This window comes from Nonomuraea sp. CA-141351, assembly GCF_050944675.1.
GTDB lineage: Bacteria > Actinomycetota > Actinomycetes > Streptosporangiales > Streptosporangiaceae > Nonomuraea.
The window spans coordinates 8,418,581-8,474,700 of the sequence record NZ_CP191982.1 but is presented as its reverse complement, the minus strand read 5'-3'; the positions used below and the strand labels follow the sequence as shown (position 1 = coordinate 8,474,700).

The 56,120-nt window shown below is 70.5% G+C and carries 54 protein-coding genes and 1 pseudogene (2 of these 55 running past the window's edge); 49 read left to right on the top strand and 6 right to left on the bottom strand.

The window, feature by feature from the left end; translation table 11 throughout:
- The 8 genes from ctaD to ACQPWU_RS39900 all read left to right on the top strand — a co-directional run.
- Positions 1-309, top strand: the 3' end of a protein-coding gene (gene ctaD / locus ACQPWU_RS39935) for an aa3-type cytochrome oxidase subunit I (RefSeq protein ID WP_433430861.1). The gene continues 1,404 nt to the left of window position 1, outside the view; the window shows 309 of its 1,713 coding nt (coding positions 1,405-1,713); its start codon lies beyond the left edge, outside the window; the stop codon is at positions 307-309.
- Positions 310-342: 33 nt separating this feature from the next.
- Complete coding sequence (locus ACQPWU_RS39930) at positions 343-576, top strand: hypothetical protein (RefSeq protein ID WP_360700494.1); 234 nt, start codon at positions 343-345, stop codon at positions 574-576.
- Positions 577-581: 5 nt separating this feature from the next.
- Positions 582-2,315 carry a fumarate reductase (quinol) flavoprotein subunit gene (frdA, locus tag ACQPWU_RS39925; protein WP_433430860.1) on the top strand — a complete coding sequence of 578 codons (1,734 nt, stop codon included), beginning with the start codon at positions 582-584 and terminating at the stop codon, positions 2,313-2,315.
- Complete coding sequence (gene sdhB / locus ACQPWU_RS39920; RefSeq protein ID WP_433430859.1) at positions 2,308-3,054, top strand: succinate dehydrogenase iron-sulfur subunit; 747 nt, start codon at positions 2,308-2,310, stop codon at positions 3,052-3,054. The genes frdA and sdhB overlap by 8 nt, the downstream gene beginning before the upstream one ends.
- The gene (locus ACQPWU_RS39915) at positions 3,051-3,434 is read left to right on the top strand and encodes a hypothetical protein (RefSeq protein WP_433430858.1); all 384 of its coding nucleotides are present in this window, start codon (positions 3,051-3,053) and stop codon (positions 3,432-3,434) included. Before sdhB ends, ACQPWU_RS39915 begins: the two co-directional genes overlap by 4 nt.
- Positions 3,431-3,772, top strand: a complete 342-nt coding sequence (gene frdD / locus ACQPWU_RS39910) for a fumarate reductase subunit FrdD (protein ID WP_433430857.1) — start codon at positions 3,431-3,433, stop codon at positions 3,770-3,772. The genes ACQPWU_RS39915 and frdD overlap by 4 nt, the downstream gene beginning before the upstream one ends.
- 144 nt (positions 3,773-3,916) lie before the next feature.
- Entirely contained in the window at positions 3,917-6,673 is a 2,757-nt protein-coding gene (locus ACQPWU_RS39905; RefSeq protein ID WP_433430856.1) for an immune inhibitor A domain-containing protein, read from the top strand.
- Positions 6,674-6,721: 48 nt separating this feature from the next.
- A complete protein-coding gene (locus tag ACQPWU_RS39900; protein WP_433430855.1) occupies positions 6,722-7,660 on the top strand; it encodes a diacylglycerol/lipid kinase family protein in 939 nt (312 codons plus the stop codon).
- A 240-nt stretch (positions 7,661-7,900) separates the two neighbouring features.
- Here ACQPWU_RS39900 and ACQPWU_RS39895 read toward each other — a convergent pair whose 3' ends face one another.
- Positions 7,901-8,686 carry an SWIM zinc finger family protein gene (locus ACQPWU_RS39895; RefSeq protein ID WP_433430854.1) on the bottom strand — a complete coding sequence of 262 codons (786 nt, stop codon included), beginning with the start codon at positions 8,684-8,686 and terminating at the stop codon, positions 7,901-7,903.
- 2 nt (positions 8,687-8,688) lie between these two features.
- Complete coding sequence (locus tag ACQPWU_RS39890; RefSeq protein ID WP_433430853.1) at positions 8,689-11,691, bottom strand: DEAD/DEAH box helicase; 3,003 nt, start codon at positions 11,689-11,691, stop codon at positions 8,689-8,691.
- Between the two features lie 87 nt (positions 11,692-11,778).
- Here ACQPWU_RS39890 and ACQPWU_RS39885 point away from each other — a divergent pair, with 87 nt between their 5' ends.
- From ACQPWU_RS39885 to ACQPWU_RS39865, 5 genes are read left to right on the top strand one after another with little or no spacing between them, the layout of a single operon-like run.
- Positions 11,779-12,528 carry a methyltransferase domain-containing protein gene (locus ACQPWU_RS39885; RefSeq protein WP_433430852.1) on the top strand — a complete coding sequence of 250 codons (750 nt, stop codon included), beginning with the start codon at positions 11,779-11,781 and terminating at the stop codon, positions 12,526-12,528.
- Positions 12,529-12,537: 9 nt separating this feature from the next.
- On the top strand, positions 12,538-12,702 hold the full coding sequence (locus tag ACQPWU_RS39880; RefSeq protein WP_355194952.1) for a hypothetical protein: 165 nt from the start codon (positions 12,538-12,540) through the stop codon (positions 12,700-12,702).
- 49 nt (positions 12,703-12,751) lie between these two features.
- The gene (locus ACQPWU_RS39875) at positions 12,752-13,132 is read left to right on the top strand and encodes a phage holin family protein (protein WP_433430851.1); all 381 of its coding nucleotides are present in this window, start codon (positions 12,752-12,754) and stop codon (positions 13,130-13,132) included.
- A complete protein-coding gene (locus tag ACQPWU_RS39870; protein ID WP_433430850.1) occupies positions 13,129-13,734 on the top strand; it encodes a DUF3618 domain-containing protein in 606 nt (201 codons plus the stop codon). The genes ACQPWU_RS39875 and ACQPWU_RS39870 overlap by 4 nt, the downstream gene beginning before the upstream one ends.
- Before the next feature lie 33 nt (positions 13,735-13,767).
- Positions 13,768-14,193 carry a protease inhibitor I42 family protein gene (locus tag ACQPWU_RS39865; protein ID WP_433430849.1) on the top strand — a complete coding sequence of 142 codons (426 nt, stop codon included), beginning with the start codon at positions 13,768-13,770 and terminating at the stop codon, positions 14,191-14,193.
- 125 nt (positions 14,194-14,318) lie between these two features.
- Here ACQPWU_RS39865 and ACQPWU_RS39860 read toward each other — a convergent pair whose 3' ends face one another.
- The gene (locus ACQPWU_RS39860) at positions 14,319-14,894 is read right to left on the bottom strand and encodes a TetR/AcrR family transcriptional regulator (RefSeq protein ID WP_433430848.1); all 576 of its coding nucleotides are present in this window, start codon (positions 14,892-14,894) and stop codon (positions 14,319-14,321) included.
- A complete protein-coding gene (locus tag ACQPWU_RS39855; RefSeq protein WP_433430847.1) occupies positions 14,895-16,400 on the bottom strand; it encodes an MFS transporter in 1,506 nt (501 codons plus the stop codon). It lies immediately after the preceding gene.
- A 53-nt stretch (positions 16,401-16,453) separates the two neighbouring features.
- Between ACQPWU_RS39855 and ACQPWU_RS39850 the strand changes: the two genes are divergently transcribed.
- The 6 genes from ACQPWU_RS39850 (at position 16,454) to ACQPWU_RS39825 (ending at position 21,558) form a co-directional block, all read left to right on the top strand.
- Positions 16,454-17,161, top strand: coding sequence for a DUF1838 family protein (locus ACQPWU_RS39850; protein ID WP_433430846.1), 708 nt, complete (start codon positions 16,454-16,456; stop codon positions 17,159-17,161).
- The gene (locus ACQPWU_RS39845; protein WP_433430845.1) at positions 17,158-17,562 is read left to right on the top strand and encodes an HIT family protein; all 405 of its coding nucleotides are present in this window, start codon (positions 17,158-17,160) and stop codon (positions 17,560-17,562) included. Before ACQPWU_RS39850 ends, ACQPWU_RS39845 begins: the two co-directional genes overlap by 4 nt.
- A gap of 75 nt (positions 17,563-17,637) precedes the next feature.
- Positions 17,638-18,816, top strand: coding sequence for a sensor histidine kinase (locus tag ACQPWU_RS39840; protein ID WP_433430844.1), 1,179 nt, complete (start codon positions 17,638-17,640; stop codon positions 18,814-18,816).
- A 33-nt stretch (positions 18,817-18,849) separates the two neighbouring features.
- Positions 18,850-19,602 (top strand): LytR/AlgR family response regulator transcription factor, encoded by a 753-nt coding sequence (locus tag ACQPWU_RS39835; protein WP_433430843.1) that lies wholly within the window; start codon positions 18,850-18,852, stop codon positions 19,600-19,602.
- The gene (locus tag ACQPWU_RS39830) at positions 19,599-20,030 is read left to right on the top strand and encodes a hypothetical protein (RefSeq protein ID WP_433430842.1); all 432 of its coding nucleotides are present in this window, start codon (positions 19,599-19,601) and stop codon (positions 20,028-20,030) included. The genes ACQPWU_RS39835 and ACQPWU_RS39830 overlap by 4 nt, the downstream gene beginning before the upstream one ends.
- Positions 20,031-20,070: 40 nt before the next feature.
- Positions 20,071-21,558: a cation acetate symporter gene (locus tag ACQPWU_RS39825; RefSeq protein ID WP_433430841.1), complete on the top strand. Its 1,488-nt coding sequence runs from the start codon at positions 20,071-20,073 to the stop codon at positions 21,556-21,558.
- Here ACQPWU_RS39825 and ACQPWU_RS39820 read toward each other — a convergent pair.
- A complete protein-coding gene (locus ACQPWU_RS39820; RefSeq protein WP_433430840.1) occupies positions 21,555-22,085 on the bottom strand; it encodes an HD domain-containing protein in 531 nt (176 codons plus the stop codon). The genes ACQPWU_RS39825 and ACQPWU_RS39820 overlap by 4 nt on opposite strands.
- A gap of 226 nt (positions 22,086-22,311) precedes the next feature.
- Between ACQPWU_RS39820 and ACQPWU_RS39815 the strand changes: the two genes are divergently transcribed.
- From ACQPWU_RS39815 to ACQPWU_RS39760, 12 genes are all read left to right on the top strand, one after another.
- Complete coding sequence (locus ACQPWU_RS39815) at positions 22,312-23,226, top strand: phosphate/phosphite/phosphonate ABC transporter substrate-binding protein (RefSeq protein ID WP_433430839.1); 915 nt, start codon at positions 22,312-22,314, stop codon at positions 23,224-23,226.
- Entirely contained in the window at positions 23,223-23,987 is a 765-nt protein-coding gene (gene phnC / locus ACQPWU_RS39810; protein WP_433430838.1) for a phosphonate ABC transporter ATP-binding protein, read from the top strand. The genes ACQPWU_RS39815 and phnC overlap by 4 nt, the downstream gene beginning before the upstream one ends.
- The gene (locus ACQPWU_RS39805; RefSeq protein ID WP_433430837.1) at positions 23,984-25,627 is read left to right on the top strand and encodes a PhnE/PtxC family ABC transporter permease; all 1,644 of its coding nucleotides are present in this window, start codon (positions 23,984-23,986) and stop codon (positions 25,625-25,627) included. The genes phnC and ACQPWU_RS39805 overlap by 4 nt, the downstream gene beginning before the upstream one ends.
- A gap of 71 nt (positions 25,628-25,698) precedes the next feature.
- Complete coding sequence (locus ACQPWU_RS39800) at positions 25,699-26,418, top strand: GntR family transcriptional regulator (protein WP_433430836.1); 720 nt, start codon at positions 25,699-25,701, stop codon at positions 26,416-26,418.
- A gap of 5 nt (positions 26,419-26,423) precedes the next feature.
- Complete coding sequence (phnG, locus tag ACQPWU_RS39795; RefSeq protein WP_433445404.1) at positions 26,424-26,855, top strand: phosphonate C-P lyase system protein PhnG; 432 nt, start codon at positions 26,424-26,426, stop codon at positions 26,853-26,855.
- Positions 26,852-27,463 (top strand): phosphonate C-P lyase system protein PhnH, encoded by a 612-nt coding sequence (phnH, locus tag ACQPWU_RS39790; protein WP_433430835.1) that lies wholly within the window; start codon positions 26,852-26,854, stop codon positions 27,461-27,463. Before phnG ends, phnH begins: the two co-directional genes overlap by 4 nt.
- Positions 27,464-28,564, top strand: coding sequence for a carbon-phosphorus lyase complex subunit PhnI (locus ACQPWU_RS39785; RefSeq protein WP_433430834.1), 1,101 nt, complete (start codon positions 27,464-27,466; stop codon positions 28,562-28,564).
- Positions 28,561-29,415, top strand: coding sequence for an alpha-D-ribose 1-methylphosphonate 5-phosphate C-P-lyase PhnJ (locus tag ACQPWU_RS39780; protein WP_433430833.1), 855 nt, complete (start codon positions 28,561-28,563; stop codon positions 29,413-29,415). The genes ACQPWU_RS39785 and ACQPWU_RS39780 overlap by 4 nt, the downstream gene beginning before the upstream one ends.
- Positions 29,412-30,248: an ATP-binding cassette domain-containing protein gene (locus tag ACQPWU_RS39775; protein ID WP_360697324.1), complete on the top strand. Its 837-nt coding sequence runs from the start codon at positions 29,412-29,414 to the stop codon at positions 30,246-30,248. The genes ACQPWU_RS39780 and ACQPWU_RS39775 overlap by 4 nt, the downstream gene beginning before the upstream one ends.
- Positions 30,245-30,982: an ATP-binding cassette domain-containing protein gene (locus tag ACQPWU_RS39770; protein ID WP_433430832.1), complete on the top strand. Its 738-nt coding sequence runs from the start codon at positions 30,245-30,247 to the stop codon at positions 30,980-30,982. The genes ACQPWU_RS39775 and ACQPWU_RS39770 overlap by 4 nt, the downstream gene beginning before the upstream one ends.
- Positions 30,979-32,154: an alpha-D-ribose 1-methylphosphonate 5-triphosphate diphosphatase gene (locus ACQPWU_RS39765; protein WP_433430831.1), complete on the top strand. Its 1,176-nt coding sequence runs from the start codon at positions 30,979-30,981 to the stop codon at positions 32,152-32,154. The genes ACQPWU_RS39770 and ACQPWU_RS39765 overlap by 4 nt, the downstream gene beginning before the upstream one ends.
- Positions 32,155-32,183: 29 nt before the next feature.
- Positions 32,184-33,080, top strand: coding sequence for an inositol monophosphatase family protein (locus ACQPWU_RS39760; protein ID WP_433430830.1), 897 nt, complete (start codon positions 32,184-32,186; stop codon positions 33,078-33,080).
- Between the two features lie 75 nt (positions 33,081-33,155).
- Here ACQPWU_RS39760 and ACQPWU_RS39755 read toward each other — a convergent pair whose 3' ends face one another.
- Entirely contained in the window at positions 33,156-34,175 is a 1,020-nt protein-coding gene (locus ACQPWU_RS39755; protein WP_433430829.1) for a LacI family DNA-binding transcriptional regulator, read from the bottom strand.
- A gap of 11 nt (positions 34,176-34,186) precedes the next feature.
- Here ACQPWU_RS39755 and ACQPWU_RS39750 point away from each other — a divergent pair.
- From ACQPWU_RS39750 to ACQPWU_RS39665, 18 genes and pseudogenes are all read left to right on the top strand, one after another.
- Positions 34,187-35,349: pseudogene (locus tag ACQPWU_RS39750) on the top strand (trans-sulfuration enzyme family protein).
- Positions 35,350-35,379: 30 nt separating this feature from the next.
- On the top strand, positions 35,380-36,636 hold the full coding sequence (locus ACQPWU_RS39745; protein ID WP_433430828.1) for an ABC transporter substrate-binding protein: 1,257 nt from the start codon (positions 35,380-35,382) through the stop codon (positions 36,634-36,636).
- On the top strand, positions 36,633-37,517 hold the full coding sequence (locus tag ACQPWU_RS39740) for a carbohydrate ABC transporter permease (RefSeq protein ID WP_433430827.1): 885 nt from the start codon (positions 36,633-36,635) through the stop codon (positions 37,515-37,517). Before ACQPWU_RS39745 ends, ACQPWU_RS39740 begins: the two co-directional genes overlap by 4 nt.
- A complete protein-coding gene (locus ACQPWU_RS39735) occupies positions 37,514-38,350 on the top strand; it encodes a carbohydrate ABC transporter permease (protein ID WP_433430826.1) in 837 nt (278 codons plus the stop codon). The genes ACQPWU_RS39740 and ACQPWU_RS39735 overlap by 4 nt, the downstream gene beginning before the upstream one ends.
- 100 nt (positions 38,351-38,450) lie before the next feature.
- Positions 38,451-41,288, top strand: a complete 2,838-nt coding sequence (locus ACQPWU_RS39730) for a glycosyl hydrolase family 95 catalytic domain-containing protein (protein ID WP_433430825.1) — start codon at positions 38,451-38,453, stop codon at positions 41,286-41,288.
- Positions 41,285-43,519 carry a glycosyl hydrolase family 95 catalytic domain-containing protein gene (locus tag ACQPWU_RS39725; protein ID WP_433430824.1) on the top strand — a complete coding sequence of 745 codons (2,235 nt, stop codon included), beginning with the start codon at positions 41,285-41,287 and terminating at the stop codon, positions 43,517-43,519. The genes ACQPWU_RS39730 and ACQPWU_RS39725 overlap by 4 nt, the downstream gene beginning before the upstream one ends.
- Before the next feature lie 173 nt (positions 43,520-43,692).
- The gene (locus ACQPWU_RS39720; RefSeq protein ID WP_360697349.1) at positions 43,693-44,022 is read left to right on the top strand and encodes a DUF485 domain-containing protein; all 330 of its coding nucleotides are present in this window, start codon (positions 43,693-43,695) and stop codon (positions 44,020-44,022) included.
- 17 nt (positions 44,023-44,039) lie between these two features.
- Positions 44,040-45,659 (top strand): solute symporter family protein, encoded by a 1,620-nt coding sequence (locus ACQPWU_RS39715; protein ID WP_433445402.1) that lies wholly within the window; start codon positions 44,040-44,042, stop codon positions 45,657-45,659.
- A 329-nt stretch (positions 45,660-45,988) separates the two neighbouring features.
- The gene (locus tag ACQPWU_RS39710) at positions 45,989-46,858 is read left to right on the top strand and encodes an ABC transporter substrate-binding protein (RefSeq protein ID WP_433430823.1); all 870 of its coding nucleotides are present in this window, start codon (positions 45,989-45,991) and stop codon (positions 46,856-46,858) included.
- Positions 46,859-46,864: 6 nt separating this feature from the next.
- The gene (locus tag ACQPWU_RS39705; RefSeq protein ID WP_433430822.1) at positions 46,865-47,380 is read left to right on the top strand and encodes a hypothetical protein; all 516 of its coding nucleotides are present in this window, start codon (positions 46,865-46,867) and stop codon (positions 47,378-47,380) included.
- Between the two features lie 49 nt (positions 47,381-47,429).
- The gene (locus ACQPWU_RS39700) at positions 47,430-48,314 is read left to right on the top strand and encodes a carbohydrate ABC transporter permease (protein ID WP_433430821.1); all 885 of its coding nucleotides are present in this window, start codon (positions 47,430-47,432) and stop codon (positions 48,312-48,314) included.
- Complete coding sequence (locus ACQPWU_RS39695; protein WP_433430820.1) at positions 48,311-49,138, top strand: carbohydrate ABC transporter permease; 828 nt, start codon at positions 48,311-48,313, stop codon at positions 49,136-49,138. The genes ACQPWU_RS39700 and ACQPWU_RS39695 overlap by 4 nt, the downstream gene beginning before the upstream one ends.
- 62 nt (positions 49,139-49,200) lie before the next feature.
- Positions 49,201-50,904 carry a hypothetical protein gene (locus ACQPWU_RS39690; RefSeq protein ID WP_433430819.1) on the top strand — a complete coding sequence of 568 codons (1,704 nt, stop codon included), beginning with the start codon at positions 49,201-49,203 and terminating at the stop codon, positions 50,902-50,904.
- A gap of 179 nt (positions 50,905-51,083) precedes the next feature.
- Positions 51,084-52,946 (top strand): MBL fold metallo-hydrolase, encoded by a 1,863-nt coding sequence (locus tag ACQPWU_RS39685; RefSeq protein ID WP_433430818.1) that lies wholly within the window; start codon positions 51,084-51,086, stop codon positions 52,944-52,946.
- A complete protein-coding gene (locus ACQPWU_RS39680) occupies positions 52,943-53,983 on the top strand; it encodes a LacI family DNA-binding transcriptional regulator (RefSeq protein ID WP_433430817.1) in 1,041 nt (346 codons plus the stop codon). Before ACQPWU_RS39685 ends, ACQPWU_RS39680 begins: the two co-directional genes overlap by 4 nt.
- Positions 53,984-54,091: 108 nt before the next feature.
- Positions 54,092-55,063 (top strand): ROK family protein, encoded by a 972-nt coding sequence (locus ACQPWU_RS39675; protein ID WP_433430816.1) that lies wholly within the window; start codon positions 54,092-54,094, stop codon positions 55,061-55,063.
- A gap of 61 nt (positions 55,064-55,124) precedes the next feature.
- The gene (locus ACQPWU_RS39670) at positions 55,125-55,739 is read left to right on the top strand and encodes a D-sedoheptulose-7-phosphate isomerase (protein ID WP_433430815.1); all 615 of its coding nucleotides are present in this window, start codon (positions 55,125-55,127) and stop codon (positions 55,737-55,739) included.
- Positions 55,724-56,120, top strand: the start of a protein-coding gene (locus ACQPWU_RS39665; RefSeq protein ID WP_433430814.1) for an alpha-mannosidase. 2,171 nt of this gene lie beyond the right edge of the window; 397 of the gene's 2,568 nt are visible here — the first part of the coding sequence; its start codon is at positions 55,724-55,726; its stop codon lies beyond the right edge, outside the window. The genes ACQPWU_RS39670 and ACQPWU_RS39665 overlap by 16 nt, the downstream gene beginning before the upstream one ends.

The window sequence follows — 56,120 nt, the reverse complement described above, 5'->3', positions numbered from 1 at the left end:
ATCTCCTCCGTCGGGGCGTTCCTGCTCGGGGCCTCGACGCTGCCGTTCCTCTACAACGTCTGGAAGACGGCCAGGCACGCGCCCAAGGTCACGCTCGACGACCCGTGGGGCTACTGCAACTCCCTCGAATGGGCCACCACGTGCCCGCCGCCGCGCCACAACTTCCTCAGCATGCCCCCGATCCGCTCCGAGCGGCCCGCTTTCGACCTGCACTACCCCCGTGAGCAGGCCGAGCGGCCGCCCGTGGTCGAGCGCGAGGAGGCCGCCGAGGTCGAGCCGGCCAAGGCCCCAGAGGAAAACCCCGATTGATCATGAAATTTCGCCTATCTAGGGAGATCGGCGATGACAGGCACGAAAATCCCCTTCACCCCCGAGACGGCCCCCTGCGGGAAGAAGTCCGGCGGTGAGCGCCTCGTCGACGACGACGGCTACGGCCTGGTGATCCGTGACCAGCTCTTCGACTGCGGCTGCCGGCGGATCCGGCACGAGTACCACGACGGCAGCATCCACCTGTCCGCCATCCGGCACGACGGCAAGCGGGTGAAGGACCCGATACAACCCGACCACGGGAAGTGACGTAAATGATCGACGTGCTCATCGTCGGAGGAGGCGGAGCGGGCCTGCGGGCGGCCCTCGCGGTCGCCGAGGCGGACAGCTCCCTCAAGGTGGCGGTCGTCTCGAAGGTCTACCCGATGCGCAGCCACACGGTCTCCGCCGAAGGCGGCGCCGCCGGGGTGATCGGCGTCGGCGACACGCTCGACGAGCACTGCTACGACACGATCTCCGGCGGTGACTGGCTCTGCGACCAGGACGCGGTCGAGGCGTTCGTGGCCGAGGCGCCCGAGGAGCTGATCCAGCTCGAGCACTGGGGCTGCCCCTGGAGCCGGGAGAGCGACGGTCGCGTCGCGGTCCGCCCGTTCGGCGGCATGAAGAAGATGCGCACCTGGTACGCCGCCGACAAGACGGGCTTCCACCTCCTGCACACCTTGTTCCAAACAACTCTGAAATATCAGGACATCATCAGGTACGACGAGTGGTACGTCACCAAGCTCGTCGTCGACGACGGCCGCGTCCACGGCGTCGTGGCCGTCGAGATCAGGACCGGCCGCATCGAGACCATCGCCGCCAGGACGGTCATCCTGGCCACCGGCGGCTGCGGCCGCGTCTTCCCCTTCACCACGAACGCCGCCATCAAGACCGGCGACGGCATGGCCCTGGCCTACCGGGCGGGGGCACCACTGAAGGACATGGAGTTCGTCCAGTACCACCCGACCGGCCTGCCGTTCACCGGCATCCTCATCACCGAGGCGGCCAGGGCGGAGGGCGGCTGGCTGATCAACAAGGACGGATACCGCTACCTCCAGGACTACGACCTCGGCAAGCCCACACCCACGCCGAAGCTGCGCAGCATGGAGCTGGGCCCGCGCGACCGGCTCTCCCAGGCGTTCGTGCACGAGCAGCAGAAGGGCCGCACGGTGGACACCCCGTACGGCCCGGTCGTCTACCTCGACCTGCGCCACCTGGGCGAGGACAAGATCGACACACGCATCCCGTTCGTGCGCGAGCTGTGCAGGAGCTACCAGAACCTCGACCCGGCCACCGACCTCATCCCGGTGCGCCCGGTCGTGCACTACATGATGGGCGGCGTCCACACCGACATCGACGGCGCCACCCCGATCGCCGGGCTGTTCGCGGCGGGGGAGACGGCTTGCGTGAGCATCAACGGCGCCAACCGGCTCGGCTCCAACTCGCTGCCGGAGTGCCTGGTCTTCGGACGTCGGGCCGGGGCCGCCGCCGCCGAGTTCGCGAGGTCCCACCGGGACGGCGAGGCGGCGGCCGTACGGGCTCAGGGGGACGACGAGCGGCGGCGCTTGGAACGCGCGCGGGAGGGCAGCAGGACCGGTGAGCGGATCGCCGACCTGCGCGAGGAGATGCAGCACACGCTCGAAGGAGCGGCCGGCATCTACCGCACGGGCGACGTGCTGACCAAGGCCGTCGACACGCTCGCGGAGCTGCGCGGGCGTGCCGAGGAGGTCCGCATCGACGACACGAGCACCGCGTTCAACACCGAGCTGATCAACCTTCAGGAGCTGCACACGATGCTGGAGGTGGCGCAGACGATCGTGGCCTGCGCGCTGAACAGGCAGGAGTCGCGCGGCGCGCACCAGCGCACCGACTTCTCCGCCAGGGACGACGACGCCTACCTCGCGCACTCGCTGGTGCACCGCGCGCCCGACGGCTCCCCGTCCGTCGGCCTGCTGCCCGTGACGATCACCCGCTGGCCTCCGGGAGAAAGGGTGTACGGCCGTGACTGAGATCAAGGAAGCGGCGACGCGGACGATCAGGATGGAGGTCGCCCGGTACCGGCCCGGCGAGGACGACGAGCCGGTGTTCCAGGGGTACGACGTGCCGCTCACGGCCGACTGGGCCGTGCTCGACGGGCTCAACTACATCAAGGACCAGCTCGACGGCAGCCTGTCGTACCGCTGGTCGTGCCGGATGGGCGTGTGCGGCTCCTGCGGCATGACCGTCAACGGCGAGCCCAGGCTGACCTGCGGCACCTTCCTCACCGAGTACGGCGAGGGCCCGATCAGGATCGAGCCGCTGAAAGGCTTCCCGGTGATCAGGGACCTGGTCGTCGACATCGACGAGTTCCTGGCCAAGCTGTCGTCCGTGCGGCCCTGGCTGATCAGGGAGGGCGAGGAGCTGCCGCTCACCACCGAGTACGCCCAGACGCCCGAGCAGCTGGACGCGTACAAGCAGTACAGCATGTGCATCAACTGCCTGCTCTGCTACTCGGCCTGCCCGGTCTACGTGCTCGACCCCGACTTCCTCGGCCCGGCGGCCATCGCGCTCGCCCAGCGCTACAACCTGGACTCGCGCGACATGGGCGACCGGTTCGACGTGCTGAACCTGGAGGACGCCGTGTGGGGGTGCACGTTCGTCGGCGAGTGCACGCGCGTCTGCCCCAAGCACGTGGACCCGGCCGAGGCCATCCAGCGCTACAAACTGACCGCCGCCCTGCGCTCCGTCCTGCCGTGGAGCAAACGATGACGACCGCCTACCGGCCGCGGCGCGACAACCTGTGGTTCGCCCGCACCCGGCACTACACCTTCTTCGTGCTGCGCGAGCTGACCAGCGTCTTCGTGGCCTGGTCGATCGTCTTCCTGCTGATGTTCGTCGACGCCGTGCGTACCGGGAGTCTCCAGGAGTTCGCCGCGCTGGCCGGCCGGCCGTGGATGATCGCGATCAACGTGCTCGCCCTGGCCGCGACCGCCTTCCACACGATCACGTTCCTCAACCTCGCCCCCAAGGCCACTGTCGTCCGCCTGGACGGCTGGCGCGTGCCCGCCTGGATGATCCAGGGCGGCAACCACTCGGCCTGGGTGGTGATCTCCGTGCTGATCGCCTACTTCATCCTGAGGTCGCCATGAGACGCACCCTGGAGCCGTACCTGTGGCTGCTCTTCAGCGGCGGGGGGGTGGTGGCGGCATTCGTGCTGCCGGTGCTCGTGCTGCTCTTCGGGGTGCTCATGCCGCTCGGCGTGGTGGACTGGCCGACGGCCGAGCACCTGCGCGCGCTGGTGGACAACGTGCTGGTACGGCTCGCGCTCCTGGCGGTCGTCGTGCTCTGCCTCTTCCACGCCGCGCACCGCATCAGGTTCACCAGCGAGGAGCTGCTCGGCATCGCCAGATTCGACCTGGTCATAGCGGTGGTCTGCTACGGGGGTGCGATCGCGGGCGGGATCACGGCCGGGCTGATGCTGTTTTAAGTGCCGAGCCAGTGATGCACTAAATGTCCCCCTTTGATCACGTTTTACCAACCTACTTTACGTTTCGTTGACTTACCCTCTAGCGTCCGGCATTGCACACCCTATGGCCATGCGCCCGGACACCCCGGGCAGAGAGGGTAACTGGTGCCCAGCACGAAGCGCTTATTAGCAGCTTTCCCGGCGGTCGCCCTTCTCGGCGCCGCCCTGTCCGTGCCCACCGCTCAAGCGGCGTCGTCACTCACTGGGGTAGCGAACTACGAGCCCACGGCGGCGGACTACTACATCAATTACGCTCCGCCCGCGGTTGAGAAGGATCCGCAGGAGCCCTCGGTCAACAACGGCAAGCAGCGCTCGCTCACTCCGGCGCAGAAGTTCGACCGGAAGTTCAGCAGCGGAAACCCGGCAGCCGGTCGCATTCTCGCCGCCCGCGAGGACCAGGCCATCAGGACCGGCCGCAACCCCGCTGAATGGATTTTCAAGAACTCCAAGCAGACCCGCACGGCCAAGTTGCTGACGATCCTCGTCGAGTTCAACGAGCAGGCCAACGACGACTTCTCGGGCTTCAACCGGCTGCGCACCGTCAACAGCGAGCCCGACGACTGCGTGGTCGAGCCGGCCGGCACGCTCAAGAGCGGCCCCCTGCACAACAACATCCCCAACCCGGCCACGTTGCCGCACAAGGACAACAACTCCTTCTGGGTCAAGGACTTCAGCACCGAGCACTTCAACAAGATGCTCTACACCGACAAGGGCATCACCGAGCGCGTGCGCCCCGACCTGAAGGACCCGCGCGACGGCAAGGCCGGCATCGACATCTCCGGCTCCACCATGAAGAAGATGTACGAGGAGATGTCCAAGGGCGCCTACTCCGTCACCGGCTCGGCGGTCGGCTGGATCAAGGTCCCGCACTCCGAGGCCTGGTACGGCGCCGCGGCCTGCGGCGGCGCTCCCCAGGACATGACCGGCCACCCGGACAACCCGCTCGGCGCGCAGCAGCTGCCCATCGACGTGGTGGAGTCCCTGGCCAAGGCCCAGCCGGACTTCCCGTGGGCCGACTACGACCTCGAGGACACCTCCGACGCCGACGGCGACGGCAACTTCAACGAGCCTGACGGCGTGATCGACCACCTGGTGCTGGTCCACGCCGGCAAGGACAAGTCCTCCGACGGCGGCGCCGAGGGCACGTACGCGATCTGGGCCCACTCCAGCGCGGTCGCCGGCGGCTACAAGGTCCCCGGCAGCGACAAGAAGATCTCGAACTACATCGTGCAGCCCGAGGACTCGGGCGTCGGCGTCTTCGCCCACGAGTACGGCCACGACCTGGGCCTGCCCGACCTGTACGACACCTCGGGCGCTGCCAGCTCGGCCGTGGACTTCTGGGACCTGATGTCCAGCGGCTCCCACTCCGGCCCGATCTTCCAGTCGATGCCGGCGCACATGGGCCTGTGGGACAAGTGGGTGCTCGGCTGGGCGAACCCGAAGACGTTCAACCCGGGCGACGCCGCCAAGCTCGTCACGGTCGGCCAGTCCTCGCGCACGCCCAAGTTCACCGAGGACGGCGTCCGGGTGAACCTGGCGTCCACGCCGGTGAAGATGCTCGACGTCCACAGTGGCTCGAACGCCTGGTGGAGCGGCCTGGACCAGGATTGGGCCAACCTCACGCTGACCCGCGACCTGCCCGTCCCCGCCGGGACCGATCTCAAGTTGTGGATGTGGAACAACTACGTGATCGAGCAGGACTGGGACTTCGGCTTCGTCGAGGTCTCGACCGACGGCGGCCAGACCTGGACCCAGCAGAAGATCTTCGACGAGGCCGGCAGCGAGGTCAGCACGCCTGACGACTACCCGGACCCGAACAAGAACCTCAAGACCTTCGGCAACAAGAAGTACGGCCTCACCGGTGACAGCGGCGGCTGGCGGCACGACTACGTCAACCTGACCCCGTTCGCCGGGCAGACGATCAAGCTGCGGCTGACGTACAACACCGACGCCGCCTTCCAGGAGCGCGGCTGGCACTCCGACGACTTCCAGCTCACCAACGGCGGGACGGCCGTGTGGAGCGACGACGTCGAGGGTGGCGACAACGGCTGGAAGGCCGTCGGCGGCACGTTCACCAACACCAGCGGCCAGGGCTGGACCCGCAACAACGGCGAGCGGGAGATCTCCCGGTTCTACCTGGCCGAGTGGCGTAACTTCGACGGCTTCGACAACGGCCTGAAGTACACCTACGACACCGACTACTCCCGCGACGGGGCGTGGAAGGTGCAGAAGCTGGCGTACAACGCGCCGGGCCTGCTGGTGTGGTACCGCGACTCGACGTACATCAACAACAACCTGAGCAGCACCCTGCGGCTCCCGCCGAGCCTCGGTTCCAAGGGCAGCCTGCTGGTCGTGGACTCGCACTTCGACCCGCTGCGCCGCACCGGGACCGCGGCCGAGAAGGACCCGTCGCTCCAGAAGAACCTCCAGGGACGCGTCCAGTCGTCCAACGCCGCGTTCGGGTTCGGCAAGACGTACCCGTTCAAGGAGTGCCTGGAGGCGGCGGACGAGCCGTTCAGCGCGTACTGCACGGACCTGCCCGCGCAGAAGGGCGTCCCGGCCTTCACCGACGCGAAGACCTGGTACCCGGGCCTCGAAGTGATCAACGGTGGTCTCTACTACCGCGACTTCGACGCCTCGGTGGTCGTGCCGTCGAAGGGCGACCAGGCGTACACCACCCGCGTGGTGCACCCGGACGGCACCCCCGCCACCGAGCTGTACGGCCAGGTGGCCTCCGGCTCGAAGCTCGGCACCGGCAACCCCGGTGACGAGGGCAAGGCGCTGGGAGTGCAGTTCAAGCTGGTGAGCCCGCTGCCGGGCAACCTGGGCGCCATCGTCCAGGTCGTGCCGCCGAAGAAGTAATGATCAAGGGCCGCCGGGACCTCCCGGCGGCCCATACCATTGGTGTCCATGAGCGAATTGCGCACCAAGGACGAGCACACCGAGGCGATCCGGAGGGATCGCAAGGTGGCAGTGGTGGTGAACACTCGCTCGCGCCGCGGCCGCCGCCACTACTTCGAGGTCATCGAGCAGATCCACAACCTCGGGTTCGAGCCGCTGGTGGAGCTGTCGGTCTACAACCCCAAGCGGCTGCGCGATCTGCTCGACACGGCCCTGGCCACCAAGCCCGACCTGCTCATCGTGGGCGGCGGCGACGGCACGCTCTCCTCGGCCGTGCGTCACGTGGCACACCGCGACGTCGCGCTCGGCGTGCTGCCGCTCGGCACCACCAACAACTTCGCCAGAAGTCTCGGCCTCCCACTCGACCTGGCCGGAGCGATCAAGGTGTTCGCCACCGGCAAGGTGGCCGACATCGACCTCGGCATGGCCGACGACCGGCCGTTCGCCAACCTCGCCAGCTTCGGCGTCTCCGTCGAGGTGGCGGGCAGGGTCAAGCCGTGGCTCAAGCGGGTCGTGGGGCGCCCCGCCTACCCGCTGACCGCGCTGACCATCCTGCCCGGGCACACGCCGTTCCGCGCCTACATCACGGTGGAGGGGCAGCGCCACGAGCTGCTCACCCACCAGCTCAACATCGCCAACGGCCGCTTCCACGGCGGCTGGCAGGTGGCCAGGGACATCAGCATCGACAACGGCCAGTTGGTCGCCTACCAGCTCGGCTCGGGCAAGAAGCTGCGGCTGCTCGGCGAGACCCTGATCAGGGCGACCACCGGGCGGTGGCGCAGCCTCGCCGGGGGGCCGTTCGTGGTGGGGCGGGAGATGCTGCTGGAGACCGACCCGCCGATGGCGGCCGACGTGGACGGCGAGGTGCGGCTGCGCACCCCGATCAGGCTCCGCGTGGTCCCCAACGGCGTGCGCGTCATGGTGCCCGACTCCTTCGAGGACCGCTGATCACACCCGCGCCGCACGCCGTCGCTCTGGGCGCGCGCGGCCGGTGGGCAACCTCATCGCGCCGACGCGCGCACGGGGGACACGTGACCGTGCTGGGAGCGCCGCGTCGGCAGGCGCGTGTGCGACGGGTTCGGCGCCGTCGAGTTCCGTCATAACGCACAGCTCGATCGTGATGCCGCGCACCCGCTGCCCACGGGACGCGCGCCCGCGATGCGACGCCCCCGCCCCAGGCGCTTGGGATCAGTCGGCGAGTGCCCGGTAGGCCGGGGTGAGCGTTCTGGTCAGGTCGGCGGGTGGCGGGAAGACGCGCAGGAGCAGGTCGGGGGCGGCCGCCGCGGGGCGGCGTTCGGGCCGGTGCGCCGTGGCGCCAGGGGCGTAGAAGTCGGCCAGCCGGTCGGCGAACGGCACGTCCTCCACCTCCAGCCTGGGCACGTCCTCCGCCAGCGAGCCGAGCAGCTGCTCACGGGTGCGCCCGCGCCAGGCCAGCACCAGGAACGGGTCGTCGTCGAACGACTCGGCCAGCAGGTAGAGCACCGCTGACAGGTGCTTGCACGGGAAGCCCCAGTCGGGGCACGAGCAGTCCATGTCGAGGTCGCGGGGGAACAGGTCGATCCCCAGCGCGGCGAACAGCTCCTCGATCTCCGTCGGCATCTCTCCCGCCAGCAGCTTGGCCCGATAGACGGCCTGCTCGGCGATCGACTCCTCGATGGCGGCCCAGCGCTGCTCGCCGTACGCCTCGATCCTGATCACGACCTCGTACGGCTTGCGCCGCGAGCCCTGGACGGCCGCCCTGACCTCCCCGGGAGACAGGTCGATCGACAGGACCTGGCCCTGGCGGGCGTAGGCGCGGCCGCGCGTGAGGCGGCCCTTGTCGCAGATGCGCTCGAGGATGTCGATGAAGCGCCTGGACCACCAGGTGGAGCCGATGGTGCCCCGCTGGGTGCGGGCCTTGATGCCGCCCTCGACCTTGATCGGCTCGGCGCCGTCGAACCAGCCCCCGTCGTACCCCTGCCTACCGCGTGGCATCCTCAGCTCACCCCTTCCGCCGTGAGCCTGAACACCTCGCGCAGCTCGTCGGTCGACAGGTCCGTCAGCCAGTCCTCCCCGGTGCCGACCACCCTCTCGGCCAGGGCCTTCTTGCGCTCGATCATCTGGTCGACCCGCTCTTCGAGGGTGCCCGCGCAGATGAGCTTGCGTACCTGCACGTTCTTGCGCTGCCCGATGCGGAAAGCCCGGTCGGTGGCCTGGTCCTCGACAGCCGGGTTCCACCAGCGGTCCACGTGGATGACGTGGTTGGCGGCCGTCAGGTTGAGCCCGACCCCGGCCGCCTTCAGCGACAGCACGAACAACATCGGCTCCTCGTCGTGCTGGAACCGGTCGACCAGGCGGTCGCGGGTCTTCTTGGGCAGGCCGCCGTGCAGCCAGAGGACGGTGGTGTCGAGCCGCTGGGCGAGGTACGGCTGGAGCATGCTCCCGAACTCGGCATATTGCGTGAAAAGCAGAGCTTTCTCGCCCTCCGCCAGGATTTCTTCGGACAATTGCTCCAAGCGAGTGAGCTTGCCGGATCTGCCCGACAGGCGGGAGCCGTCCTTGAGCAGGTGGGCCGGGTGGTTGCAGACCTGCTTGAGCTTGGCCATGGCCGCCAGCACCAGCCCGCGCCGCTCGATGCCCTCGCTGCTCTCGATCCTGGCCAGCATGTCGTCCACGACCGCCTGGTAGAGCGTGGCCTGCTCGGTGGTGAGCGAGCACCACTCCTTGACCTCCAGCTTCTCCGGCAAATCAGAGATAATCGATTTGTCGGTTTTGACGCGCCGGAGGATGAACGGGCCGGTCGCCCGCCTGAGCGCCTGAGCGGCCTGCTCGTCCTGACGGGCCTCGATCGGCTCCTGGAATCGGGTCCTGAACCGCGAACGCGGTCCCAGCAGCCCCGGGTTCGCGAATTCCATGATCGACCAGAGCTCGGCCAGGTGGTTCTCGACCGGGGTGCCCGTCAGGGCGAGCCTCGTGCCGGTGGGGATGGACCGTACGGCCTGGGCCTGCAGCGTGCCGCTGTTCTTGATCGCCTGGGCCTCGTCGCACACGACCCTGCGCCACTCGTGCTGTTTGAGCGACTCCAGGTCGCGGTGGGCGGTGCCGTACGTGGTGATCACCAGATCGGCGTGCGGGATCAGGGCGGCGTCGCGCCCGCTGCCGTGGTGCACATAGACGCGTAGACCGGGGGCGAATCTGGCGGCCTCCCGCTGCCAGTTGCCGACGAGGGACATCGGGCAGACGAGGAGCGTGGGGGCGCCGGCCCGCTCGTGGACGAGCAGGGCCAGCGTGGTGACCGTCTTGCCCAGCCCCATGTCGTCGGCCAGCACCCCGCCCAGGCCCAGCTCGGACAGGAAGCTCAGCCACGCCAGGCCACGCTCCTGGTAGGGCCTGAGCGTGGCGTCGAGCCCGGCCGGGGTCGCGATGGGCACGAGCCGCCGCTCGGCCTGTCCGGACAGCAGGTCGCCGAGCACGCCGTCGGCGTCGATCTCCAGCAGGGGGAGCTCGTCGTCCTCCTGGACGATGTGGCGGAGCATGTCGGCGGCGGTCGCCTCACCCGTGCGGGCGCCCTCCACGGCCCTGAGCGCGGCCTTGAGCTGCCGGTCGTCCAGCTCCACCCACTGGCCGCGCACCCTGACCAGCGGCACCTTCAGCCGGGCCAGCTCGGCCAGCTCCGCCTCACTGATCGTCTCGCCGCCCACTGCCAGATCGACGCGGAAGTCGACCAGCTCCCGCATCCCGAACCCCTGGCCGGCGGCCGCCGTCTGCGTCTTGGTCCTGGTGGTCAGCTTCAGCCCCAGCTTCGTACGCCCGGCCCAGCGCGGCAGCTGCACCCCGAACCCGGCCGCCTGCAGCAGGGGCGCAGCCTGCCTCAGGAACCCGAACGCGCCCGCCGTGTCCAGCGCCAGCTCACTCGGCCTGGGCCCGCGCAGGGCGTGGTCCAGCTCGGGATAGAGCCTGACCGCCCGGCCCAGCCCGGCGAGCAGCTCCCGCTCGGGCCTGCCCGGCAGCCCGGTCACCTTCTCGCCGCTCCAGACGTGGGCGGCGGTGACGTACAGGCTGGGGTCGTCGGCGGCCTGCAACGCCAGCTCGACCCGCCAGTCGTCGGTGTCGGCGGGCTCCAGCAGGCGGAAGCACACCCTTGTCGCGCCCTCGGCTGATATGACCGAGTCGCGCCACCTCTCCAGCTCTCGGCGAAGGTCCGGGACATCGGGGCACTCCGGCGCGTCGCCGGTCAGAGCGGCCAGCCAGCGCTCGTGGAGCGTCCGGGGCTTGATGACCAGAGGCTCGGCGAGCGTCTGCCGGACGAGCGTGTCGGTGAACGCTTCGAGGGCCTCGCGGAGGACCTCCGCGGACGGCCGCTCGATGCGGGAGGTGCGGCACGCGGGCGGCATGGCCAGCGCCAGCTCCCGGAAATATCCGGCATCGGCCCCGGTCACCACGGGCCGCCACACGGCCCGCGCGTCGGCCCGCGGGACCGCCCACATGGCCATGGAATCGCCGGGCTCGCGCTCGGACCCGGACTTGGGGGCGCCCGCGCCGGGGACGAGCTGCGGGATGACGCGGCCCCGGCGTACCAGGTCGCGGGCGAAGCCGGCGACGGCGGTCCAGTGGCGCATGGTCGCGGTGCCGGTGTGCTCGGTCAGCACGTGCAGCGCCTGCGAGGCCGGCGGCACGACGGCGGGAACCTGCCAGAGGCGCAGCCGCGGGCGCGCCACCTCGGCCAGCCGCCCGGTCTCCGGCGAGGGCAGCGGCTCCTTGGCCGAGCCGGGCAGGAGCAGCTCCAGCGTCCGTGACGGCGGCTCGTCGAGGCCCAGCGCCGTGGCGACGCCGGCCGCGGAGGCGGCGAACGGATGGGGCACGCCGGCCTGTGTCTGCCGCCGCCGGGAGGGTGCGGCGCCGGCCTGCGCGGGCCGTTCCTGGGCCGCCGAGGGCGTGGTGTCGGGGCTCTCCGCCCAGAAGGCGAGCCCCTCAGCCGACCAGACCCCGTGTACCAGCACCCCGGCAGATTACCGCTGCGAGCGGAAGATCAGGTCCGCGTGCCCCGTGCCGCCGGGCGGAAGGTCAGGTCCGTCTAGGATCCTGGCATGAGGTTTTCGGGGGCTGAGGACAGCTGGCGCGCGCGGCTGGGGACACTGCGTGACGTCGTCAGGCAGGATCTCGTCACCCGCCAGCTCGCCGGGCACCTCCCCAAGGCCCCCTGCCACGTCCTCGACGTGGGCTCAGGCCAGGGCACGCAGGCGCTCAGGATGGCCGCCAGGGGCCATCACGTCATCGCGCTCGACGCCTCCCGCGACCTCCTCCGCCTCCTGGAGTCCGGGATCCAGCCGGGCATGGCCGTCCGTACGGTCCAGGCCGAGGCCGAGCGGCTGGGGGAGCTGTTCGAGCCGGGCAGCTTCGACGTCGTCCTCTGCCACGGCGTGCTGATGTACTTCGACGACCCCGGCCCGCTCCTCGCCGATCTCGCCCGTCTCCTCGCCCCCGGAGGCATCCTCTCGCTCCTCGTGCGCAACGGCGACGCCCTCGCCATGCGGCCCGGGCTCATGGGCGGATGGACGGAGGCGCTGCGGGCGTTCGAGAGCACCCACTACGTCAACAGGCTCGGCGTCCCCGCCAGGGCCGACCGACTGGGCGAGCTCATGCGGCGCCTGGCCGTACACGGGCTGGAGGTACACGAGTGGTACGGCGTGCGCGTGTTCTGTGACACCGTTCCCGACGACGAGCCCGTCCCCGACGACCTCGAGGACCTGCTCGCGGCGGAGGAGCGGGCGGGCAGGACCGATCCCTACCGGAAAGTTGCCGCGCTGACCCATCTCATCTGTGGCAGGGCTCGGTAAGATATTGGTATGAACCCTCCCGGATCGTGGTGCGAGCGGCCCAAGCCGCAGGCTCCTTCCTGCGAGCTCCCGTCCCCGTGGAGTAAGCCGAAGCAGCCGGACAACTGGTGCGAGGTGCAGAAGGACCCCGTGCTGTCCGCCCTGGGGTTCCTGCTCAAGGTCGCCAAGCGATAGAAGGCCGTTTGTCTGGGTAGTCGCCTTCCTCACGGAGGAGGCGAACGTCGTGAACGACACCCACAAGCTGGTCAATGACCTCTCCGAGCAGGTCTCCAGGCTCGTGAGGGACGAGTTGCGCCTGGCCAGAATGGAGCTGGCGGCAAAGGGCAAGCGCGCGGGGTTCGGCGCGGGCCTGTTCGGCGCGGCGGGCATGTCCGCGTTCTTCGGCGGTGCCGCGCTCGTGACCGCCGTCATCCTGGCCCTCGCCCTGGTGCTGCCCGGCTGGGCGGCCGCCGCCATCGTGGCGGGAGCGCTGTTCGTCATCGCCGCTCTGCTCGGCCTGACCGGCAAGAGCCAGGTGCAACGAGTCGGCCCGCCCGTCCCGTCGGAGACCCTCGCAAGCGTCAAGGCCGACATCGACATGGTCAAGGAGAGGGCACGACGATGAGCGAGATCGACCCCGGATACAGCGAGCAACACGCAGGCGAAGTCGGCGCCCGCAGGGCGACCGTCGGCACGCCGACGGAGCGTGAGTCCGTCAACGTGCCTCCGACCAGGCCGGGTGCGGCGGAGAACGCCCAGCACGCGGCGGAGGAGCGTGCGGCGCACGAGACGTTCATCCCCGAGCCCCCGGTCCGCGACGAGCGGGCCGAGGCCGCCGAGAACCAGCGGGCCGAGGAAGAGACGGTGCCCACACCACGCGGGACGCAGCATGACCCGGCGTCCCCGCTCCATGGGGTGCGCCACCAGTCGGCGGCCACGGGACGATGGACGCGCCACGAGGAAGACGTGCGCAAGGACATCGAGGAAACCCGGCGGGAGCTGGGTGAGACCGTCAGCGCGCTGGCCGCCAAGGCCGACGTGAAGTCCCGCGCGAGCCACGCGGCAGGCGCCGCCAGGGAAAGAGCGGCGGGCATGGCCGGGTCTGTCAAGGGGAAGGCATCGGAGGTGGCGGGCAAGCGGTCCGTTCTGCTCATGGCCGCCGGGGGCGCCGCCGTCGCGGTTGCCGTCGGCAGCATGATGCGGGACCGCCGTCGCAGGTCCAGGTAGGGGCGCGCCGGTGCGGGCCGATAGCCTGCCGGAATGATTCGTCGAACGGCCGCCGCCGCCATGCTGGCCCTGCTGGTGGCGGGGTGCGGCGGGGGCTCAGCGGTGAGCGACCTCGGCACCGTGGTCAAGGGTGCCAAGGGTTCGAACGTACGCGTCGAGCTCCGCTCCGGGCAGCGCTTCTCGCTGGCCGTCGCCGACAACCCGTCGGTGGGCGACAACTGGGACCTGGTCGCGGTCCCGGACCCGAAGGTGGCCTCGTTCATCAGCGAGGAGCACAAGCGCACGGGTGACGGGGTCGGGGCCGGCGGCACGACGTACTTCGTGTTCAACAGCAAACGCCCGGGCACGATCGAGATCAGGCTGCGCGACTGCTGGCGGTGCGGCCAGGCCACGACGCCGCCCAACGAGGAGAGCCGGCAGCAGTCGGGCGAGGCCGTCTTCGCCGTCACCGTGAAGTGAGCGCCCGGTCTCAGGACGAGCGGGGCGCCAGTCGCCGCTGTCGAGGTTCTCCGGGGACACGGCGACGTCGCCCCACCGGCCGGCCCATCGGTGGATCAGGCAACCTGGGCGCGGCTACCTCGGGATCAAGCGAGTACGGCGCGGCACAGGACCGTCAGAGTGGTCTCCGTGACCACCGTGGGGTCCGCGCCCCCGGCGAGCTGGCGTTGCCCCTCGCCCAGGATGCTCCACCCCAGGTGAGCCACCAGCTCCGGATGCGGGCACCCGGCGTCCGACAGGATGGCGCTGAGCGGGCCGATCAACGTCTCGTGGAGCTGGTCGAGCCGGTCCCGGCACTCCTGGGGCAGCTCGACGGATGACAGCGCGCGCAGCAGCGCGTAGTCGGGGTGCGTGACGAACGACAGCGTCACCGCCCCGAAGGCCCGCACCCGCTCCCGCAGCCCGTCGGCTTGGGAGGAGGCGTCCTCCAGCCGGGTGGCCCAGCGCGGGATCGCGTCCTCGACGAGCTGGGCCAGGATGCCGGCGGTCGAAGAGAAGTAGCGGTAGACGCTGGAGCGGGCCAGCCCCACGCGGGCTCCGACGGCCGCCGGCGTGAGCCCTGCCGGCCCTTCGGCGACCAGGATCTCCATGGCGGCCGTCAGCAGGGCCGCGTGCTGGCTGGCCCGGTGGTCGGCCACCGTGGCCGCGCTGATCCTGGGCACTCACTCCTCCTCGCGTCGCCTCCCCCCAGTATCGGGCAGCAGCAGCGTCGCCCCGACGCCGCCGAACAGCACGATCCCCGCGACGACCGTGACCCGGCGGGTGGCCTCGGCTGAGGCGGCCACCGCCGCGGCGTGCTGTGCGGGGTCCCTGATCGCCGCGACGGCCGCCCCGCCGCTGTCGCGTACGGCGCGTCGCAGATCTTGCGAAGCGGGCAGGTGGCGGGCCATGGCGTGGTCCAGCCCGGTCACCAGGACAGCGCCGAGCACCGCGATGCCGATGGCCGCGCCGAACTGGCGGATCGTGCTCTGGAGCCCGGAGGCCGCTCCCGACTGCCGGGCGGGTACGTCGGCCAGCATGACGTTCGGGAGCTGGGCCGAGGCGAACCCGACGCCGACCCCGTACACGACGAGCCAGGGCACCAGTGTCCACGGGCCGAGCGAGGGTGAGACGGCCAGGCCGATCGCGACGGCGGCGACCGCCTCCAGCCCGAGCCCCAGCCGGACGATGACCTGCGGCGCCAGCGGCAGCTTCGGCACGACGCCGCCCGCCAGGAACGTGCCACCTGCCAGCGAGGCAACGATCAGCCCGGTCCGGAACGCGGTGAACCCCATGGCCGACTGCAGGAACAGGGGCAGCACCAGGATCATGCCGAACTCGCCGAGCGTGATGATCATCGCGGCCACCCCGCCGTACCGGAAGGAGGGGATGGCGAGCAGGGAGAGGTCCAGGATCACCGGGCGGCCGGCCCGCGCCCTGGCCCGCTCCACCAGCACGAACGCGGTGAGCGCGAGCACGGCCACCAGGAAGGCCGCCAGGATCGGGCCGGACCAGCCGTACCGCTGGCCCTCGATCAGCCCGAACACCAGCGACGACGTGCCGATCACCGACAGCAGCACGCCAGGGACGTCCGAGCCGCCCACGTGCGGGTCCTTCGACTCGGGCACCCGCACCGTGCCGAGCAGGACCAGCAGGCCGATCGGCAGGTTCACCCAGAACGCCCAGCGCCACCCGTGGTCGGTCACCAGCCAGCCGCCGAGCAGCGGGCCCAGCGCGGCCATGCCGCCGATGATCGACCCCCAGACGGCGAACGCGACGGTCCTGCGTGCGCCCGTGTAGAGGGAGTTGATGATCGCGAGCGTCATCGGCACCACCATGGAGGCGCCGATCCCCTGGACCACCCGCGCGCCGATCAGCATCGCGCCGCTGCCCGCCGCGGCCGCCAGCAGGCTGGCGGCCAGGAACACCACCAGCCCGATCGCGAACATCCCGCGCCTGCCGCGCACGTCACCGGTGCGGCCGAGCGGGATGAGCAGGGCGGCGAACGCCAGCGAGTAGATCGAGTTCACCCATTCGACGTCTGTGGCCGACAACCCGAGGTCGCCCATGATCGCGGGGACGGCCACGTTCACGATGGTCGCGTCGATGATGATCATCGACATGCCGACGCCCAGCACGAACAGAGGGAGCCAGCTCTGCTGCCGGGTCCCGTTACTTAGCAACGCCATGTCGCTAAAGATAGCAACACTGTGTCGCGAAGCAACCGGATACTGTGGGGATCATGGATTTCATCCGGGTGCGCGCGTCCTCCGACGGCGCGGAGACGATCTCCTATTGGACCGGCGACGTGTACGGCTGGCAGGACGACGGCGGGCCGCACCACCTGTTCGGGTTCGAGGGGCTCAACGTGGCCAGGGCGGTCGAGGCCGACGGCGGGTGGCAGCTGCTGACGAGGGAGGCCGCCCTCTACCTCGACCCGAGGACCAGGGAGGTGCTCGACTCCTGGGACAACCCGTTCACGGAGCGGGCGGTCGAGGTGCTGCACGTCTTCAACGACCCGGTCAACCAGCGGCTCGGCGCCTACCCGGTGCCCACGACCCGCCTGGGCGACCAGGTGGTCTACAACGTGGACATCCGGCTGGCCTACCCCTCGCCCCTGAAGGTCGCCGACCATCCCGAGAACTCGGCGAGCGACACCTACCGGGCGCTGGAGCTGTTCCAGTTCTTCGCCTCCGCCAAGGACCTGGACTCCGGCGTGCCGGACGTGCCCTGCGTGTTCTCGTGGTGCCGGGTGTCGCCGTGGCTGCCGTGGATGGCGATGGGGCAGCGCGGGGGCGGGCTGGTCTACCACTGCAGGGGCGCCAAGGTGGCCGAGGTGCCCGAACGGCTGCGCGAGCGGGTGGGCGAGCGGTTCCTGCACGCCCCCTCCGAGTGGTCGGCGCCCAACGTGACGAGTTGGACGGCCTTCGCGGATAGGGTCAGGAAGTGAGCACTGACCTGTTCTGCGAGATCATCGCGGGTGAGCGACCGGCGACCATGGTCCACTCCGACGAGGTGGCGGTCTCGTTCCTGGACGCCCGGCCGGTCTTCAAGGGGCACGTGCTGGTGGTGCCCAGGGTCCACGTGGAGACGCTCGCCGATCTGACCGACGTGGGCCCGTTCTTCGAACGGGTGCAGGCCGTGGCCAAGGCGGTGGAGGAGGGGCTGCAGGTCGCGGGCACGTTCGTGGCCATGAACAACCGCGTCAGCCAGAGCGTGCCGCACCTGCACGTGCACATCGTGCCGCGCAACCAGAAGGACGGGCTGCGCGGCTTCTTCTGGCCCCGGACCAAGTACGACTCCGCCGAGGAGGCCGAGTCGTACGCCGATCTGATAGCCAAGGCACTGTGAGCGGAGCGAACCAATGGACACGTGAGCTTGCTCAGAGGACCGACGGAGGAGGGCCTCTGAGCTAGGCTCCCCCGCGTGGAGTACGTGGTGGGCGTCGCCGTGGTCGCGGTGCTCGTCGGCGTGCCCGCGATCGTGCTCTGGCGGGTCATGCGGGGCCGCCGCGAGCTGGGCACGAGCCCGGCGGAGCGGGCCACGTTCGAGACCCTGCACACCGCCTCGCTGGCCGGGCCGCCGCTGCGGGCGGGGCTGACCGCCGACGGCGCCGAGCGCGCCTCGCGGCACCTGCGCGCGCTGCTTGGCTGCGCCGCGCTCGCCATCACCGACGGCGAGCGCCTGCTCGTGTACGACGGCGCCGGCGACCACCATGCCGACCAGGCGTTCGAGCACGCGGTGGCCACCTTGAAAGACGGCCGCACCCAGGTGCTGACCATCGACTGCGAGCTGCTCGAATGCCCGATCCACCACGCCGTGGTCGTGCCGCTCACCACCGACGACCGGGTGGTCGGCGCCCTGGCCGCCTACGGGCAGACCGCCTCGGCGGGGCTGGTCAGGGCCGCGCAGGAGGTGGCCGGATGGGTGGACTCCCAGCTGGAGCTCGCCGAGCTGGACCGCTCGCGTACGCTGCTCATGGAGGCCGAGGTACGGGCGCTGCGCGCGCAGATCTCGCCGCACTTCATCTACAACTCGCTCACCACGATCGCCTCCTTCGTCCGCACCGACCCGGAGCGGGCCAGGGAACTGCTGCTGGAGTTCGCCGACTTCACCCGCTACTCCTTCCGCAGGCACGGCGAGTTCACCACGCTGGCCGAGGAGCTGCGCTCGATCGACCGCTACCTGATCCTGGAGCGGGCCAGGTTCGGCGACCAGCTTCAGGTGACGCTGCGCATCGCGCCCGAGGTGCTGCCGGTCGCGGTGCCGTTCCTGTGCCTGCAGCCGCTGGTCGAGAACGCCGTCAGGCACGGCCTGGAGAGCCGCAACGGCGTCGGCCGCATCACGATCATCGCCGAGGACGCCGGGGCCGAGTGCCGCATCAGCGTCGAGGACGACGGGCTCGGCATGGACCCCGACAGGCTGCGCCGCATCCTCGCAGGTGACATCCCCGCCACCGGCGGTGTCGGGCTGGCGAACGTGGACGAGCGGCTGCGCCAGGTGTACGGCGACGAGTACGGCCTCGTCGTCGAGACCGCAACGGGAGCGGGCACCAAGGTCAACGTCAGGTTGCCGAAATATCACCCAGGCGTCTCTGCCCGTTGACCTCGATCTTTGTTGTCGGTTTTATCACTGTCTATGACGCAACTACGGGTCCTCGCGGTCGACGACGAACTGCCTGCCCTCGAAGACCTGTCGTACCTGCTGCGTGCCGATCCCCGCATCGGCGAGGTGGCCACCGCCAGGGACGGCGCGGCGGCGTTGCGGCTGCTCGACCGCGCCATCGCCGAGGGCCGGCCGATCGACGCGGTGTTCCTCGACATCCGCATGCGCGGGCTCGACGGGGTGGTGCTCGGGCGGCTGCTGTCGCAGTTCGCGAACCCGCCGCGGGTGGTGTTCGTGACGGCGTACGAGGAGCACGCCGTGGACGCGTTCGAGATCAAGGCCGAGGACTACCTGCTCAAGCCCGTACGCCCGGAGCGGCTGGCGGAGGCGATCAGGCGGGTGGCGGTCTCCGCCGACGTGCCCGTGGAGGGCGGGGAGACGGACACGATCCCGGTCGAGCTGGGCGGGGTGACGCGGTTCGTGTCCAGCGCCGACGTGATCTACGTGGAGGCGCAAGGGGACTACGCGCGGCTGCACACGGCGGCGGGCAGCCATCTGGTACGGATCCCGCTGGCCACCCTGGAGGAGCGGTGGGCCTCGGCCGGGTTCGTACGCGTGCACCGGAGCCATCTGGTGGCGCTCAAGCACATCGAGGAGCTCCACATCGACTCGGGCAAGTGCACGGTGCGGGTCGGTGACACGGAGCTCCCGGTCAGCCGCCGCCACACGCGCGAGTTAAGGGACCTGCTGGTCCGCCGGGCCAGGAAGGCGAGGTCAGCGCCATGATGAGCCCGGAGCCGCGTCCCGGACGCCGGGTACCCCTTCCCAAGACCGACGCCTCGCGGCGGGAGACGCCGCGCAGGGTGGCCGTGATGAGCCCGCGCACGGCCGCCGCGCGCCGCCCCCGCTACCCGGCCACCCGGGAGATCGACGAGCAGACCCGGCTCGGCGAGGTCTACATGCGCTCGTTCCTGCGTACCCAGTTCAGGCTGGCGCTGTTCGTGTGCACGGTGCTGGGCTGCGTGGTCGGCGGGCTGCCGCTGCTGTTCCTGCTCATCCCCCAGTTGCGCTCGGTGCACCTGCTCGGCGTCCCGCTCCCGTGGGCGGTGCTCGGCGGGCTCATCTACCCCGCGTTCGTCATCGGCGCCTGGCTGTACGTGCGCCAGGCCGAGCGCAACGAACGCCACTTTGCCGAGCTGGTCGAGCGCCGATGAGCCGGCGAATGACCAGACGCGGCGCGGCGGAGCCGATCGCATGAGCCTGACCGCAGTTCTGGTCGTGATGGTGGCGGCCGTGCTCATCGGGGCGTTCGGGATCAGGTTCTCCCGTACCACCTCCGACTTCTACGTCGCCTCCCGCACGGTCAGCCCCCTCTGGAACGCCTCGGCCATCGGTGGCGAGTACCTGTCGGCGGCCTCGTTCCTGGGCATCGCCGGGCTCATCCTGTCGTTCGGCGTGGACATGCTCTGGCTGCCCGTCGGCTGGACCGGCGGGTACCTCGTGCTGCTGGTGCTGGTGTCGGCGCCGCTGCGGCGCTCGGGGGCGTACACGCTGCCGGACTTCGCCGAGGCCAGGCTCGAGTCGATGACCGTGCGCCGCACCGCGAGCGTGCTCGTCGTGTTGATCGGCTGGCTCTACCTGATGCCGCAGTTCCAGAGCGCGGGCCTGGTGCTGCGTACGATCACCGGCGCGCCCGTGTGGGTCGGCGGGCTGCTGGTCGCGGTCGTCGTGGCGGTGAACGTGCTGTCCGGCGGCATGCGGTCGATCACGTTCGTCCAGGCGTTCCAGTACTGGCTCAAGCTGACGGCGCTGGCCCTGCCCCTGGTGTTCCTGATGATGGCGTGGAAGGCCGGCGGGGCGCCCGCGGTGAGCGCGCAGGACGCCGCCACCTGGCAGGTGCCGCTGTCGGGCGGCAAGGAGTACGGGCTGTACTCGACGTACTCGCTGATCCTGGCCACGTTCCTGGGCACCATGGGGCTGCCGCACGTGCTGGTGCGGTTCTACACCAACCCGGACGGGCGGGCCGCGCGCCGTACGACGCTGGTCGTGCTGTCCCTGCTCGGCGCCTTCTACCTGCTGCCCGCCGTCTACGGCTGGCTCGGCCGGCTCTACGCACCCGATCTGGTGCGCACGGACACGGTCGTGCTGACACTGCCCGCGCGGATGGTCGGCGGCACCCTGGGCGAGGTGCTGACGGCGCTGGTCACGGCGGGGGCGTTCGCCGCGTTCCTGTCCACCTCGTCGGGGCTGACCGTGTCCGTGGCGGGCGTGATCGCGCAGGACCTGCTCAAGGGCGGGGTGCGCTCCTTCAGGATCGCCACGCTGATGGCGGTGGTGGTGCCGCTGGCCCTGGCGCTGTGGGCGCGGGAGCTGCCGGTGGCGGACGTGGTGGGGCTGGCGTTCGCGGTGGCGGCCTCGTCGTTCTGCCCGCTGCTCGTGCTGGGCATCTGGTGGCGCCGCCTCTCGACCACGGGGGCGCTGGCCGGGCTGTTCGTGGGCGGGGGGCTGGCGTCCGCGGCGGTGCTCGTCACGATCACCGCCGGTCCGCACGAGGGGCCCGCCGGGGCTCTGCTCGCGCAGCCGGCGGCGTGGACGGTGCCGATCGCGTTCGCGGTGATGGTGTCGGTGTCGTTCCTGACGCCGCACCGGGTGCCACCCGGGGTCGCCAGGACCATGGTCAGGCTGCACGCCCCGGAGAACCTCGACCTCGACCGCGGCGACTGGCGCCCCCGCTCCTCCTAACCGCCCATGATCCGTTCGTACGTGGCGATCAGGTCGTCCATGGGCAGCACCGGTCCCTCTGGGTCCTTGGCGAGGTCGTCCCACAGGCGGAGTGAGATCGCGTCGGCCGACCACTCGTGTGACGTGAACGCCGCCACCTCCTCCTGCGACATCGGCCCGCCCTGGGCGCGCAGCGAGCGCACCGACGCCGGGCTCAGCGTGCCGTGGTAGGCCGGGTCCACCGCGACCAGGTACCGCTTGGCGGCCACGTGCTGCTCGATCGCCCAGGCCGAGCGGGCGGTCAGGTGGTCGCGGGCGTACGCGGCGCCCGCCTGCTCGTGCGGCATCCCGCGGTGCCGCTCGGCGACCGGGCGGGCGCGGCCCACGTCGTGGAAGGCGGCCGCCAGTACGAGCTCGTCGTCCGCTCCGGCGGCCACGGCGTGCGCGGCGGCCTGGAGGGCGTGGGTGCGCTGGTCGACGGCCTCGCCGCCGTACGGGAGGCCGGCCAGCCCCTCGAAGAGGTCGAAGAGTTCATCCCGAGAAAGCATGACATGTCCTTTTATGCGCTGATGTTTCGACATGATGACCTCGGCAAAGTGGCCGGCGGATGGCCGCGCGATGTATGTGCACCGCCCGCGCGGCGACAGGCGGGTGGGTTCGCTCTACGTTAACCGCTCGGTTCGTGCACTGTCAGGCGCGCCTGACCTGGGCATCATCGGGGGCGAGCAGCGTGGCGAGCCGGACCTGGCTCATCACACGCTCGGAGACCTCACTGTGAAACGTTCCATGACCGCCCTGGCCGTGCTCGGCGTCCTCGCCGCGGGTTGCTCCTCCGCCAACGGCAGCACCGGCGGCGACGTGCTCCGGTTCGCCGCCGTGCCGGCCGAGCAGAACATCGACCCCACGGCCGAGTACAAGGACATCATCGCGCTGATCGAGAAGAACACCGGCAAGAAGGTGGAGTTCGTCCGATCGACCGACTACAACGCGGTCATCGAGGGCATGGTGTCGGGCAAGATCGACCTCGCCGAGTTCGGGCCGCTGTCGTACGTGCTCGCCAAGAGCAACGGCGCCAAGATCACCCCCATCGCCTCCATGGTCGAGAAGGGTGGCAAGCCCACCTACCAGAGCTACGGCATCGTCCCCGCCACCAGCAAGATCACCGACATCAACGGCTTCAAGGGCGCCAAGGTCTGCTTCGTCGACCCCGGTTCGACCTCGGGCTACCTCTTCCCCAGCCAGGGCCTGATGAGCTCGGGCATCGACCCGAAGACGGGCGTCGACCCCGTCATGGCGGGCGGCCACGACAACTCCGTCCTGTCGGTCGCCTCCGGCAAGTGCGACGCCGGGTTCGCCGAGAACGCCATGGTCGACCACATCCTCATCGACAAGGGCAAGCTCCAGGCCGGCCAGGTCAAGGTGGTGTGGAAGTCGGCGCCGATCCCCATGTCGCCCGTCGCCATGCGCGACGCGCTGCCCGCCGACGTGAAGGCCAAGCTGACCCAGACCTTCACCAAGGACGCCACCAAGGACCGGATGGTGCAGCTCGGCGTCTGCAAGGACGCCGACTCGTGCCGGGTGACGGCCGACTCGTCCATCTGGGGCTTCCAGCCCGTGACCGACGCCACCTTCGACCCCGTACGCCAGGTGTGCGCAGCCACCCATAACGAGAAGTGCTCGAAAGCATGACGGACGAGCCGGTCGTCGAGACGCGTGGCCTGGTCAAATCGTTCGACGCTGTGCTCGCCTGCGCCGGCATTGACCTGACCGTGCGCCGGGGCGAGATCGTCGCCCTGCTGGGCCCCTCCGGGTCGGGCAAGTCCACGCTGCTGCGCCACCTGAACGGCCTGACCAGGCCGGACTCGGGCGAGGTCAGGGTGCTCGGGGTGGACGTGGTGTCCGCCAAGGGCCCGTCGCTGCGGGCGCTGCGCGGCCGCATCGGCGTGGTGTTCCAGCAGTTCAACCTGGTCGGGCGGCTGACCGTGATGGAGAACGTCCTCAGCGGCGCCCTCGGCCGCGTGCGCGGCCCCCGGTACGGCATCGTCACCTGGCCGAGGGCCGTACGCGCCGAGGCCTTCGAGCAGCTGGACCGCGTGGGGCTGGCGGATCGGGCCTACCAGCGGGCGGGGAGCCTGTCGGGCGGCCAGCAGCAGCGCGTGGCCATCGCGCGGGCCCTGCTCCAGCGGCCGGAGCTGGTGCTGGCCGACGAACCGGTGGCCTCGCTGGACCCGGAGACGGCGGCCTCGGTGATGGACCTGCTCGTGCGGGTGTGCCGGGAGGACGGGCTGACCATGGTGTGCACGCTGCACCAGATGGAGCTGGCGCTGCAGTGGACCCGCCGCGTGGTGGGGCTGCGGCGGGGCGAGATCCGGTTGGACGAGCCGACCGACCTGCTCGACGCGGGCGGGCTGCGCACGCTGTACGTGTCGGACCCCGTGACGGTCCCATGACCACCCGCCAGGTCGAGGCGCCGCCCAGAGGCGGGCCCAGAGGCGGCGGTGCCCGGCCGAAGGCGCCCATGACCGGGCGGCGGGCGGCGGCGTGGGGGTTCCCGATCGTGTTCGCGGCGCTCGGGATCGCCGCGCTCGACCGGCTCGGCGTCGGTGTCGGAGGGCTGATCGCCGGGGCAGGGGAGGTCTCGGCGCTGCTCGCGCGGGCCTGGCCGCCCACGCTTTCGGATCCCGCCACGACGCTCGCGCACGCGCTCGACACGTTCTGGATGGCAGTCGCGGGCACGGCGCTGGCCACGCTGCTGGCCGCCGTGCTCGGCGTGCTGGCCGCCTCGCGCGGCAAGGCGGTCAGATCGGCCGCGCTCGGCGTGATCGTCGCCTGCCGGGCGATCCCCGACGTCGTGTTCGCCGTGTTCTTCGTGGCCGCGATCGGCATCGGCCCCCTGCCCGGCGTTCTGGCGCTGGGCCTGCACTCAGTGGGCATGCTGGGCAAACTGTTCGCCGAGGCGATCGAGAACGCCGACGCGGGCGTGCGCGAGGCCGTGGCGGGCACCGGCGCGGGGCCCGCCCAGCGGCTGCTGGCCGGGGTGCTGCCGCAGGTGGCGCCCGCCTGGATCGCGGCCATCCTGTACCGGCTCGACATCAACTTCCGCGGCTCCGTGCTGCTCGGCGCCGTCGGCGCGGGCGGCATCGGGCTCGACCTGAAGACCGCGTTCGGGTTCACCGACTATCCGGAGGCCACCGGGATCGCCCTGGTCACGGTGGCCGTCGTGCTGCTCGTCGAGGCGGTGTCCGTGACGCTGCGCGGCCAGCTCCTGGGCGCCGGACGCGCCGGCTCGATCCCGCCGGTCAAGGGGACGCGCGTGCCGTGGACACGTTCCCGGCTCGCCGCGCACCTGGCCGGATGGGGCGCCCTGGTGCTGGCCGCCGTGGCGTTCTGGCGCGTCGGCGCGAGCCCGGCCGCGCTGGCGGACGCGGCGAGCGGCTCTGTGCGGGCGCTCGGCGAGTTCTTCCCGCCCGACTTCGCGCCCGTGGCCGGCCTGCTCGGCGAAGGGCTGCTGGAGACGGCCGCCATCGCGTTCGGCGCGACCTTCCTCGGCGCGCTCGCGGGCGTGCCGCTCGGCCTGGCCGCCGCGCGGGCCGTCGCGCCCAACAACGGCGTGCGCCTGGCCGCCCGCGCTCTCTGCGTCGGCCTGCGCTCCATCCCCGACCTGCTGCTCGTGCTGGTGTTCGTGGCGGCGTTCGGGCTCATGGAGGGGCCGGTCGCGGGCACCCTGGCACTGGCCGTCTTCAGCGCCGCCCTGGTCGCCAAGCTCGTCGCCGACGACGCGGAGGAGCTGCGCCGGGGGCCGCGCGAGGCCGTGCTGTCCGCGGGCGCGGGGCCCGGGCAGGAGCTGACCGTGGCCGTCCTCGGCCAGCTCACGCCGCGGCTGGTGGCGACCACCCTGTACGCGCTCGACGTGAACCTGCGGGCCTTCTTCATCCTCGGCATCGTCGGCGCGGGAGAGCTCGGGTACGCGCTGAGCCAGCACATCAGGGCGCTCGACCACTCCGTGGTGACGGCGATCGTGCTGCCGGTGTTCGTGCTGGTCCTGGCCGTGGAGGCGATCTCGGCCCGGCTCAGATCCGTCCTGCGTTGATGGCCTCCACGCTCGTGCGGCGTCGCCGTCCGTTCACCCGCCGGTCAGAGACCGCGCCGAGGCTGCTTGTCATGACAAGCACGCAGCGCTACCTGGAGATGGCCGACATCCTGGAGGCGGAGCTGGCGCACGTTCCCGTGGGGGCGCAGGTGCCGAGCGAGCACGTGCTGGCCGAGCGCTTCCAGGTCAGCAGGCCGGCGGCCCGCGCCGCCCTGCAGGAGCTGGAGCGGCGGCTGCTGGTGCGCCGCGTCCAGGGTGTCGGCACCTTCAGGCGCGGGCGTGTGGAGTACGTGATCTCCGCCCACTTCCCGCCGTCGTTCAGCGAGACCGTGCGGCTGGCGGGCGCCGAGCCGGGCACGCGGCTGATCAGCTGCGGCGTCCGCCGAGCGGTCGAGCAGGAACGCGCCAGGCTCGGCCTGGCCGCCGGCGCAGCCGTGTGGGCGGTCGAGCGGGTGTTCAGCGTGAACGGCGAGGTCGCCGCGTACGCCACCAGCGTCCTGCCCCGGCGCTCCCTGCTGAACCTGGACAGGGAGCTCGGCGACGAGGTCTCCCTGCACAAGGTGCTGCGCCGCCGCTACGGCCTCACCGTCGTCCGCTCCCGCTACCGCATCAGCCTGGACGTCCCCCCGCAGGCGATCGCCGAGCACCTGACGGGCGGCAGCCGGGGACCCGTCTGGCTGGCCGAGAGCGTGAACCGCGCCGTCGGCGGCCCGTACGTCGAGTACGCGCGCACGTACCTGCGGCCCGACGTGCTCGATGTCACCTTCGAGATCGAAGAGGAAAACCATTGACCGACGTGATGACCAGGGAGGAACGCGCCGAGCTGCTCGCCGCCGCCACTCCCGACGAACTACTGCCCCTCGCCGAGCGCCTGCTCCAGTCGGGCGCCCTCGGCGAGCCGACCGTCCTGCACGCGCCCGAAGTGGGGATGGTGATGCTCACCGTGCGCGAGCCGGTGGCCGAGGAGCGCTTCCACCTGGGCGAAGTGCTGGTCACCTCGTGCACCGTCGAGGTGGCCGGGACCGCGGGATGGAGCATGCGCGGCGATGACGACCGCGTGGCCGCGCTCGCTGCCGCCCTGCTCGACGCCGCCGCGGCCGCCGAACTGCCTGCCGCCCGGGACGTACATGCCTTGTGCGTGGCCGTCGCCGAGCGGCGGGCCGGCGAGGACGCCGCCGAATGGGCCGAGGTGTCCGCCACCCGGGTGGCCTTCGAGGAGCTGACATGACGGCCGTTTCCACTGCCGGGATCGGCGTTCACGTCCGGGCGATGACTCCCACGCCGGCGCAGGCGCAGGCGGACTTCCGCGCGCTGCTGAACGCGCTGTCCCGCCCGGGAGTGCTCGACGCCGTGGGACGCGCCGACGGCCCGCCCGCCCTGACCGTGGCGGCCGGGTTGGCCGACGTCGAGGTGCCCACCGCTGTGCTGACCGACTCGGGCGACGAGCACTGGGCGCGGGCCCTGCACCTGGCGACCTCGGCGCCGGTCGCACCGCCGGAGGCGGCCCGCATGGTGGTCGCGCTGCGCCCACCGACGGCCGCCGAGATCGCGGCCATGCGCCGCGGGGACGCCCTGCATCCCGAGCACGGCACCCGCCTGATCGCCGCCGTCACCACGCTGGGCGAGGAGGGGGTCGGGCTCGCGCTGCGCGGGCCCGGGGTGCCGGGGACGCGGCGTCTGCGGGTCGCGGGCCTGCCGCGCGCGGTGTTCGCCGCCCTCGCCGAGGCCAACGCCGGCTTCCCTGCCGGGATCGACACCTTCCTCGTCGCCGGGGACGGGACCGTCGCCGGGCTGCCTCGCAGCACCCGCATCGAGATCGAGAACGGAGACGACTGAATGGGGTACTCAGGTGCCAGCGGCGGCCACGAGGCCATCCTCGCCGCCGAGCGGCTCGTCGAACGCCACCGGTACGGCGGCCCCAGCGCCTGGCTCGGCATCGACCAGATCACCGGACGGCTGCGGCTGGCCTTGGACCGCATCATGGGGGAGGGCGGCCTGTGGGCCCCCGAGCTGGCGGCCAGGGCGTTGCGCCAGTCGGAGGGCGAAGTGCAGGAGGCCGCGCAGCTCATCAGGGCACACCGCTCCACGCTGCCCCGGGTGGCGTACTCGGAGCCGGTGCACGCCGACGAACTGCGCGTCTCGCGCCGTATCTCGCCTGCCTTCCGAAACCCGCCGGGCAGCCAGCTGCTCGGCCGCACCCTCGACTACGTGGGCCGGCTGCTCGACCTCATGCCGGAGGAGCAGGCCAAGGCCCGCGTCCACGAGCCCGCGCCCGTACCGGAGCCGCCCGTTCACCACAACGGGCATGACGGCCACGATCCGCGCCGCCCGCCCCGCCTGCTCGGCCTGCTCCGCTCGATGGGCATGCTGGTGGACCGGCGCACCGATGGCGATCCGGAGCCGTACGACATCACGAGGCTGCCCGTCCGTCCGGGAGTGCCCAGGTCGGCACGGCTGACGGCGATGGCGCGCGCCGAGACCGGCGCCCTGGTGCATCTCTGGTACGCCAGCACGTTCCAGCCGGGACGGCACAACCACGAGTTCCCCGGCGAGGTGCGCCACGGGACCCTCCCGGTCCGGGTCCGCCATCCGCTCACCGGCAACCCGGTCAAGGTGGCCGAGGTGCGGGTCACCGAGGTGGAGACCATCGACGACCTCGACCGCGCCGAGGAGGACCGCAGCAGGCTGGACCTCGGCTACGGCATGTGCTTCGGGCACAACGAGCGCAAGGCCATCGCCATGGCCGGGCTCGACCTGCTGGTCCACCGGGACGGCGGGCGTACGAGCCTGGAGCAGGAGGTCCTGCTGACCCTCGACGGCATCGAGGCCTCCGGCTTCCTGGAGCACCTCAAACTGCCCCACTACGTGGACTTCAGATCGGTGCTCGACCGCAAGCGCGCGGTACGGGCCGCCATGGAGAAGGCGGCCGGCCGATGAGGACGGTAACGGAGCTGGCCGGAGCCGGCGGCCACCGGGGCATCTTCGACGAGTTGTCCAAGCGCGAGGTACGCAGGGCCGCGCTCACCGCGGTGGCCGTGCCCGGCTACCAGGTGCCGTTCGGCTCGAGGGAGATGCCGGTCGCCCGCGGCTGGGGCTCCGGCGGGCTGCAGGTGACGCTGGCGCTCGTCGGCCCGTCGGACCGGCTCAAGGTCATCGACCAGGGCGAGGACGGCGGCGTGAACGCCGCCAACCTGCGCCGCCTCGTCGTCGGCCACGTCGGCTGCGAGGAGGAGACCGACACCCGCCGGGCCAGCCTGATCCAGTCGAGGCACCGCATCCCCGAGACGCCGCTCCGCGCCGACCAGGTCCTCGTGCTCCAGGTGCCGGTGCCCGAGCCGCTGCGCGCCGTCGAGTCCGACGTGCGCGAGCAGCGCCGCATGCACGCCGAGGCCGACTACTCCCGGATGTGGGTCGGTTTGTACGAGGACATCGTGCGCAACGGCCTCGTCACCAAGACGGCCGGCTACCCGTGCATGGTCGACGGCAGGTACCTGATCTCGCCCACGCCCATCCCGAGGTTCGACGTGCCGAAGCTGGACCGGGCCGAGCACCTGACGCTGTTCGGGGCGGGGCGGGAGAAGCGGATCTATGCGGTGCCGCCGCACACGCGGGTGGAGCCGCTGGTCTTCGAGGACGTTCCGTTCGAGGTCGAGCACACGCCGGGCGCGGCCTGCCGCCACTGCGGCGCCGATGAGACGTATCTGGTCGAGGTGCCGTCGCAAGACGGCTCCGTGGCCTGGGTGTGCAGCGACACGGACCACTGCACGCGTAACAGGGAGGGTAGATGAGCTGGGCGTTGAAGGTCGACGGGCTCGGCAGGGTCTACGGCGAGCAGGGGCAGCGGTCGCTGCCCGGCACCGGACCCGAGCACGGCACCTCGGTCTCGCCCGCGACCGGCGCGGTGGTGGCCGCGTGGGACGTCGGCTTCGAGGTGGAGCCCGGCGAGGCACTCGGCATCGTAGGCGAGTCGGGGTCGGGCAAGTCGACGGTCATGCGCTGCCTGGCCGGCGACGAGCGGCCCAGCCGGGGCCGCGCCTACCTGCGCGGCTACGACGACGGACGAACCGACGTGCTCGCGCTCGGCGACAGCGCGCGGCGGCGGCTGCGCGTCGACCGGATCTCCGTGGTCTACCAGGACCCCGCCGCGGGGCTGGACCTCGACATCAGCGCGGGCGGCAACATCGCCGAGCGGCTCACCGCGGCGGGCGGGCGGCACTTCGGCCGCATCCGCGAGCGGGCCGCCGAACTGCTGGAGCTGACGGAGGTGCCGCTGGCCCGCATGGACGATCCGGTACGCACGTTCTCCGGAGGCATGAGGCAGCGCGTGCAGATCGCCAAGGCGCTGGCCAACCGTCCGCCCGTGCTGCTGCTCGACGAGCCGACCACGGGCCTGGACGCCTCAGTCGCGGCCGGCGTGCTCGACCTGCTCAGGGGCCTGCTGGAACGGCTCGGCGTCGCCGCCGTGGTCGTCTCCCACGACTTCGGCGTCATCGAGATGCTGACCAGGAGGGTGATGGTGATGCAGCACGGCCGCGTCGTGGAGACCGGCCTGACCGACCAACTGCTGGAGGACCCGCAGCACCCCTACAGCCAGCGACTGGTCGCGGCGGCGCGCGGATGAACGTCCTGGAGATCAGGGGACTGGTCAAGTCGTTCACCCTGCACACGATCGACGGCCGCACAGTCGGCGCGCTGCGCGGCGTGGACCTCGACGTGGCCCAAGGCGAGCATGTCGCGCTCGCGGGCTCGTCCGGCGCCGGCAAGTCGTCGCTGCTCAGATGTGTCTACCGCACGTACGTCCCCACCGCCGGCCGGATCGTCCTGCGCACTTCGTCGGGGACGGCGGTCGACCTCGCCGCGCTGACCGACCCCCAGGTCGCCGACCTGCGGGGCAGGGAGCTGGGCTACGTGTCGCAGTTCCTGCGCGCCGAGCCGCGCAGGGCCGTGCTGGACGTCGTGGCCCGTGCGGGCGCGGCCCGCGGCCTGGACCTCGACGCGGCCAGGGACGCCGCGGCGGCGGCGCTGCGCCGGCTCGGCATCGATGAGCGGCTGTGGGCCATGCACACGACCGTCCTGTCCGGCGGCCAGAAGCAGCGCGTGAACCTCGCCGCCGGAACCATCTCGCCTCCCAGGCTGCTGCTGCTCGACGAGCCGGTGTCGGCTCTCGACCCGGCCAACAGGGAGGCCGTGCTGTCCATGATCGCCGAGCTGGCGGGCGCGGGAGTGGCGGTGCTGTCCGTCTTCCACGACCTCGACGCCATCGAACGGCTGGCCACCCGCGTGGTGGTGCTCGAAGAAGGCAGGGTGGCCGCCTCAGGACCGCCCGCAGAACTGAAGCTGGAGGTGGCTCGATGAGAGCGTTCGCCCATGCCAGAGCCGTACTGCCCGACCGCGTCATCGACGACGCGCTCGTCGTCGTGGAGGAGGGCCTGATCACCCACGTCGGGCCCACGCGTCCCGGCGCGGTCCCCTCGGAAGCGGTGGACATGCGGGGGGCCCTGCTGCTGCCCGGCATCGTGGACACCCACAGCGATGGGCTGGAGACCGAGCTGCGGCCCCGGCCTGGGGCGGAGTTCGAGGTGGGGTTCGGGGTGTCGAGCTTCGAGGGGCGGGTGCGGGCGGCCGGCGTCACGACCGTGTTCCACGGGGTGGCGTTCGAGTCGCACTACCGCAAGGGGCGCACGGTCGAGCGGGCGCACCTGCTCGACGCCGCGATCAAGGAGCGCGCCGCCTCCGGGCACGCACTGGTGGACCACCGCATCCTCTACCGGCTCGACGCCCGAGACCCCGAGGGCCTGGCGGGTCTCGACGCGTGCCTGTCCGATACGCCCACGCCACCGCCGCTGGTGTCCTTCGAGGACCACACGCCCGGGCAGGGACAGTACCGGGACTCGGCCGTCTACCGGCGCTGGCTGGAGGGCACCGAGGGCATCTCCACCGAGGAGGCGCAGCGGCGGGTGGAGACCCTGGTGGCCGAGCGCGACACCCGTATCGGGCAGCGGGAGATCGCGCTGGGACGGCTGTCGGAGCTGGCGGCGCTGGGGCGGGCGCGGTTGCTCGCGCACGACCCGGTGACAGCGGACGAGATCGACGTCGCGCTGGCCAACAGGGTGGCGGTGGCCGAGTTTCCCACGACCATGGAGGCCGCGCGGGCGGCTCGCGAGCGCGGGCTGCGGGTGGTGGCCGGCGCCCCCAACGTCCTGCGGGGCGGCTCCCACTCGGGAAACGTGGCGGCGGCCGAGCTGGTCGCGGCCGGCCTCGTGGACGGGCTGTCCAGCGACTACATGCCCTCGGCGCCGCTGGCGGCCGCCCTGCTGCTGGCCTCCCGCGAGAGCGTCACGCTGCCGCTCGCGGTGGCTCTGGTCACGTCCGGCCCGGCGTCGGTCGCGGGGTTGTCCGATCGAGGCGAGCTGGTCGAGGGGCAGCGCGGCGACCTGGCGGCGGTGACGATGGACCGGGGATGGCCGACCGTGCGGATGACGGTCACGGCGGGTGACGTCGCGCTGCCCGCGGGGGTAGGACGATGACGGAGACGCCGCGAGGAGTGGAGAACGCGATGCCGGTCGCGGATGAGCACGGGAACGGCTCCGGCCCGAGGCCGCCGGTGCCGGGCCGGCGGGGGTGGAGCGCCGGGGTGCCGGCGGAGGCGCACCCGGCGCTTGCCGCCGCGGCCTCCGCCGCACTCGACGCCTACACCGCCGCGACCGCCGAGCACGACCCCGCGGCCCTGGCCGCCGTCGTGGCGGAGGGCGCGGACGGCACCCCCACGATGCGCATCGACGTACTCGTCGAGAACGCGATCCTGGCCGCCCTGTCCAGCCACCCGATCAACGTGCTCAGCGAAGAGACCGGCTGGGTGGACAACGGCTCGGCGCTGACCCTGGTCATGGACCCCGTGGACGGCTCCGCGAACGCGGCCGCGGGAGTGCCCCTGTCCGCGTTCTCCGCGGCAGTGGCTGAGGACGGCGTCTTCACCGAGGCGCTGACCGTCTGGCTGGACACGGGGAGGAGCTGGTGGGCGGCGTCGGGCGTGCCGTCCCGGCTGCGCACGACGGGCCGTACGACGCTGACGGGCGCGGCGGTGTCCCTGCTGCGGCCGCACCCGGCCAACCCGGGGGCGGCCGCGGCCTGGTGGGAGGTGGCGCGGCGGGCGGCCCGCGTGCGGATCCTGTCCACGAGTTGCCTGGAGGGGGCGCTCGTGGCTCAGGGAGCGACCGACGCCTTCGCCGACGCCGCCACCGACACGCACCGCCTGGTGGACATCGCCGCCTCGGTGGTGCTGGCGGAGTCGGCGGGCGGGGCCGTCAGAGACGTGTTCGGCCGCGCCATCGGGCTGGACACCGACCTCACCAAGCGCTGGAGCGGCATCGTGGCGGCCACTCCCCACCTGGCCGACGAACTGGCGCAGGTCCTCCGCGAGGCCTACCACTCCCGCCCCGCACCCCCCGCCTAGCGTTCCGCTGCCCCATGGGCGCCCACACGCATCGGCCGCGTCACGCCCCGGCTGTGTGCACTACGCGCGGGCACGTCAGGGGGGCGGGAGCTCGCCGGAGCCGCGCGCCACGAGCTCGACCGGGACCTTCACGCGGCGCGGTGACGGCGACGGGTTCAGCAGGAGGTCGACGGCGCTGCGGGCCAGGCGGGTCGTGTCGTAGCGGACCACCGTCACCCCCGGGTTGAAGACGTCCGCTAGGGCGAAGTCGTCGAAGCCCACGTACGCGGGCCGCTCGGGCCGCTCCCGCAGCGCCTGGAGGATGCCGATCGCGGCGCGGTTGTTGGTGGCGAAGAAGGCCGTCGGGGGATCGGCGAGGTCCAGGAGGCGGGTGACCTCGTGCGAGACCCGCCACGGGTCGAAGATCCCGCGCACCACCAGCGCGTCGTCGGCCGCCACTCCGGCCGCGCGCAGCGCCATGCGGTAGCCGGTCGCGCGGTCGTGCACCGAGCTCACCCCCTCGTCGTCCGAGATCAGCGCGATCCGGCGGTGGCCACGGGCCAGCAGGTGCTCGGTCGCGGCCCGGCCGCCCCGCACGTCGTCCAGCAGCACCACGTCCGCCGACTCGAGCCCGGGCGGGACCCGGTCCACGAACACCGTGGTGAGCGAGGCGTGCTCGGCCAGCCAGCCGTGATCGGCGGCCGAGGGGACGACGATCAGGGAGTCCACGCCCCGCGCGTACATGGACTCGATCAGCATGCGCTCCTTGTCGGCGCTCTCCTCGTACGAGCCGAACACCACCAGCGCCTCGTGCTCGGCCGCGGCGGACTCGACGGCGGCCGCCAGGCGCGAGTAGAACTCGTTCGAGATGTTCTCCATCACCAGGCCCAGCGTCAGCATGGTCGCGCCCCTGGCCAGGCGGGCGGCCGCCTCGTTGCGACGGTAGCCGAGCGCGCTGATCGCCGCCTGCACCCGCTCCTGCAGCGAGGCCCTGACGTGCGGCTCCTGGTTGACGACCCGGGAGACGGTCTTGAGGCTCACGCCCGCGTGACGGGCCACATCAGCCATGGTCGGCTTGCCGCTTCCCTCCAAGCGGCCGCGCTCCCTCGCTGTCATAGTCTGCCCCCATGGATGACGAATGGATCTGTGGCCGGATGGGCGAGGACGAGCCCTGGATGCTGGGCGCGGTCAACCCGCCGGTGTTCGAGAACTCGCTGTTCACCTTCGCGACGGCGGAGGAGCTCGGCGAGGCCGTCAGGAACGAGGACGAACGGTACGTCTACTGGCGGGGGACCAACCCGACGGTCGATCTGGCCCAGCGTAAGCTCGCCGCGCTCGAGCGAGGTGAGCGGGCGAAGTGTTTCGGGTCGGGAATGGGGGCCATCTCGGCCACCATCTCCTCGCTCGTGCAGGCCGGGGACCACGTCCTGGTGCTGGGCGCGGTGTACGGGCCCACCACCCAGTTCCTGCGATACCTGGAGAAGTTCGGTGTCACGCATACGCACGTGGGCGACCTCGCGGGGTGTGACAGCGCTATCAGGCCGAGCACTCGCCTACTCTACTTCGAATCGCCCTCCTACATGGCCTACGCGTGCTCGACATCGCGGAAGTGACGGCGTGGGCGCGGGAGCGCGGGCTGGTGACCGTCATGGACAATACCTGGTCCACGCCCATCTTCCAGAAGCCGCTCACCATGGGCGTCGATCTCGTCGTGCACTCGCTGTCGAAGTACATCGGCGGGCACAGCGACCTCGTCGGCGGCGTGGTCGCCGGCCCGTCCAGGCTGATCAGGCCGCTGGCGCTGACCGAGTACCAGCTGTACGGGGCCGCCATGTCGCCGCACGACGCGGCCAAGGTGATCAAGGGACTGCGGACGCTGCCGGTACGGATGGCGGCGCACCAGGAGCGTGGGCTGGCCGTGGCCGAGTTCCTGAGCGGGCATCCGGCCGTGCGGGCGGTGAACCATCCCGGGCTGCCGTCCCATCCGGGGCACGCCATCGCGTCGCGGCAGATGTCGGGGTTCTCCAGCCTGTTCAGCTTCGTGCTGGACACGGAGTCGCAGGAAGAGGTTGGAGGTTTCCTCGATAAATTGCGACATTTCAGGATTGGGGTGTCCTGGGGAGGCTTCGAGAGCCTGGTGAACGCGCCTGCCCTGTCCACCGAGGAGAGCGTGCGGGCGACGATGGGCATCCCGGTCGGCCTCGTCCGCCTCTCGGTCGGCCTGGAGCCCGCGGACACGTTGATCAAGGATCTCGGTCTAGCGCTGGAGGGGGTCGGTCGCCTAGCGTGACTGACAGCGCTGTCTAACGCGGGAGGCGTCATGACCAAGCCCTTCCTGGCGGCCGCCGTCGCCGCCACTCTGGTGCTCGCCGGGTGCGGCTCCGGCTCGTCGTCCTCGGGAGAGGTACGGCTCCGAATGATCGAGAGCTTGACCAGTCCCGAACGTACGAAGCTCATCAAGTCCCTGCTCAACGACTTCGAGAAGGCGAATCCCGGCATCAAGGTCGAGCTGGTCTCGCCGCCCCTGGACAGCGCCGACCAGAAGATCACCCAGATCCTGCAGACCAAGAAGGACCTGGACGTGCTGGAAGTCCGCGACCACACGGCCAAGTCCTTCTCCAACAACGGCTGGCTGGCCGAGCTGCCCACCACGCAGTGGCCCGGCTGGCCGGACCTGACCGAGCTCGCCCAGAAGAAGGCGGTCGAGGTCGGGGGCAAGGCGTACCTGATCCCGTACGGCTTCTACCAGCGCACGATCTTCTACCGTACGGACTGGGGCATGGCCCAGCCCCCGGCCACGTGGCAGGAGCTCTACGAGGCCGGCAAGAAGCTGACCTCGGGCAACCGGTACGGCTACTCGTTCAGGGGCGGCAAGGGCGGCGCGGACTACGCGGTCATGATGATCAGCGCGTACAACGGCGAAGCCCTGAATCCTGAAAAATCCTTCTATCTCAAGGACAAGCGCACCATCTTCTCCACCCCCGAGGCCGCCCAGGCCCTGGACCTCTACGTCAAGATCTTCAAAGAGACGTCCCCGCCCGACTCCGTCTCCTGGGGCTATCCCGAGATGGTCCAGGGCTTCACCTCGGGCGTCACCGGCATGCTCATCCAGGACCCCGAGGTGATCAAGACGGTCCAGGAGAGCGGCGTCACGGCCTGGTCGACGGCACCCATCCCCAAGGGCCCGTCCGGGTACGCCTTCCAGCCCGTCGGCTACGCCGGATGGGGCGCCACGTCGTTCACCAAGCACCCGAAGGAGGCGGTCAAGCTCGTGCAGTTCCTGTCGGAGGCCAAGCAGAGCATCGCCTTCGCCAAGGGCAACTCGCTCATCCCCATCTCCAAGCAGGCCCAGAGCGACCCGCAGTTCTCGCAGGGCGCGTGGAAGGCCTACCTGCAGGCCCAGCAGGACCCCAAGCAGGTGATCACGATCAGGCCGGTCGACTACCCGGGCTGGAGCCAGTTCCTCGTGGACTCCGACCGTGACGTCCAGGCCCTGATCACCGGCAAGAAGACCACGGCCGACGTGCTCAAGTCGTGGGACGCCTTCTGGACGGACCAGGCCAAGAAGGTCTCATGAGGATCTTCAGCGTCCGCAGGGCCAGGTTCATCGCGCTGTGCCTGCTGCCGGGCGTGGTGTTCGTGGCCCTGTTCACGTACTACCCGGTGATCCGCGGCGCGGTGATCGCCTTCCAGCGGTACAACCTGTTCGACATCACCTCCACACCCTTCGTCGGCCTGGAGAACTTCAGGGCCGTCTTAGGCGAGGACCGCTTCTGGACGGCGCTGCGGAACACCGGCACATGGGTGGCCGTGTCGCTGTTCTTCCAGTTCGTGCTGGGCTTCGGGCTCGCGCTGCTCCTGCGGCGGCACTTCCGCGGCAGGGGCCTCTACCAGGCATGGGTGTTCTTCCCCTGGGCCATGTCCGGGTTCCTGATCGGGCTGCTGTGGCGGTGGATGTTCAACGGGCAGTTCGGCGTGATCAACGACCTGCTGCTCAAGACCGGGATCATCGACCAGCGCATCGGCTTCCTGGCCACCCCCGGGTGGGCGATGACGTCGGTGATCGTGGCGAACATCTGGTACGGCGTCACGTTCTTCGCCATCATGATCATGGCCGCTCTGCAGTCGGTGCCCAAGGAACTGTACGAGGCGGCGTCGGTGGACGGGGCCTCGCGGCTGCGGCAGTTCTGGCACGTCACGCTGCCGCACATCCGGCCCACGCTGGCCCTGATCGTGCTGCTGCGCATCATCTGGATCCTGAACTTCCCCGACCTCATCTACTCGATGACCGGCGGCGGCCCCGCAGGCAGCACGGACATCATCACGACCTTCCTCATCCAGCAGGTCATCGGCGGCGACTACGGCCGCGGGGGCGCGGTCGGCCTGCTCATCCTCGGCCTGCTGCTGGCCTTCAGCGTCTTCTACCTGAACGCGACGAGATTCGAGAAGGCCAGATGAGACGAGTTGCGTCTGTGTCGAAGACGGGAGCCAAGGCCGTCGTGCTGACCGCCTGGCTGCTGATCACCCTCTTCCCCCTCTACTGGATCGTCGTCACCTCGCTCAAGCCCAAGCCCGAGATCTTCTCGATGCCGCTCAAGTACTGGCCGGGCAAGGTGACGTTCGAGCACTACGAGGAGCTGTTCTCCTTCGCCGACTTCGGCGCGTACCTGCTCAACAGCCTGCTCGTCTCCCTCGTCGCGGCCGCCGCGGTGACCGCGATCGGCGTGCTGGGCGGCTACACGCTGGCCCGCTTCGCCTTCCCCGGCCGGGGCGCGCTGATGCTGGCGTTCCTGGTCACGCAGATGATCCCGCTGTTCATCGCGCTCGGCCCGCTCTACCTGCTGATGTCCGACCTCGACCTGCTCAACCGGCTGGCCGGGCTCATGCTCGTGTACGTGGCCATGCTGGTGCCGTTCGCCACGATCATCATGCGGGGCTTCTACGAGCGGGTGCCGGTCGCGCTGGAGGAGGCGGCGCAGGTGGACGGGGCCTCGCGGCTGGTGGCCATGGTCCGGGTGGTGATCCCGGTCATGTTGCCGGGGATCGCGGCCACGTTCATCTTCGCGTTCGTGCAGTGCTGGAACGAACTTTTCCTGGCGATCACGTTCATCGACAGCGAGGACGCCAAGACCATCCCGGTCGCCATGAACTCCTTCATCACCCAGTACGACATCGACTGGGGATCGATGGCCGCCGCCACCGTGGTCTCGGTGCTTCCGACGCTCGTGCTGTTCGCCGCCATCCGCCGCTACATCGTCGAAGGGCTCACCGCGGGCGCCGTGAAAGGGTGATGCATCGGATGAATCTCGGCTGACATCCCTTGACTATGGTCATCTTGGGTGTCATAAAGGCCAAAGATCCGATGTCTCGTTTGAGATCTGGAGAGTCCCGATGACACCCCCCATTGATGACCCGTCCCGCCGTGCCGTGCTCGGCTCGGCCGCCGGCGGCCTGGCGCTCGCCCTCGTCCCCGCCACCGCCGCCCAGGCGGAGGCCCGACACGACTCCGGCTGGCGCCTCGAGGAGCGCGTGCCCTGGCCGGAGTTCATGCGGGGCCAGGACCTGCTCTGGGGCAGGATGCCCAGGACCTGGTACGAGGGCCCGTTCCTCGGAGACGGGCTGCTGGGCAGCATGGTCTACCAGGAGCCCGGCCAGAACAAGATCCGCTTCACCGTCCAGCACGGCCGCGTCCAGGACCACCGGCCCCAGTTCGGCAGCGGCTGGGGCACCTGCCGCCTGCCCGTCGGCCACGTCACCCTCGACCCCGTGGGCACGATCACCGCCGTCGACTGGCGGCTCAGCCTGTGGGACGCCGAGGTCACCGGCACCATCACCACGGACAAGGGCGAACTCTCCTTCTCCGCGTTCATCCACGACGAGGTCCTCGTCGCCGTGGCCGAGGCCGAAGGGGAGGAGCAGGTCCGCTGGACCTTCCATCCCGAGGACGCCGTCAGCCCCCGATCGGCCTCCGAGGCCGCGCCCAGCGGCTACACGCCCAACCCGGCCTGGACCACCGCCACCGCCGGCGACGTGCAGCAGGTGCTCCAGCCGCTCACCGGCGGGGGACAGACCGCCACCGCCTACCGCGTCAAGGGCGGGACGCTCCTGGTCGCCGTGGGCCACAGCTTCCCGTCCGCGACCGAGGCCCAGGAGACCGCGCTCGGCAAGATCCGGAACGCGCCGCCGTACGGGATCATGAAGAAGCGGCACCGGGACTGGTGGCACGACTTCTACAACAAGAGCTTCGTCTCCCTGCCCGACCAGCGGCTGCAGAGCTTCTACTGGATCCAGCTCTACAAGGTCGCCGCGGCGAGCCGGGCGGGCGGCCCGGTCATGGCCACCAGCGGCCCCTGGCTGGAGACCACCCCGTGGCCCGCCGTGTGGTGGAACCTCAACGTGCAGCTCGAGTACTGGCTCATCCACGGCTCCAACCACCTGGAGCTCGACTCGCTCACCAGCACGCTCGACCGCAACCGCGACCAGCTCGTCGCCAACGTGCCGGAGGCCTACCGGGCCGACTCGGCGGGGGTGGGGCGCAGCTCCGACATGTTCGCCAACCGGAGCGTCGGCACGCCAGGCACGGGCGCCGAGGTGGGCGACCTCACGTGGGCGCTGCACAACGTGTGGCTGACCTACCGGCACACCATGGACGACAAGCTCTTACGCGACACGGTCTTCCCGCTGCTCAGGCGGGCGATCAACTACTACCTGCACTTCCTGACCGCGGGCGCGGACGGCAGGCTGCACCTGCCCAGCACGTTGTCGCCCGAATACCCGGTCACGCCGCCCCAGGACACCAACTACGACCTGGCGCTGATCAGGTGGGGCTGCCAGACGCTGATCGAGTCGGCGGACCGGCTCGGGATCTCCGACCCGCTCAAGGCCAAGTGGCGGGAGGTGCTCGACACGCTCGTGGACTACCCGGCCGACGCGAACGGGTTCATGATCGGGGCGAGCACGCCGTACGCGCAGTCGCACCGGCACTACTCCCACCTCCTCATGGTCTACCCCCTCTACCTCGTCAACTGGGACCAGCCCGAGCACAGGGAGCTGATCGAGAAGTCGGTGGCCCACTGGCAGTCGCTGACGAGCGCGCACCGCGGCTACAGCTACACCGGCGCCGCCTCGCTCTACGCGATGATGGGCCGGGGCGACACCGCCCTGTCCTACCTGGAGCGCTTCTTCGACCCGGCCAGCCGCTACCCGTGCCAGGCCAACACCCACTACGCCGAGGCCGGCCCGGTCATCGAGACGCCGCTGTCGGGTGCCCAGTCGATCCACGACATGCTCTGTCAGAGCTGGGGCGGGATCGTCCGGGTCTTCCCCGCCATTCCCGCGTCGTGGCAGGACGTCGCCGTTCACGACTTCAGGACCCAGGGCGCGTTCCTGGTCTCGGCGGTGCGCAAGGGCGGCCGTACGTCCTTCATCCGGGTCAGGAGCCTGGCGGGGGCGCCGCTCAGGCTCAAGCACGGCCTGGACGGGCCGGTCACGGCCGTGCTCTCCGACGGGCGTGCCGCTTCGGTGAAGGACCTCGGCGAGGGCGTCGTGGAGATCGCCCTCGGCAAGGGCGGCGAGGTGCTCGTCCACACGGGCCGGAGGCCCGGCCCGGTCATCGGACCGGTGGCCGTGAGCAAGCCCGGGGACGCCTGGGGGCTGCCGCCGATCCCGCCTCCCGGGCCCACCACGCCGGTGGACCTGTCGGGCTCCTTCGACAACGACGGCGTCTCCACGCACGAGGCGATGACGGACGGCGACTTCGACGGGTCCGGCTACACGTATCCGGCCGAGGAGTTGCCGCCCGCGGGTCCGCTGAGCCACGAGGGACTGAACTTCGTCTTCCCCGCGTACGGCGACGGCGCCAAGAACAACGTCACCGGTCAGGGCCAGACGATCACCGTGCCGTCCGGGAAGTACGCCAAGGTCCGGTTGCTCGGCTCGGCCAGCTCAGGGGCCGTCACCTCCACCCTGACCGCCACGTACACCGACGGCACCACCGCCGAAGTGCCGTTCGTCATGCCCGACTGGGGCGGCCAGCCCGGGTCCGGCGCCATGGAGGTGCTCCGCTGCACCCACCGTCACAGCCGCACGGGCGCCAACTCGCTGCGGGTGGGCTTGTTCGTGGTGCAGGCGGCCCTCGACCCGGCCAAGGAGCTGCGCTCGCTGACCCTGCCCACGCTCACCCGTCCCCAGCTGCACCTGTTCGCACTTTCCCTGGAGGGACCCCGATGACCGGCATCTCACGCCGAGCGTTCGTGGCGGGCGCGGGGGCGGCCGCCGTGGCGGTGACCTCGCCCGTGGCGTGGGCCCAGGCGTCGCCCGGCGGGGACGTGCACGGCGACGTCCTGGCCGACGCCGCCATGGTGTGGCGGCGGCCGCCCTCCGGCTGGCAGGAGGGGCCGTTCCTGGGCAACGGGTTCCTCGCCGCGCACGTCTACCAGCGGGCCGGCGAGGGCAACGTGCTGCGCTTCATGCTCAACCACTCCCTCGTGCAGGACCAGCGGGGTCAGTGGGAGGCGGCGATCGGCTACTCGCGGCTGCCCATCGGCTATCTCACGCTGACGTTCGCCGGCGCGGTCACGGCCGTGGACTGGCGGCTGGACCTGGAGCACGCCGAGCTGTCGGGCACGGTGACGACCTCGCAGGGCAGCGTGCGCCTCACCGCGCTCGTGCTCAACCAGCGTGACATCCTGCTCGTGTCGCTGGAGCCCAGCGCGGGGGAGGAGGCGGCGGCCTGGGCATTCACGCCGCTGCCGTCCTCCACGACCAGGACGATCCGCCGCCCACCCGAATACACCGCCAACCCCGACCCGCTGATCGCGGACGGGCACGTCGAGCAGCCCATGCACGCGGGCGGCGGCTACACCACCGCCTGGCGCGAGCTCCGCCAGGGCGGCAAGCGCCTGCTCGCCGCCACGATCGTGTACGGCTACCCCGACTCCACCGGCGTGGACGAGGCCGTGCGCGCGGTGCGCCAGGTGCTCGACGGCAACCCGGAGGCGCAGATCCTGGTGCACCGGCACTGGTGGCGGCGCTTCTACCGGCGCAGCCTGGTCTCCATCCCGGACAAGAAGCTGCAGCGGTTCTACTGGATCCAGCTCTACAAGATGGCCTCGGCCACCCGGGAGAACGCCCCGGTGGTGACCGAGTGGGGGCCGTGGTTCCCCGAGGCGGGCAACAGCTGGACGAACATCTGGTGGAACCTGAACGTCCAGGTCGCCTATCCGCTGATCAACGGCTCGAACCACCCGGAGCTGGACGCCATCACCACCACGTTCCGGAAATATCACGAGAATCTTGAGCTCAACGTCCAGCCCGGGTACCGCGACGGGAAGTCCTGGGCGCTGTGCCATCCGGGCGACCGCATGTTGCGGCCCGGACCGCGCTACGTCGGCATCCCCGGCGTGAGTCCGAACGACCACACGGGCAACCTCACCTGGGCCATGCACAACGTCTGGCTCGCCCACCGGCACAGCATGGACACCGCGGTGCTCAAGGACGTGCTGTATCCGATCCTCACGGGGGCGATCGCGTACTACGACCGGTTCCTCGTCGAGGGCACCGACGGGAAGCTGCACCTGCCGGAGACCCGCTCGCCCGAGTACGCCAACGCCTCCGACGCCACCTACGACCTCTCGCTCATCCGCTGGGGCTGCCGGACCCTCCTCGACACCGTCGAGCGGCTGCGCGTCGACGACCCGCTCGCTCCCCGGTGGCGGGAGATCCTCGACCGGCTGACGCCGTACCACAGGAACGAGCAGGGCGTCATGATCGGGGCGGACGTGCCGCTCGCCGAGTCGCACCGGCACTACTCGCACCTGCTCTGGATCTACCCGCTGCGCGAGTCGCTCGACCGGACGAGCTTCGAGCACTGGGCGAGCATGCGCGAGCGCTGGCACGGCTACAGCTTCGCCGCCGCCTCCTCCATGGAGACGCTGTTCGGCAACCCTGAGGAGGCGCTGTCCCACCTGCGGTTCTTCATCGACGGGAACGTGGCCGACAACTGCGCCATCACGCCCAACACCATGTACAGGGAAGGCTCCAACCTCGCCATCGAGAGCCCGCTGGCCGCCGCGCAGTCGCTGCTCGACATGCTGATCCAGAGCCACGGCGGGGTGGTCGGCGTGTTCCCCGGGGTCTCGGCGACCTGGGCCGACGCCTCGGTGGAGCGGCTGCGGACGCAGGGGGCGTTCCTGGTGGACGCCTCGCGCAGCCGGGGGCGTACCGACTGGGTCAGGGTCACCAGCGAGGCGGGCGAGCCGCTGCGGCTGCGGCACGGCATCGAGGGCCCGATCGAGGTCCATGACGAGCGCGGCGGGCGGCTGCCGTACCGCGGGACGGAAACGATCGAGATCCCGCTGCGCAAGGGGGCGACCGCGGTGGTCACCCGGCGCGGCGTCAGGCCGTCGGATCCCAGGGACGTCCCGGCGAACGCGAGTGCTCCGGCATGGGGGCTCCCATAATGCGGTGAAGGGTATGAGCGACCGCTCATCGCGCTGAACGGACCTTTCGCCGCAGGCCATCACCAACTAAGCGCCGGACCTCAGCGGCTCGCCGAACAACGCCACCACGGACCTCCACGACAGGTAGGTTGCGCTCTTACGTTGGGCGTGATCCGCATCACAGTGGAGGTCTCGTGACGACTAGAGAACATGACGCATCGGTCTATGAGCAAGTGCAGGAGAGCAGTGAATTCCAGGAATTGAAACGGCGCTTCCGCGCCTGGACGTTCCCGATGACCGTGGCGTTCCTCGTGTGGTACCTGCTCTACGTGGTGCTGTCCGGATGGGCGCGCGGCTTCATGGGGATCAAGCTGCTCGGCGACATCAACGTCGGCCTCGTCTTCGGTCTGCTCCAGTTCGTCTCCACGTTCCTCATCGCGTGGGCGTACGCCAGGCATGCCGAGAAGAAGCTCGACCCGATCGCCGACAAGCTCCGCCACGAGGTTGAGGAGAAGTCCAAGTGAGCTCCACGACCCTGGGGATGGTCCTCTTCCTCACCTTCGTCGCCGGCACGCTGGCGATCACGTTCTGGGCGAGCCGCCAGACCAAGACGGCCGCCGACTACTACGCGGGTGGCCGGTCGTTCACCGGCGTGCAGAACGGGCTGGCCATCGGCGGCGACTACATGTCGGCTGCCTCCTTCCTCGGCATCGCGGGCATCATCGCGCTGTCCGGCTACGACGGGTTCCTGTACTCGATCGGGTTCCTGGTCGCCTGGCTGGTCGCGCTGCTGCTGGTGGCCGAGCTGATGCGGAACTCCGGCAAGTTCACCATGGCCGACGTGCTGGCGTTCAGGATGAGCCCGCGGCCCGTGCGCACGGCGGCCGGCGTCTCCACGATCGTGGTCAGCATCTTCTACCTGCTGGCCCAGATGGTGGGCGCGGGCGCGCTGGTCGGCCTGCTGCTCGGCATCACCAGCGAGTCCGGCAAGGCGTGGACGATCGTCGGCGTGGGCGCGCTGATGATCGTTTACGTGGTCTTCGGCGGCATGAAGGGCACCACCTGGGTGCAGATCGTCAAGGCCGTGCTGCTGATGAGCGGCGCCGCGCTGGTGACCGTGCTGGTGCTGGGCAAGTACGGCTTCAACCTGTCGTCCCTGCTCAGCCAGGCAGCCACGACCAGCGGCCCCAAGGCGAACCCCGGCAACTTCCTCATCCCCGGCCTGAAGTACGGCACGGACGCGCAGGGCCTGGCAGGCAAGATCGACCTCATCAGCCTGGGCCTCGCCCTCGTGCTCGGCACCGCGGGCCTGCCGCACATCCTCATCCGCTTCTACACCGTCCCCACCGCCAAGGACGCCCGCAAGTCCGTCCTGTGGGGCATCGGCATCATCGGCGTGTTCTACCTGCTGACCCTGGTCCTCGGCTTCGGCGCGGCGGCCCTGGTCGGCAAGGAGGCGATCGTCAAGGGCGACAAGGCGGGCAACACGGCCGCCCCGATGCTGGCCGAGAAGATCGGCCAGGAGATCTTCGGCTCGGTCGGCGGCACGATCCTGCTGGCCCTCATCGGCGCCGTCGCCTTCGCCACGATCCTCGCCGTGGTGGCCGGCCTCACGCTGGCCTCCTCCTCAAGCTTCTCCCACGACCTGTACGCGCACGTCTTCAAGCGCGGCCAGGCCAGCGAGCGGCAGGAGGTCGTGGTGGCCCGCGTGTCCGCCCTGGTCATCGGCGCCATCGCGATCGGCCTGGGGATCCTGGCCCAGGGGCAGAACGTCGCCTTCCTGGTCGCCCTGGCCTTCGCCGTCGCGGCCTCCGGCAACCTGCCGGCGATCCTCTACAGCCTGTTCTGGAAGCGGTTCAACACGACGGGCGCGGTCTCGGCCATCTACGGCGGCCTGGGGTCGGCTCTGATCCTGGTCATCTTCTCGCCCGTCGTCTCCGCGCCGGCGCCCCCGGCCGGGACCGCGGTGACGGCGCTGATCCACGGTGTGGACTTCCACTGGTTCCCGCTGAGCAACCCCGGCATCGTCTCGATCCCGCTCGGGTTCCTGTGCGGGTGGCTCGGGACGATCCTCAGCAAGGAGTACAACGCCGCGAAGTACGCCGAGATAGAGGTCCGCTCCCTCACCGGTGTCGGTGCGGAGAAGGCCACTGAGCACTGACGTCCCCTCCCTGAAGGCGCCTCCCTCCCCTCCGAAGGCGCCTTCCCCCGAAAGGGCCCGGTCTCTGAGACCGGGCCCTTTCTCTGTGCCGGGGATGGCGGGTCGCGTAAAGCGCGTGTGGGAAGGGGCTCTGGGAAAGAAGGCACGTGTTCCACACCGCTCAGCGAGGTTAACGACACTGAAACGCTGTGAAATGAGTGGTTGACGGGGTTTCAGCGGTATGGGTACGTTCTCAGATGTGTGAACGTTGCCACACTGGCCGGACGCCACGTGGCCGTCATCAGCATGCCTGATGCCCCGCTTGATCAGTGTGTGGAGGCGAAACCCCCATGAGAACCCCACTCGTCCGCTGGTCCGTCCTGTCAGTGTCCCTGGCACTGGCACTCACCTCATGTGCCAAGGGCACCGGCGGCGGGGCGTCGGCGACCCCGTCGGCGGGTCAGTTCAACCCCAGCGCCACATTCCAGGGCACCATCTCCGTCATGGGCTTCGGTGCGACGGACGAGATCGGGACGACCCGCGTCGACCTGGCCAAGAAGGCGCTCGGGGGTGCGGACATCAAGTTGATCGAGGGTGACCTGGACATCCAGCAGTTCCTCTCCTCGGTGGCCGCGGGTGACCCGCCGGACATCATCTACGCCAACCGCGACGAGATCGGCACGTTCGCCTCCCGGGGTGCCATCATCCCGCTGACCTCGTGCGTCAAGGGCGAGCAGATCGACACCTCGATGTACGACAAGGACGCGCTCAGCCAGGTGACGCTCGGCGACGAGATCTGGGCCATCCCCGAGTTCAACCAGGTCCAGATCACCATGGCCAACGGCGACCTGCTCAAGCAGGCCGGGCTGACGATCGACGACGTCAACGGCTCCAGCTGGGACAAGGTCACCGCCGCGGCCAAGAAGCTGTACAAGGCGCCGGGCGGCAAGCTCACGGTGATCGGCTACGACAGCAAGCTGCCGGAGTTCCTGCCACTGTGGGCCAAGGCCAACGGCGCCGACCTGCTGTCGGCCGACGGCAAAAAGGCGCAGCTCAACAGCCCGCAGGTGGTCAAGGCGCTGGAGTTCGCCGTCGGCATCTACGACGAGCAGGGCGGTTTCGCGAAGGTCAAGGCCCTGCGCGACTCCGCCGACTTCTTCGGCAAGGGCAACCAGTTCGCCAAGAACCAGCTGGGCGCCATGCCCATGGAGCAGTGGTAGGTCAACGTGCTCAACGACGTCTCGCCCAAGGCGCCCCTGGTGTTCGACACCTTCCGTACGCCGCAGGGCCAGCCGCTGGCCTTCTCCTCGGGCTCCTCGTGGGCGATCCCTAAGGGGTCGAAGAACGCCGCGGCCGCCTGCCGGTTCGCCAAGACCATGACGCTCGTCGGCACCTGGAAGGCCGCCGCCCAGGCGCGGCTGGACAAGCGCAAGGCGGAGGGCAAGCCGTTCACCGGCGTCCTGACCGGCAACGTCCAGGCCGACGCGGAGATCGAGAAGATGCTCACCTCGGGTGGCGCCGTCTGGGACGCCGGCGTGAAGGCCTTCTACGAGGCCGGCAAGCACACCTTCAGCCTCCCCGCCAACCCGGCCGACAAGGAGTTCAAGACGGCCTGGCAGGACGCGGTGAACCGGGTGCTCAACGGCCAGGACAAGCCGCAGCAGGCGCTCGACAAGGCGCAGCAGGACGCCCAGGTCGCCCTGGACAAGGCATGGGCCGGCTGGACGAAGCGTACGAACTGAGATGTCTCGCTCCCATTCCAGAACGCCCTTCTGGCGGACCATGCGGTGGATGGACACCCGGGCGGCCCTGCTGTTCATCAGTCCCTGGGTCATCGGGTTCCTGATCTTCACCGCGTGGCCCGTCATCAACAGCGCCTACCTGTCGCTGACCGACTACGACGTCATCAACGACCCGTCGTTCGTCGGCTTCGACAACTACAAGGCGCTCTTCGAGGACCCGAAGGTCGGGCTCGCGCTGCGGAACACGTTCCTGTTCACCGTGATGTCGGTCCCGGCCCAGCTCGTCGTCGCGCTCGCCCTGGCGCTGCTGCTCAACGGCGCCACGAAGGCCACCGGGTTCTTCCGCACGGCCTTCTACCTGCCCAAGATGACGCCGCCGGTCGCGATCGGCATCCTGCTGCTGATGCTGTTCAACGGCCAGAACGGCCTGATCAACAGCTTCCTCGGCGTCTTCGGCATCGACGGGCCCGCCTGGACCACCGATCCCGACTGGGTCAAGCCCGGCCTGGTGCTGATGAGCCTGTGGACCGTCGGCTCCTCGATCGTCATCATCCTGGCCGCGCTGCGCGGCGTGCCCCAGGAGCTGTACGACTCCGCGCTCGTCGACGGGGCCGGCTGGTGGCGGCGCACGTTGCGCATCACCGTGCCGATGATCAGCCCGACGCTGTTCTTCCTGTTCATCGTGGACAGCATCAACGCCCTGCAGTCGTTCACCGAGGCGTACACCGCCTTCTTCGGCTCGGGCAACACCACCTACAGCAACGACGCGGCCCTCTTCTACGCGATCTACCTGTTCCAGCAGGCGTTCGAGTTCCTGCACATGGGCTACGCCTCGGCCCTCGCCTGGCTGCTGTTCATCGTGATCATGGCGATCACCGGCGTGCAGATCCTGGTGACCAGGCGGTTCGTCCATTACGAAGGGGAGCGGCCGTGAGGCGGGCGAGGCAGGTCCTGACATGGGCCGCGCTCGGTGTGTTCACCGTCGCCTTCATCTACCCCTTCGTCTGGCTGCTGAGCGCCTCCTTCAAGCCGCGCAGCGACGTGTTCGACCACCGGCTGATCCCCGAGACGTTCATCTTCGACAACTACGTCAAGGTGTGGCAGGAGGCGCCGCTCGCGCTCTGGATGTTCAACACGCTGCTGGTCACGGTGCTGGCGGCGGTGACCGTCACGATCACCAGCGCGATGGTGGCGTGGGGGTTCGCCTACTTCCGCTTCCCCGGCAGGGGAGCACTGTTCGGTGTCGTGCTGGCCACGATGATGCTGCCGGGCGCGGTCACCATGATCCCGGTGTTCCTCATCTGGAACTCGCTCGGCATGGTCGGCACCCTCACCCCGCTGTGGGCCCAGAACCTGTTCGGCAGCGCCTTCTACATCTTCCTGCTGCGGCAGTTCTTCATGGGGCTGCCGCGCGAGCCGTTCGAGGCCGCCAAGATCGACGGGGCGAACAACTGGAAGATCTTCACCAAGATCGCGTTGCCGCTGTGCCGGCCCGCGATCGTGGTGACGCTGATGTTCGAGTTCCAGGCGGCCTGGACGGACCTGATGCGGCCACTGATCTACCTGCGCGACTCCTCCACGTTCACCGTGCCGCGTGGGCTGAAGGCGCTGCTCGACCAGTTCGGGTTCGGCGGTGAGTGGCACTGGGAGATCGTCATGACGGCCAGCGTGATCACCACCATTCCGATGGTCATCCTGTTCTTCCTCGGCCAGAAGCACTTCATCAAAGGCATCGCGACCACAGGGAGCAAAGGATGAGCTTTCCCGGCGGGTGCCTCAGGGGCGCGTCCGCGTACCAGATTGAGGCATTCGGGTAGATCATGCGCATCACGACCACTGACAAGGCGTACCACCTGGACGCCGGCTCCTACCGGCTGACGGTCTCGCGTACCGGCCCCAGCGCGGAGCTGGAAGGCTGGATGACGCTCAGCCTGATCGCCTCGGTCAACACCGCGGGCGGGCGCGACGAGACGTACGAGACGCTGCCGCCCGTGCTCGTGGAGCACGAGAACGAGGCGATCTTCGACTTCCCCCAGCGCTCGACCGGGTGGGAGGCGAAGACGGTCCGGCTGACCTGCACTCCCGAGACGATCGCGGTGGAGGTGCGCGTCGAGGGCCACGGCGTGATCGGCGACGTGACGCTGCTCGGCGGGCGGGCCGTGCTCAACACCCGCGCGGCGGGCACGTTCCGCACGGGGCTGCACGCGCGCGGCGTCTTCAACCCGACGCCCACCCACCCGGTGCAGGTGGTGCGGCCGGTGTCCGCGCCGGTCGCGCTCACCGTGGTCGGCGACGCCTCGCCGGGCCGCCTCCACGCGGTCTTCTCGCCGCCGCCGCTGGTCCTGGCCTTCTGCAAGGAGGAGCCGGGCGGCGCCACCGCCGTGCCCGGCGGTCCCTGGCTGGGGGCCTCGGTACGCGCGGGCATCGAGGACCTGACCTTCACCGAGCTCGGGTACGAGCCGCTGGACGGCGGGGCGCTGCTGCGCTTCGACTACGAGTGCCACACCTCGGTGAGCGGGACCTGGCGGTCCCCGGCCGTCGTGTTCCGGGCCGCGTCGTCGCCGTGGGAGGCGATCTCGCACCACCGGGAGGACCTCGTGGCGCACGGCCTGGCCGCGTCCGCCGGCGAGCGGCACGACTGGTGGAGCAGGCCGGTCTTCTGCGGCTGGGGCGCGCAGTGCGCCAGGGCCGACGGCGTCTCGCCGACCGAGCTGTCCCGGCAGGAGCTCTACGACGGGTGGCTGTCCAGGCTGGAGGAGCACGGCATCGTGCCCGGGACCATCGTGATCGACGACCGATGGCAGCTCGCGTACGGCGACCCGGCGCCCGATCCGGCGAAGTGGCCCGCATTAGGAGAGTGGATCGCCGCCAAGCACGCGCGCGGGCAGCGCGTGCTGCTGTGGTGGCGGGCGTGGGCGCCCGACGGGCTGCCCGCCGAGGAGTGCGTGACGGACGCGGGCGGTCGTCCCGTGGCCGCCGACCCCTCGAACCCGGCCTACCGGCGCAGGATCCGTACGATCATGGACAGGCTGCTCGGCGACCTCGGCGCCGACGGATTCAAGATCGACTTCACGCAGTGGTTCCCCAGCGGGTCGCACCTGAAGTCGTACGGGACCACCTGGGGGCTCTCCCTCCTGCACGAACTGCTCAGGACCATGTACGAGGCCGCCAAGAGCGCCAAGCCGGACGCCCTCATGATCACGCACACCCCGCATCCCGCTTTCGGCGACGTCAGCGACATGATCCGGCTCAACGACGTGCTCGAGTTCGATCCCCACGGCGACCCCGTCCCCGCCGTCGACCAGCTCCGCTTCCGCCACGCCGTGGCCACCCGCGCCATGCCCGGACACCTGATCGACACCGACCAGTGGCCGATGCCCAGCAGGACGGACTGGCTCGCGTACGCCGAGGCACAGCCCGCACTCGGCGTGCCCGCCCTGTACTACGTCGAGTCCATCGACAACTCGGGCGAGCAGATCACCAGCGAGGACCTCCACCTCGTGGCGAAATGGTGGCAGATGTGAGGCAAGCCGAGGTGTCCGTGTATGGGGCGACGTCGGCAGGCGTGTACGCGGCACGCCTCGCCTCGTGCGCGGGCGAGCGCCCCCGAAGCGCGGGGCCGGCCGATGGTGGACCTTTCGGATAAGGAACTATCCAGTCCAGGCATCCATTGTGGGAACGATGCCGGATAGAATCGCGCCTTGTGAGTAAGGATGTCACCGAAGTTGTCCCCGGTGTGTTTCGCGTAGAGGACACCTGCAATGTCTACGTCATCGCCGCTCCTGCCGAAGGAGCGGAACGCACCGGGATCGCCATCGACTTCGGTTCGGGTCGCGCGCTGGACCTCCTCGACGAGCTCGGCCTCGACCGCCTCACCGACGTCCTGATGACGCACCACCACCGCGACCAGGCCCAGGGCCTGCGAAGGGCGGTCGGTGAAGGCGTCAGGGTGCACGTGCCGCCCGTCGAGCGCGACCTGTTCGAGCGGGTCGACGAGATGTGGGCGGGCCGGCAGATCAGCAACGACTACGACCTGCGCGACGACCGGTTCTCGCTGCTCGACCCCGTGCCCGTCGACGGCGTCGTGCCCGAATACCGGACGGCGGGTTACGGAGGGATCGACGTACGGGTCCTGCCCACCCCAGGGCACACCCCCGGATCCGTGACGTACATCGTCGGGAAGGTCGCGTTCACCGGTGATCTGATCTACGCCCCGGGCAAGGTGTGGTCGCTGGCCGCCACCCAGTGGTCGTACACCGAGAACGAGGGCCCCGCCATGGTCGTCCTGAGCTCCGAGCTGCTCCAGCGGGAGGAGCTCGAGGTGTTACTGCCGTCGCACGGCGAGCCGATGACCGACCCCCGAGACGCCCTGAAGCAGCTCTCCACCGCCATGCAGCGGTACGTCAACTTCCGCCGCCCCAACCCCCACCCCTGGGACCTCCAAGGCCTTCTGGCCAACCCGTTCGTCCAGGTGACGCCCCACCTGCTCATGAACAAGAGCAGCCAGTCCCACAGCTACGTCCTGCTGTCGGAGTCGGGCGCCGCCATGGTGTTCGACTTCGGGTACGACATGTCCACCGGTCTGGTGCACAACACCTCCCGCGCGGCCCGCCGCCCCTGGCTCGCCTCCATGCCCGCGCTGCGCGAGCACTACGGCGTCACGAGCGTCGAGGCCGCCCTGCCCACCCACTACCACGACGACCACGTCGCGGGCATGCCGCTGCTGCGCGACGTCGAGGGCACCGAGATCTGGGCGCCTTCCCACATCGCCCCCATCCTGGCCACGCCGCTCCACCACGACCTGCCGTGCCAGTGGTTCGAGCCCATCCCCGCCGACCGGGTGCTCGAGCTGGGGGAGACGGTGCGCTGGCGCGAGTACGAGATCACCGTGCACGACCTGCCGGGGCACACGTTGTTCGCGGCGGCGTACGAGTTCGAGGTGGACGGGAACCGGGTGCTCGTCACCGGTGACCAGCAGGACGGGATGGGCACCACGGACGCCAGTGAGTTGGCACGCCAAGAGATCCTGAATTTTCAGTACAAGAACCGGTTCCAGATCGAGGACTACCGGAAGAGCGCCGCGCTCTACCGGCGCCTGCGCCCCGACCTGATGGTCAGCGGCCACTGGCGGCCCCGCTGGGTGGACGACGACTACCTGCACATGATGACCGAACGCGGCGAGGAACTGGTCGCCCTCCACCACGACCTGCTCCCGCTCGACCGTCTCGACCTGGGGGCCGACGGGGTGCTGTGCCGCCTTACCCCGTACTACGCGAGCGTCCCCGCGGGCGGCGAGTTCACGCTGACGGCCACCGTGCGCAACCCTTTCCCGGACAAGATGGTGGCCACCATCGAGCCGGTCCTTCCGCCGGGCTGGCGCCGCGAACAGGGGTCCGTGACGCTAAGGCTCCCTGGAGGGGGTATGGAGCAGGTACATCTCCGTATCGGCGCAGACGTCGTGCCGCGACGCCGCGTTCGCCTCGCAGTCGACTTGACCATCGGCGATCTGCGCCTCGGGCAGCACGCCGAGGCGCTGGTCGACGTGGTCGGGGAAGGGATTCGATGACCATAGAGCGGCGCACCCCCCTCAGCCGTTCCAGGCGGCCCACGATCAAGGACGTGGCGGAGGCCGCCGGAGTCTCGCGCTCCACCGTCTCGCGGGCGCTGACCGGGCGCGGGTACGCCGCCAGCGACGTACGCGAGCGCGTGCTGCGGGCGGCGGCCGAGCTCGGCTACGTGCCCGACGTGATGGCCCGCACGCTCAAACAGCAGGTGAGCAGGTCGGTCGGCGTCCTGGTGAGCGACTTGCGCAACCCGTTCTACGCGGAGCTGGCCGCGGGGGCGAGCAGGGAGGCCCGCGAGCGCGGCTACACGATGGTGCTGGCGGACACGAGCCTGTCGGCCCAGGCGGAGAGCGAGGCCGCCGAGGCGCTGGTCGCGCTCAGGGTGGCCGGGGTGATCGTGACACCCAACTCCTCGGCCGTCTCCACCTACCTCGGCTCCCACGGCATCCCGGTCGTCGAGGTGGACCGGCAGTTCGCGGCCGGCTCGACCGACGGCGTCGTGGTCGGCAACCGCGTGGGCGCCCGCACCGCCACGGCCCACCTGATCGAGCTGGGCCATCGCAGGATCGCGCTGTTCATCGACGAGACCGACTGGACCACCGGCTACGAGCGCTGCCAGGGCTATCTGGAGGCGCTGGGCGCGGCCGGCATCAAGGTCGATCGCGATCTGGTCGTCTCGTCGGGCTGGGACGTCGCCGACTCGCGGCGCAGGGCCCTCGACATGCTGTCCGGGCCCGACCGGCCCACCGCCGTCTTCGCCGCCAACAACGTGCTCGCCGAGGGCGTCTGGCGGGCGATCGGCGAGCTGCGGCTGCGGACGCCCGGCGACATCAGCCTCGTGGCCTTCGACGACGCACCGTGGATGAGCATGGTCTCGCCCCAGGTCAGCGCCGTCTCTCAGGACACGTTCAATTTGGGCGCGACCGCCGTGCGCAGACTGGACGAGCGGATCGAGATGCCGGACACCGACTCGGTCACCACTGTGCTGGGAGTGCGGCTCGTCACCCGCGAATCCACCGCACCGCCCCCCGTAATCTGACATTTCCCCCATCGGGCGCGTTGACCCATGGGGAAAGGTCGTCCTAGGATCCGATGTGGGAACGATGTCACAATCCTTTACGCGGCGCTCGTTCCCGTCGGAGGCCCAATGGAGCATGATGTTCCCCCCGTTCTGTCGCTGGACATCGGCGGCACCAAGCTCGCCGCGGGTGTCGTCACAGGCGACGGCCTGATCCACGGCTGGCAGGTCACCCCCACCCGCAGGGAGGAGGGGCCGCGGCCGGTCCTGGCCAGGCTGTTCGACCTGGGCAGGAAGGCCATGGCCGAGGCCGGGCTGCCCGAGGTGGCGGCCGTCGGCATCTCCTGCGGGGGGCCGCTGGACACCGCGACCGGCGTGCTGGAGTGCCCGCCGCACCTGCCCGGGTGGATCGACGTCCCGGTGGGCCCGATGGCGGCGGAGGCGTTCGGTGTGCCATGGGCGCTCGAGAACGATGCCACGGCCGCTGCCCTCGGCGAGTTCCGGTACGGCGCGGGCCGCGGCACCAGCACGATGCTCTACCTCACGATCTCGACGGGCGTCGGCGGCGGGTCCGTCATCGGCGGCCGCCTGCACCGGGGCGCGGCCGGCAACGGCGGCGAGCTGGGGCACGTCATGGTGCGGCCGGGCGGGCGCAGATGCTCGTGCGGCCGCCTGGGCTGCCTGGAGGCGTACGCGTCCGGCACCGCCATCGCCGAGCGCGCCCGCGAGGCCCTCGCCGCCGGTCGCGCCTCCTCCTTGTCCGCGATCGAGCTGCCCACGGCGGAGGACGTCTCCCGCGCGGCCGAGGCCGGGGACGCGCTCGCGACCGAGGTGTGGAACGAGACCACATGGGCGCTCGGCATCGCGATCACAGACCTGGTGAACGCGTTCGAGCCGGAGCTCGTCGTCCTCGGCGGGGGTGTCACCCGCTCCGGCGTCCGGCTCCTCGACCCCGTCCGCGTCGCCGTCGCCCGTGACGCCATGCCTCCCGCCGCCCGCACCGCACGCATCGAGCTGTCCCTGCTCGGCGCGGGCGTCGGCGTCGTGGGCGCCGGCGCCGTGGCCCATGACCTTCTTGCCTCAGGGAAGTCCCATGCCTGACCCGGCTCCCTTGCCCTCACCCGCATCCCGATCGGACGGGCTCGCGTCGCTTCCGGACCCGGTGGATGCGCTTGAAGAGGCGGGCACCACGGCGGGTCCGGGGGCGGGGCTGGCGTCCGTGCTGGCCGAGCACGTCGAGGCCCACGTCGCCGCCGCCCAGGGCCTCGCGCGGCTGCTGCCCGCCGTGGAGGCCGCCGCCGACCTGCTCATAGAGGCGTTCACCCGCGGCGGCACCCTCTACACGCTCGGCAACGGCGGCAGCGCGGCCGACGCGCAGCACCTCACCGGCGAGCTGGTCGGCCACTACAAGCGCGACCGCCGCCCGCTGCCCGCCGTGACCCTCACGACCGACGCCACGGTCATGACGTGCATCGCCAACGACTACTCCTACGAGGACGTCTTCGCCAGACAGGTCCGGGCCCTGGCCCGCCCGGGCGACGTCGTTGCCGCGTTCACCACCAGCGGCAACTCCCCGAACGTGGTCAGCGCCCTGGAAGCCGCACAGACCAATGGCGCGGTCACGGTACTGTTCGGCGGCGGCGACGGTGGCGCGGCGGCCAAGTTCGCCGACCGCCTCCTCCTAGTCCCCTCCTCCGAGACCCCGCGCATCCAGGAGATCCACACACTGATGCTGCACATGATCAGCGAGAAGGTCGACGCATGGGCGGCCGCATGACCAGGCCCGGCTCAAGCGCCCCCATGTCGAACGCCCCCTCGGGCAGCCAGCCCCGCGATCTCCCCAGAGCGCCGAGGCCGGTGGCCACCCCCGGCCGCACCCTGCACATGATCGGGAACGCGCACCTCGACCCGGTGTGGCTGTGGCCGTGGCAGGAGGGCTACCAGGAGGCGCGGGCGACGTTCTGGTCGGCGATCCACCGCATGGACGAGTACCCCGACTTCGTCTTCACCTGCGACCAGGTCGTCCTGCTGTCGTGGGTCGAGGAGTCGGACCCCGAGCTGTTCGCCAGGATTCGGGAGAAGGTCGCCGAGGGCCGGTGGGTCAACGTCGGCGGCTGGTGGGTGGAGCCCGACTGCAACATGCCGTCGGGGGAGTCGT

What these genes read in the sequence shown, in the direction of transcription:
- ACQPWU_RS39930 (WP_360700494.1), top strand. Translation starts at nt 343, where the DNA reads ATGACAGGCACGAAAATCCCCTTCACCCCCGAGACGGCCCCCTGCGGG.
- frdA (WP_433430860.1), top strand. Translation starts at nt 582, where the DNA reads ATGATCGACGTGCTCATCGTCGGAGGAGGCGGAGCGGGCCTGCGGGCG.
- ACQPWU_RS39915 (WP_433430858.1), top strand. Translation starts at nt 3,051, where the DNA reads ATGACGACCGCCTACCGGCCGCGGCGCGACAACCTGTGGTTCGCCCGC.
- frdD (WP_433430857.1), top strand. Translation starts at nt 3,431, where the DNA reads ATGAGACGCACCCTGGAGCCGTACCTGTGGCTGCTCTTCAGCGGCGGG.
- ACQPWU_RS39900 (WP_433430855.1), top strand. Translation starts at nt 6,722, where the DNA reads ATGAGCGAATTGCGCACCAAGGACGAGCACACCGAGGCGATCCGGAGG.
- ACQPWU_RS39895 (WP_433430854.1), bottom strand. Translation starts at nt 8,686, where the DNA reads ATGCCACGCGGTAGGCAGGGGTACGACGGGGGCTGGTTCGACGGCGCC.
- ACQPWU_RS39885 (WP_433430852.1), top strand. Translation starts at nt 11,779, where the DNA reads ATGAGGTTTTCGGGGGCTGAGGACAGCTGGCGCGCGCGGCTGGGGACA.
- ACQPWU_RS39880 (WP_355194952.1), top strand. Translation starts at nt 12,538, where the DNA reads ATGAACCCTCCCGGATCGTGGTGCGAGCGGCCCAAGCCGCAGGCTCCT.
- ACQPWU_RS39870 (WP_433430850.1), top strand. Translation starts at nt 13,129, where the DNA reads ATGAGCGAGATCGACCCCGGATACAGCGAGCAACACGCAGGCGAAGTC.
- ACQPWU_RS39865 (WP_433430849.1), top strand. Translation starts at nt 13,768, where the DNA reads ATGATTCGTCGAACGGCCGCCGCCGCCATGCTGGCCCTGCTGGTGGCG.
- ACQPWU_RS39855 (WP_433430847.1), bottom strand. Translation starts at nt 16,400, where the DNA reads ATGGCGTTGCTAAGTAACGGGACCCGGCAGCAGAGCTGGCTCCCTCTG.
- ACQPWU_RS39850 (WP_433430846.1), top strand. Translation starts at nt 16,454, where the DNA reads ATGGATTTCATCCGGGTGCGCGCGTCCTCCGACGGCGCGGAGACGATC.
- ACQPWU_RS39835 (WP_433430843.1), top strand. Translation starts at nt 18,850, where the DNA reads ATGACGCAACTACGGGTCCTCGCGGTCGACGACGAACTGCCTGCCCTC.
- ACQPWU_RS39830 (WP_433430842.1), top strand. Translation starts at nt 19,599, where the DNA reads ATGATGAGCCCGGAGCCGCGTCCCGGACGCCGGGTACCCCTTCCCAAG.
- ACQPWU_RS39825 (WP_433430841.1), top strand. Translation starts at nt 20,071, where the DNA reads ATGAGCCTGACCGCAGTTCTGGTCGTGATGGTGGCGGCCGTGCTCATC.
- ACQPWU_RS39820 (WP_433430840.1), bottom strand. Translation starts at nt 22,085, where the DNA reads ATGCTTTCTCGGGATGAACTCTTCGACCTCTTCGAGGGGCTGGCCGGC.
- phnC (WP_433430838.1), top strand. Translation starts at nt 23,223, where the DNA reads ATGACGGACGAGCCGGTCGTCGAGACGCGTGGCCTGGTCAAATCGTTC.
- ACQPWU_RS39805 (WP_433430837.1), top strand. Translation starts at nt 23,984, where the DNA reads ATGACCACCCGCCAGGTCGAGGCGCCGCCCAGAGGCGGGCCCAGAGGC.
- ACQPWU_RS39800 (WP_433430836.1), top strand. Translation starts at nt 25,699, where the DNA reads ATGACAAGCACGCAGCGCTACCTGGAGATGGCCGACATCCTGGAGGCG.
- phnH (WP_433430835.1), top strand. Translation starts at nt 26,852, where the DNA reads ATGACGGCCGTTTCCACTGCCGGGATCGGCGTTCACGTCCGGGCGATG.
- ACQPWU_RS39785 (WP_433430834.1), top strand. Translation starts at nt 27,464, where the DNA reads ATGGGGTACTCAGGTGCCAGCGGCGGCCACGAGGCCATCCTCGCCGCC.
- ACQPWU_RS39780 (WP_433430833.1), top strand. Translation starts at nt 28,561, where the DNA reads ATGAGGACGGTAACGGAGCTGGCCGGAGCCGGCGGCCACCGGGGCATC.
- ACQPWU_RS39775 (WP_360697324.1), top strand. Translation starts at nt 29,412, where the DNA reads ATGAGCTGGGCGTTGAAGGTCGACGGGCTCGGCAGGGTCTACGGCGAG.
- ACQPWU_RS39770 (WP_433430832.1), top strand. Translation starts at nt 30,245, where the DNA reads ATGAACGTCCTGGAGATCAGGGGACTGGTCAAGTCGTTCACCCTGCAC.
- ACQPWU_RS39765 (WP_433430831.1), top strand. Translation starts at nt 30,979, where the DNA reads ATGAGAGCGTTCGCCCATGCCAGAGCCGTACTGCCCGACCGCGTCATC.
- ACQPWU_RS39760 (WP_433430830.1), top strand. Translation starts at nt 32,184, where the DNA reads ATGCCGGTCGCGGATGAGCACGGGAACGGCTCCGGCCCGAGGCCGCCG.
- ACQPWU_RS39755 (WP_433430829.1), bottom strand. Translation starts at nt 34,175, where the DNA reads ATGACAGCGAGGGAGCGCGGCCGCTTGGAGGGAAGCGGCAAGCCGACC.
- ACQPWU_RS39745 (WP_433430828.1), top strand. Translation starts at nt 35,380, where the DNA reads ATGACCAAGCCCTTCCTGGCGGCCGCCGTCGCCGCCACTCTGGTGCTC.
- ACQPWU_RS39740 (WP_433430827.1), top strand. Translation starts at nt 36,633, where the DNA reads ATGAGGATCTTCAGCGTCCGCAGGGCCAGGTTCATCGCGCTGTGCCTG.
- ACQPWU_RS39735 (WP_433430826.1), top strand. Translation starts at nt 37,514, where the DNA reads ATGAGACGAGTTGCGTCTGTGTCGAAGACGGGAGCCAAGGCCGTCGTG.
- ACQPWU_RS39730 (WP_433430825.1), top strand. Translation starts at nt 38,451, where the DNA reads ATGACACCCCCCATTGATGACCCGTCCCGCCGTGCCGTGCTCGGCTCG.
- ACQPWU_RS39725 (WP_433430824.1), top strand. Translation starts at nt 41,285, where the DNA reads ATGACCGGCATCTCACGCCGAGCGTTCGTGGCGGGCGCGGGGGCGGCC.
- ACQPWU_RS39715 (WP_433445402.1), top strand. Translation starts at nt 44,040, where the DNA reads ATGGTCCTCTTCCTCACCTTCGTCGCCGGCACGCTGGCGATCACGTTC.
- ACQPWU_RS39710 (WP_433430823.1), top strand. Translation starts at nt 45,989, where the DNA reads ATGAGAACCCCACTCGTCCGCTGGTCCGTCCTGTCAGTGTCCCTGGCA.
- ACQPWU_RS39700 (WP_433430821.1), top strand. Translation starts at nt 47,430, where the DNA reads ATGGACACCCGGGCGGCCCTGCTGTTCATCAGTCCCTGGGTCATCGGG.
- ACQPWU_RS39690 (WP_433430819.1), top strand. Translation starts at nt 49,201, where the DNA reads ATGCGCATCACGACCACTGACAAGGCGTACCACCTGGACGCCGGCTCC.
- ACQPWU_RS39680 (WP_433430817.1), top strand. Translation starts at nt 52,943, where the DNA reads ATGACCATAGAGCGGCGCACCCCCCTCAGCCGTTCCAGGCGGCCCACG.
- ACQPWU_RS39675 (WP_433430816.1), top strand. Translation starts at nt 54,092, where the DNA reads ATGGAGCATGATGTTCCCCCCGTTCTGTCGCTGGACATCGGCGGCACC.